General features: G+C 66.7%; 54 protein-coding genes, 2 tRNA genes and 2 pseudogenes (1 of these 58 only partly in view). 29 read left to right on the forward strand and 29 right to left on the reverse strand.

What is annotated here, in order from left to right:
- The coding region (locus A5759_RS01995; RefSeq protein WP_197505927.1) for an HNH endonuclease signature motif containing protein at nt 1-315 on the forward strand (315 nt) is incomplete at its 5' end.
- 55 nt (nt 316-370) lie between these two features.
- Here the strand turns inward: A5759_RS01995 and A5759_RS02000 are convergent.
- The 4 genes from A5759_RS02000 to fdh all read right to left on the reverse strand — a co-directional run bounded on the left by A5759_RS02000 (nt 371) and on the right by fdh (nt 6,916).
- Complete coding sequence (locus A5759_RS02000) at nt 371-1,720, reverse strand: MFS transporter (protein ID WP_068193190.1); 1,350 nt, start codon at nt 1,718-1,720, stop codon at nt 371-373.
- A 101-nt stretch (nt 1,721-1,821) separates the two neighbouring features.
- Nucleotides 1,822-2,778 carry an NrfD/PsrC family molybdoenzyme membrane anchor subunit gene (nrfD, locus tag A5759_RS02005; protein ID WP_068193194.1) on the reverse strand — a complete coding sequence of 319 codons (957 nt, stop codon included), beginning with the start codon at nt 2,776-2,778 and terminating at the stop codon, nt 1,822-1,824.
- Nucleotides 2,778-3,668, reverse strand: a complete 891-nt coding sequence (locus A5759_RS02010; protein WP_068193197.1) for a 4Fe-4S dicluster domain-containing protein — start codon at nt 3,666-3,668, stop codon at nt 2,778-2,780. Before A5759_RS02010 ends, nrfD begins: the two co-directional genes overlap by 1 nt.
- On the reverse strand, nt 3,665-6,916 hold the full coding sequence (gene fdh, locus A5759_RS02015; protein ID WP_156616772.1) for a formate dehydrogenase: 3,252 nt from the start codon (nt 6,914-6,916) through the stop codon (nt 3,665-3,667). The genes A5759_RS02010 and fdh overlap by 4 nt, the downstream gene beginning before the upstream one ends.
- Before the next feature lie 222 nt (nt 6,917-7,138).
- Here fdh and A5759_RS02025 point away from each other — a divergent pair, with 222 nt between their 5' ends.
- The 3 genes from A5759_RS02025 (at nt 7,139) to A5759_RS02035 (ending at nt 10,041) form a co-directional block, all read left to right on the forward strand.
- Nucleotides 7,139-7,984 (forward strand): family 16 glycosylhydrolase, encoded by an 846-nt coding sequence (locus A5759_RS02025; protein ID WP_068193267.1) that lies wholly within the window; start codon nt 7,139-7,141, stop codon nt 7,982-7,984.
- Nucleotides 7,978-9,495 (forward strand): glycosyltransferase family 39 protein, encoded by a 1,518-nt coding sequence (locus A5759_RS02030; protein WP_068193270.1) that lies wholly within the window; start codon nt 7,978-7,980, stop codon nt 9,493-9,495. The genes A5759_RS02025 and A5759_RS02030 overlap by 7 nt, the downstream gene beginning before the upstream one ends.
- 75 nt (nt 9,496-9,570) lie before the next feature.
- Nucleotides 9,571-10,041, forward strand: a complete 471-nt coding sequence (locus A5759_RS02035; protein ID WP_068193273.1) for a nuclear transport factor 2 family protein — start codon at nt 9,571-9,573, stop codon at nt 10,039-10,041.
- Nucleotides 10,042-10,316: 275 nt separating this feature from the next.
- On the opposite strand, the gene A5759_RS02040 is transcribed toward A5759_RS02035, so the two are convergent.
- Nucleotides 10,317-12,026 (reverse strand): selenocysteine-specific translation elongation factor, encoded by a 1,710-nt coding sequence (locus tag A5759_RS02040; RefSeq protein WP_068193203.1) that lies wholly within the window; start codon nt 12,024-12,026, stop codon nt 10,317-10,319.
- Nucleotides 12,014-13,324 (reverse strand): L-seryl-tRNA(Sec) selenium transferase, encoded by a 1,311-nt coding sequence (gene selA, locus A5759_RS02045; protein ID WP_068193206.1) that lies wholly within the window; start codon nt 13,322-13,324, stop codon nt 12,014-12,016. Before selA ends, A5759_RS02040 begins: the two co-directional genes overlap by 13 nt.
- Before the next feature lie 112 nt (nt 13,325-13,436).
- On the opposite strand from selA, the gene A5759_RS02050 reads away from it, so the two are divergent.
- Nucleotides 13,437-13,958, forward strand: a complete 522-nt coding sequence (locus tag A5759_RS02050; RefSeq protein ID WP_068193209.1) for a DUF488 family protein — start codon at nt 13,437-13,439, stop codon at nt 13,956-13,958.
- Between the two features lie 13 nt (nt 13,959-13,971).
- Here the strand turns inward: A5759_RS02050 and A5759_RS02055 are convergent.
- Nucleotides 13,972-14,066: transfer RNA gene (locus A5759_RS02055), tRNA-Sec, on the reverse strand.
- 51 nt (nt 14,067-14,117) lie between these two features.
- Here A5759_RS02055 and selD point away from each other — a divergent pair.
- On the forward strand, nt 14,118-15,122 hold the full coding sequence (gene selD, locus A5759_RS02060) for a selenide, water dikinase SelD (RefSeq protein ID WP_068193276.1): 1,005 nt from the start codon (nt 14,118-14,120) through the stop codon (nt 15,120-15,122).
- Nucleotides 15,123-15,125: 3 nt separating this feature from the next.
- On the opposite strand, the gene A5759_RS02065 is transcribed toward selD, so the two are convergent.
- From A5759_RS02065 to A5759_RS02070, 3 genes are all read right to left on the reverse strand, one after another.
- Entirely contained in the window at nt 15,126-15,602 is a 477-nt protein-coding gene (locus tag A5759_RS02065; RefSeq protein WP_066845746.1) for a DUF5994 family protein, read from the reverse strand.
- Nucleotides 15,599-15,733 (reverse strand): hypothetical protein, encoded by a 135-nt coding sequence (locus tag A5759_RS26430; RefSeq protein WP_255361605.1) that lies wholly within the window; start codon nt 15,731-15,733, stop codon nt 15,599-15,601. The genes A5759_RS02065 and A5759_RS26430 overlap by 4 nt, the downstream gene beginning before the upstream one ends.
- A gap of 143 nt (nt 15,734-15,876) precedes the next feature.
- On the reverse strand, nt 15,877-17,679 hold the full coding sequence (locus A5759_RS02070) for a bifunctional serine/threonine-protein kinase/transporter substrate-binding domain-containing protein (RefSeq protein ID WP_068193212.1): 1,803 nt from the start codon (nt 17,677-17,679) through the stop codon (nt 15,877-15,879).
- A gap of 330 nt (nt 17,680-18,009) precedes the next feature.
- Here A5759_RS02070 and A5759_RS02075 point away from each other — a divergent pair, with 330 nt between their 5' ends.
- On the forward strand, nt 18,010-18,597 hold the full coding sequence (locus A5759_RS02075) for a hypothetical protein (RefSeq protein ID WP_082961918.1): 588 nt from the start codon (nt 18,010-18,012) through the stop codon (nt 18,595-18,597).
- Between the two features lie 186 nt (nt 18,598-18,783).
- The gene (locus tag A5759_RS02080) at nt 18,784-19,329 is read left to right on the forward strand and encodes a hypothetical protein (protein WP_068193216.1); all 546 of its coding nucleotides are present in this window, start codon (nt 18,784-18,786) and stop codon (nt 19,327-19,329) included.
- On the opposite strand, the gene A5759_RS02085 is transcribed toward A5759_RS02080, so the two are convergent.
- Entirely contained in the window at nt 19,330-20,715 is a 1,386-nt protein-coding gene (locus A5759_RS02085; protein ID WP_068193219.1) for a cytochrome P450, read from the reverse strand.
- 86 nt (nt 20,716-20,801) lie between these two features.
- Here A5759_RS02085 and A5759_RS26510 point away from each other — a divergent pair, with 86 nt between their 5' ends.
- From A5759_RS26510 to A5759_RS02105, 4 genes are all read left to right on the forward strand, one after another.
- The gene (locus A5759_RS26510) at nt 20,802-21,323 is read left to right on the forward strand and encodes an aldehyde dehydrogenase family protein (protein ID WP_068193223.1); all 522 of its coding nucleotides are present in this window, start codon (nt 20,802-20,804) and stop codon (nt 21,321-21,323) included.
- A gap of 107 nt (nt 21,324-21,430) precedes the next feature.
- Nucleotides 21,431-23,806, forward strand: a complete 2,376-nt coding sequence (locus A5759_RS02095; protein WP_068193227.1) for a lysylphosphatidylglycerol synthase transmembrane domain-containing protein — start codon at nt 21,431-21,433, stop codon at nt 23,804-23,806.
- A gap of 123 nt (nt 23,807-23,929) precedes the next feature.
- Nucleotides 23,930-24,874, forward strand: a complete 945-nt coding sequence (locus A5759_RS02100; protein WP_064396577.1) for a cyclopropane mycolic acid synthase family methyltransferase — start codon at nt 23,930-23,932, stop codon at nt 24,872-24,874.
- Nucleotides 24,875-24,956: 82 nt separating this feature from the next.
- The gene (locus A5759_RS02105; RefSeq protein WP_197505928.1) at nt 24,957-25,832 is read left to right on the forward strand and encodes a cyclopropane mycolic acid synthase family methyltransferase; all 876 of its coding nucleotides are present in this window, start codon (nt 24,957-24,959) and stop codon (nt 25,830-25,832) included.
- A gap of 3 nt (nt 25,833-25,835) precedes the next feature.
- Here A5759_RS02105 and A5759_RS02110 read toward each other — a convergent pair whose 3' ends face one another.
- Nucleotides 25,836-27,086: a KasA/KasB family beta-ketoacyl-ACP synthase gene (locus A5759_RS02110; protein ID WP_068193234.1), complete on the reverse strand. Its 1,251-nt coding sequence runs from the start codon at nt 27,084-27,086 to the stop codon at nt 25,836-25,838.
- A 76-nt stretch (nt 27,087-27,162) separates the two neighbouring features.
- Here A5759_RS02110 and A5759_RS02115 point away from each other — a divergent pair, with 76 nt between their 5' ends.
- A complete protein-coding gene (locus A5759_RS02115) occupies nt 27,163-27,549 on the forward strand; it encodes a DUF2237 family protein (protein ID WP_064396583.1) in 387 nt (128 codons plus the stop codon).
- Nucleotides 27,550-27,564: 15 nt separating this feature from the next.
- Here A5759_RS02115 and A5759_RS02120 read toward each other — a convergent pair whose 3' ends face one another.
- Entirely contained in the window at nt 27,565-29,907 is a 2,343-nt protein-coding gene (locus A5759_RS02120) for a glycoside hydrolase family 65 protein (RefSeq protein WP_068193237.1), read from the reverse strand.
- Between the two features lie 204 nt (nt 29,908-30,111).
- On the opposite strand from A5759_RS02120, the pseudogene A5759_RS26230 reads away from it, so the two are divergent.
- The 4 genes and pseudogenes from A5759_RS26230 to A5759_RS02130 all read left to right on the forward strand — a co-directional run.
- Nucleotides 30,112-30,471 (forward strand): annotated as a pseudogene (locus A5759_RS26230) (SLC13 family permease); the annotation flags it as partial.
- A 106-nt stretch (nt 30,472-30,577) separates the two neighbouring features.
- Nucleotides 30,578-30,736, forward strand: coding sequence for a hypothetical protein (locus tag A5759_RS26235; RefSeq protein ID WP_231984508.1), 159 nt, complete (start codon nt 30,578-30,580; stop codon nt 30,734-30,736).
- A gap of 21 nt (nt 30,737-30,757) precedes the next feature.
- On the forward strand, nt 30,758-30,880 hold the full coding sequence (locus A5759_RS26435; protein WP_120275612.1) for a hypothetical protein: 123 nt from the start codon (nt 30,758-30,760) through the stop codon (nt 30,878-30,880).
- Between the two features lie 99 nt (nt 30,881-30,979).
- Nucleotides 30,980-31,942, forward strand: a complete 963-nt coding sequence (locus tag A5759_RS02130; protein WP_068193243.1) for an L-lactate dehydrogenase — start codon at nt 30,980-30,982, stop codon at nt 31,940-31,942.
- Between the two features lie 244 nt (nt 31,943-32,186).
- On the opposite strand, the gene A5759_RS02135 is transcribed toward A5759_RS02130, so the two are convergent.
- The gene (locus tag A5759_RS02135; protein ID WP_068193247.1) at nt 32,187-34,397 is read right to left on the reverse strand and encodes a 6-phosphofructokinase; all 2,211 of its coding nucleotides are present in this window, start codon (nt 34,395-34,397) and stop codon (nt 32,187-32,189) included.
- A 224-nt stretch (nt 34,398-34,621) separates the two neighbouring features.
- On the opposite strand from A5759_RS02135, the gene A5759_RS02140 reads away from it, so the two are divergent.
- Entirely contained in the window at nt 34,622-35,104 is a 483-nt protein-coding gene (locus A5759_RS02140) for a hypothetical protein (protein ID WP_064425817.1), read from the forward strand.
- Between the two features lie 7 nt (nt 35,105-35,111).
- Here A5759_RS02140 and A5759_RS26525 read toward each other — a convergent pair whose 3' ends face one another.
- Both A5759_RS26525 and A5759_RS26530 read right to left on the reverse strand, forming a co-directional pair.
- Nucleotides 35,112-36,044: a BBE domain-containing protein gene (locus A5759_RS26525; RefSeq protein ID WP_068193250.1), complete on the reverse strand. Its 933-nt coding sequence runs from the start codon at nt 36,042-36,044 to the stop codon at nt 35,112-35,114.
- 71 nt (nt 36,045-36,115) lie between these two features.
- Nucleotides 36,116-36,346, reverse strand: a pseudogene (locus A5759_RS26530) (hypothetical protein); the annotation flags it as partial.
- A gap of 131 nt (nt 36,347-36,477) precedes the next feature.
- Between A5759_RS26530 and A5759_RS02150 the strand changes: the two are divergent.
- Together A5759_RS02150 and A5759_RS26440 are read left to right on the forward strand one after the other, a co-directional pair.
- Nucleotides 36,478-37,941, forward strand: coding sequence for an APC family permease (locus A5759_RS02150; RefSeq protein ID WP_068193253.1), 1,464 nt, complete (start codon nt 36,478-36,480; stop codon nt 37,939-37,941).
- A 125-nt stretch (nt 37,942-38,066) separates the two neighbouring features.
- Nucleotides 38,067-38,192 carry a hypothetical protein gene (locus tag A5759_RS26440; protein ID WP_255390677.1) on the forward strand — a complete coding sequence of 42 codons (126 nt, stop codon included), beginning with the start codon at nt 38,067-38,069 and terminating at the stop codon, nt 38,190-38,192.
- Nucleotides 38,193-38,253: 61 nt separating this feature from the next.
- On the opposite strand, the gene A5759_RS02155 is transcribed toward A5759_RS26440, so the two are convergent.
- From A5759_RS02155 to A5759_RS02170, 4 genes are all read right to left on the reverse strand, one after another.
- Nucleotides 38,254-39,108, reverse strand: a complete 855-nt coding sequence (locus tag A5759_RS02155) for a phytanoyl-CoA dioxygenase family protein (protein WP_064427807.1) — start codon at nt 39,106-39,108, stop codon at nt 38,254-38,256.
- A 98-nt stretch (nt 39,109-39,206) separates the two neighbouring features.
- The gene (locus A5759_RS02160) at nt 39,207-40,013 is read right to left on the reverse strand and encodes an SDR family oxidoreductase (RefSeq protein WP_064396601.1); all 807 of its coding nucleotides are present in this window, start codon (nt 40,011-40,013) and stop codon (nt 39,207-39,209) included.
- A 7-nt stretch (nt 40,014-40,020) separates the two neighbouring features.
- Nucleotides 40,021-40,854: a mycofactocin-coupled SDR family oxidoreductase gene (locus A5759_RS02165; protein WP_064396603.1), complete on the reverse strand. Its 834-nt coding sequence runs from the start codon at nt 40,852-40,854 to the stop codon at nt 40,021-40,023.
- On the reverse strand, nt 40,854-41,483 hold the full coding sequence (locus A5759_RS02170) for a carboxymuconolactone decarboxylase family protein (RefSeq protein WP_068193283.1): 630 nt from the start codon (nt 41,481-41,483) through the stop codon (nt 40,854-40,856). Before A5759_RS02170 ends, A5759_RS02165 begins: the two co-directional genes overlap by 1 nt.
- Before the next feature lie 192 nt (nt 41,484-41,675).
- On the opposite strand from A5759_RS02170, the gene A5759_RS02175 reads away from it, so the two are divergent.
- On the forward strand, nt 41,676-42,353 hold the full coding sequence (locus tag A5759_RS02175) for a TetR/AcrR family transcriptional regulator (RefSeq protein ID WP_064396605.1): 678 nt from the start codon (nt 41,676-41,678) through the stop codon (nt 42,351-42,353).
- A 56-nt stretch (nt 42,354-42,409) separates the two neighbouring features.
- Here A5759_RS02175 and A5759_RS02180 read toward each other — a convergent pair.
- A tRNA-Tyr gene (locus A5759_RS02180) sits at nt 42,410-42,492 on the reverse strand.
- 115 nt (nt 42,493-42,607) lie between these two features.
- Between A5759_RS02180 and A5759_RS02185 the strand changes: the two genes are divergently transcribed.
- Together A5759_RS02185 and A5759_RS02190 are read left to right on the forward strand one after the other, a co-directional pair.
- Nucleotides 42,608-43,099 (forward strand): YajQ family cyclic di-GMP-binding protein, encoded by a 492-nt coding sequence (locus A5759_RS02185; RefSeq protein WP_064418873.1) that lies wholly within the window; start codon nt 42,608-42,610, stop codon nt 43,097-43,099.
- A gap of 155 nt (nt 43,100-43,254) precedes the next feature.
- On the forward strand, nt 43,255-44,280 hold the full coding sequence (locus A5759_RS02190; RefSeq protein WP_064396611.1) for an NAD(P)H-dependent glycerol-3-phosphate dehydrogenase: 1,026 nt from the start codon (nt 43,255-43,257) through the stop codon (nt 44,278-44,280).
- Between the two features lie 3 nt (nt 44,281-44,283).
- Here A5759_RS02190 and A5759_RS02195 read toward each other — a convergent pair whose 3' ends face one another.
- Complete coding sequence (locus A5759_RS02195) at nt 44,284-44,859, reverse strand: hypothetical protein (protein WP_068193285.1); 576 nt, start codon at nt 44,857-44,859, stop codon at nt 44,284-44,286.
- A 133-nt stretch (nt 44,860-44,992) separates the two neighbouring features.
- Here A5759_RS02195 and A5759_RS02200 point away from each other — a divergent pair, with 133 nt between their 5' ends.
- Nucleotides 44,993-46,171: an NAD(P)/FAD-dependent oxidoreductase gene (locus tag A5759_RS02200; protein WP_068193255.1), complete on the forward strand. Its 1,179-nt coding sequence runs from the start codon at nt 44,993-44,995 to the stop codon at nt 46,169-46,171.
- On the opposite strand, the gene A5759_RS02205 is transcribed toward A5759_RS02200, so the two are convergent.
- Complete coding sequence (locus tag A5759_RS02205; protein WP_158220784.1) at nt 46,139-47,116, reverse strand: LuxR C-terminal-related transcriptional regulator; 978 nt, start codon at nt 47,114-47,116, stop codon at nt 46,139-46,141. The genes A5759_RS02200 and A5759_RS02205 overlap by 33 nt on opposite strands.
- Nucleotides 47,117-47,371: 255 nt before the next feature.
- On the opposite strand from A5759_RS02205, the gene A5759_RS02210 reads away from it, so the two are divergent.
- Entirely contained in the window at nt 47,372-47,884 is a 513-nt protein-coding gene (locus tag A5759_RS02210; RefSeq protein WP_064396618.1) for a nitroreductase family deazaflavin-dependent oxidoreductase, read from the forward strand.
- Between the two features lie 4 nt (nt 47,885-47,888).
- On the opposite strand, the gene htpX is transcribed toward A5759_RS02210, so the two are convergent.
- Together htpX and grcC1 are read right to left on the reverse strand one after the other, a co-directional pair.
- On the reverse strand, nt 47,889-48,767 hold the full coding sequence (gene htpX / locus A5759_RS02215; RefSeq protein ID WP_064396620.1) for a zinc metalloprotease HtpX: 879 nt from the start codon (nt 48,765-48,767) through the stop codon (nt 47,889-47,891).
- 68 nt (nt 48,768-48,835) lie between these two features.
- Nucleotides 48,836-49,843, reverse strand: a complete 1,008-nt coding sequence (gene grcC1 / locus A5759_RS02220; protein WP_165593300.1) for a nonaprenyl/(2E,6E)-farnesyl/geranylgeranyl diphosphat synthase — start codon at nt 49,841-49,843, stop codon at nt 48,836-48,838.
- Nucleotides 49,844-49,864: 21 nt separating this feature from the next.
- Here grcC1 and menJ point away from each other — a divergent pair, with 21 nt between their 5' ends.
- Entirely contained in the window at nt 49,865-51,085 is a 1,221-nt protein-coding gene (menJ, locus tag A5759_RS02225) for a menaquinone reductase (RefSeq protein ID WP_068193260.1), read from the forward strand.
- On the opposite strand, the gene A5759_RS02230 is transcribed toward menJ, so the two are convergent.
- Nucleotides 51,086-51,340 (reverse strand): hypothetical protein, encoded by a 255-nt coding sequence (locus tag A5759_RS02230; protein WP_066810702.1) that lies wholly within the window; start codon nt 51,338-51,340, stop codon nt 51,086-51,088.
- A 21-nt stretch (nt 51,341-51,361) separates the two neighbouring features.
- Between A5759_RS02230 and A5759_RS02235 the strand changes: the two genes are divergently transcribed.
- Together A5759_RS02235 and A5759_RS02240 are read left to right on the forward strand one after the other, a co-directional pair.
- Nucleotides 51,362-51,802, forward strand: coding sequence for a hypothetical protein (locus A5759_RS02235; protein ID WP_064396628.1), 441 nt, complete (start codon nt 51,362-51,364; stop codon nt 51,800-51,802).
- Nucleotides 51,803-51,916: 114 nt separating this feature from the next.
- Nucleotides 51,917-52,162 (forward strand): hypothetical protein, encoded by a 246-nt coding sequence (locus A5759_RS02240; RefSeq protein ID WP_133148028.1) that lies wholly within the window; start codon nt 51,917-51,919, stop codon nt 52,160-52,162.
- Here the strand turns inward: A5759_RS02240 and A5759_RS02245 are convergent.
- The 3 genes from A5759_RS02245 to A5759_RS02255 all read right to left on the reverse strand — a co-directional run bounded on the left by A5759_RS02245 (nt 52,159) and on the right by A5759_RS02255 (nt 55,853).
- On the reverse strand, nt 52,159-53,217 hold the full coding sequence (locus A5759_RS02245) for an alpha/beta hydrolase (RefSeq protein WP_064396632.1): 1,059 nt from the start codon (nt 53,215-53,217) through the stop codon (nt 52,159-52,161). The two genes, A5759_RS02240 and A5759_RS02245, sit on opposite strands and share 4 nt — an antisense overlap.
- A 46-nt stretch (nt 53,218-53,263) precedes the next feature.
- Nucleotides 53,264-55,045 carry an FAD-dependent oxidoreductase gene (locus tag A5759_RS02250; protein WP_064396634.1) on the reverse strand — a complete coding sequence of 594 codons (1,782 nt, stop codon included), beginning with the start codon at nt 55,043-55,045 and terminating at the stop codon, nt 53,264-53,266.
- Nucleotides 55,046-55,160: 115 nt separating this feature from the next.
- Nucleotides 55,161-55,853 carry a demethylmenaquinone methyltransferase gene (locus A5759_RS02255; RefSeq protein WP_064396636.1) on the reverse strand — a complete coding sequence of 231 codons (693 nt, stop codon included), beginning with the start codon at nt 55,851-55,853 and terminating at the stop codon, nt 55,161-55,163.
- Between the two features lie 69 nt (nt 55,854-55,922).
- Between A5759_RS02255 and A5759_RS02260 the strand changes: the two genes are divergently transcribed.
- Nucleotides 55,923-56,571, forward strand: partial view of an SDR family oxidoreductase gene (locus A5759_RS02260; protein WP_064396638.1) — the 5' portion only. It continues 176 nt past the right edge of the window; the window shows 649 of its 825 coding nt (coding positions 1-649); its start codon is at nt 55,923-55,925; the stop codon falls past the right edge of the window.

Below are 56,571 nucleotides of genomic sequence, written 5' to 3' on the forward strand. Positions count from 1 at the left end.
GGGGCCACCCGCGGACTGCACGCTCATCACCTCGTGCACTGGGAAGACGGCGGGCCCACCGAACTGGACAACCTGGTGCTGGTCTGCCCGTATCATCACCGGCTGCACCACAGCGGCGACATCACCATCACCGGACCTGCCCACCAGCTACGCGTCACCACCCGCGAAGGCCAACCACTGCACCCCGGATCGCTGGCCCGCACACCCACCGGACCCCCACCCGACGTCGCGCCCTGCCCCGGACCCCTCGGCGAACCCGCCCAATGGCGCTGGTACGAACCCTTCCAACCCCAACCACCACCCCAGGTGAACTGAACCAGCCAAACAGCCTGGTGCGCAGGCGAATCCAACGGGCTATGAAAAGCAGTGGTCAGCGGACGAACGCCGCCCCGCGTTCGCGGTCCAGGAATGTCTCGGACTTGTTCTTCAGGAAGAACAGGTAGACGACGAGCGAGATCGCGATGCATACCGTGACGTATCCGATGAACAGCGGCACCTGATCGCGTTCCTTGAGCGCCTGGTAGATCAACGGCGCCGTGCCGCCGAACATCGAGTTCGCCAACGCGTATCCCACACCGACGCCGAGCGCCCGAACGTGCACCGGGAACAGCTCCGACTTCACCAGCGCGTTGATCGAGGTGTAGCCGGTGAGGATGACGTACCCAACCGCCACCAGCAGGAAAGAGGTGAGCGGAGAACGGGTTTCGGGCAGGTAGGTGATCAGGATGTAGGTGTAGACCAACCCGCCGAAGCCGAACCACAGCAGCAACGGTTTGCGTCCGACCTTGTCGCTGATCATCCCGCCGACCGGCTGCAACAGCATCAGGAAGATCAGGCCAATCAGGTTGATCCATGTGCCCGTCATACCTTCGCCCTTGTAGGCGGTCTTCACGATCGCCGGGGCGTTGACGCTGTAGGTGTAGAACGCGACGGTGCCGCCCATGGTGATCAGGAAGCACAGCAGCAGCGGTCTCCAGTAGCGGGTGAACAGCTCGCGCATTGAGCCGGCGCCCTTGTCCTCGCCGGCTTTCGTCGCCTCGATGACGTCCTCGCTGAGCGACTCGTCCATGGTGCGACGCAGCCAGAACACCACGACCGCCGCAACCCCACCGATCGCGAAACCGATGCGCCAGCCGAAGTCGCGCAGCTGGTCTTCACTGAGGAACGCGTCGAGCACCAGCAGCGTGAACTGCGCCAGCACGTGCCCGCCCACCAGCGTGACGTACTGGAAGCTCGAGAAGAAGCCGCGACGTTCGCGGGTCGCGGCCTCGGACATGTACGTCGCCGATGTCCCGTACTCGCCCCCGGTCGCGAATCCCTGCACAAGGCGCGCGAGCACCAGGACGATCGGCGCGGCGATCCCGATCGTCGCCTGCGACGGCACCAGCGCGATCACCATCGAACAGAACGCCATCAGCGACACACTGACCGTCAGCGCCGCACGCCGGCCCCGCCGATCGGCGAACCGTCCGAAGAACCACGACCCGACCGGCCGCATCACGAAGGTCACCGCGAAGATCGCGTAGACGTACACCGTCGAGTTCTTCTCGGACTCGTCGAAGAACTGCGCTTCGAAGTACGAGGCGAACACCGTGTAGATGTAGACGTCGTACCACTCGACGAGGTTTCCCGACGAGCCGCGGATCGTGTTCCAGATCGCCCGCCGAGTCTGCGCAGGAGTCGACCGCGGCGGCTGCGCTTCGGTGGTCGGTACGGTCATGGACGGACACGGTATCCGACGGAGCAACCGGCCGGATGGATGTTGTTCATGGTCCTATGGGCGAGATTGCACTCAGGGTTGTGGTCGGTCGTGAACAGCCCTCAGTGCATTCTCGTGCGTAGGCGCTCGCGGGCATCCACCCGCTCCCGCTGCGGAACCACGACGTACTTCGGGTCGCGCGTCGACGCCACGCCGGCCTCGAACACCCCGAACCGCTGCAGCGCACTGCCCACGAGCAGCGCCGCCCCCGACGCGGCCATCGTCGCGCGGTTGCGCCCGAGCAGAGCGCCGACGGCTCCTCCCACGGTCAGCACCTCCGATGCCTGACGCAACCGGTGCGGTCGTCCCGTGGTGTACGCCTCGCCCTCGACGCCCATCCGCCGTTCCATCAGCCGCGACGCCGCCACCTCCATACCCGCGCCCAGTACCGCCATGCGGCGTGCCGGACCGGTCTCGTCGTAGGGCGCCAACAACATCCCCAGCCCGGCGCCACTGGCCGCCGCCGAACCCGTGAACACGAACGGCAAATACGGGTGCGCCTCCCGCCACGCCGGAACAGCCGTCTGCGACAACAGAACTGCCGTGTATGACGCCACTCCCGACGCTGTTCCCGCCGCCCACAGCCCGGCCGGTCGCGCCGCCCACTCCACAAACCGACCCAACGCTGTCTTGCGTAGTCGACGCGGCATCAGCTCGGCCACCGCGATCACGCCCGATCCGGGACCGTACGCCGACAAGATCCAGGTGCCCATGCTCATCGGAGAGCTGGGCTTGGCCACCCGCAGCATGTGGTGGAAGCGCTCCGGCCGCCCGAGGTCGGCAATCAGGAAGTACAGGCTCGCCAAAACGCTGACCAGCGAACCGATTCGGGTAACCTTGCGCAGCTCGGTCCGCCCCGTCAGGTCCGCTCCCGCCGCGAGCATCGCCGCGCCGCCGGACAGCCCGCCGCAGAACAGGTACGCCGCAATTCTCCAGTCCCACACCGGGGTCTTGAGGATCTGCTTGCCGTAGTACGAGCGGAATTCGGCCTTCGGCACGGCGAGTTGTTCGCGGGGCATCAGCTGCGCCCTCCGAAGAACGAGGACACGGCGATACCGATCATCGCCGACGCCGCCATGCCCGCGTAACGCCACATCGCGCCCATGTCGCGTGTCGGCACCACGGGATCCGGCGGCAGCCCGTACACCTCAGGTTCGTCGAGCAGCAGGAAGAATGCGCCGTCACCGCCGACACCGTCGTTGGGATCCTCGCCGTACAGCCGCGCCTCGGTGACGCCCCGCTCGTGTAACTCGTTGACACGCAGGGCGGCTCGCTCCCGCAGCTCGTCGAGCACACCGAACTGGATGGAGTCCGTCGGACACGCCTTCGCGCAGGCGGGCTCCAGGCCGTCACGCAGACGGTCGTAGCACAGCGTGCACTTCCATGCCCGGCCGTCACCCTCGCGCCGCTCGATAACCCCGTATGGGCAGCCGGACACACAGTAACCGCACCCGTTGCAAATGTCCTGCTGCACAACGACGGTCGCGAACTCAGTGCGGAACAGCGCGCCTGTCGGGCACACATCGAGACACCCGGCGTGGGTGCAGTGCTTGCAGACGTCGCTGCTCATCAACCAGCGGAAGTCCTGGCGGGTCTCGGGGCTCATCGTGTCGCCGGGGCGCTCGAAACCGGGGATCCCGAGGTCCACCCGTTCCTGTGACGGCTGCTCGATGAACGCGACGTGCCGCCACGAATTCGCTCCCAGCTCACCGGTGTTGTCGAACGACATGCCGAGCAGGTTGTAACCGCTGTCGGGTACCTCGTTCCACTCCTTGCATGCGACCTCGCACGCCTTGCAGCCGATGCACACCGAAGTGTCGGTGAAAAAGCCCATCCGCGGCGGATGTTCGTCGTAGCCCGCGTCGGCGGCGACGTCGTCGAGAGGGCCGTAGAAGCTGTTGTGGCTCATGACTGCTCCTCGGTGTGGTCTTCCGACGGCCCGGTGGTGTCCAGGTTGGTACCGGTCTCGGGGGTGATCCGGGCACGCTCGCGGTACATCGCGATGTACTGCAGCAGCGCAGGACCCCGCGGCCGCCGCCCGGGCTGGATGTCACACGTCGCGACCTTGCTCTCCTGGATGAACACGTTCGGATCGGCCACCACCCCGAGCAGGTCGTTGACCACGTCGCCGTCGATCAAACCGACACTGCCCCAGTGATAAGGCATCCAGACCTGGTGCACGACCCGGTCCTCGACGCGCAACGGCCGCATCCGGTCGGTCACGAACACCCGCGCGTCGACCGCCGAGCGGCTGGTCACCACGTGCGCCCATTCCATATGCGTCAGACCGCGTTCGGCCGCCAGCTCGGGTGACACCTCGACGAACAGACCGGGCTGCAGCTCGCTGAGATACGGCAACTGGCGGCTCATCCCGCCCGCCGTGTGGTGTTCGGTCAACCGTGCGGCGGTGAAGACGAACGGGAACACCTCGCCGTGCAACTCCGGCGGCGACGGGTTCGACGGGTTGTCCGCTCGCCCGTACACCTTGCGCGCCGGGTTTCCCTGCTGCATGTAGAGGGCATTGGCCATCGGCGACTCGTGCGGTTCGTAGTGCGTCGGCAGCGGTCCGTCGAGCACGCCGTTGGGCGCGAACAGCCATCCCTTGCCGTCGGCCTGCATGACGAACGCGTCGTCGCCGCGCAGCGCCTCGACACCGACTGCGTCCGAAGGTGGTTCGTAGTCGGGCGGTTTGGTCTTCTCGAAGTCCGGGACGTCGTAACCCGTCCACTCCCCCTTATCGGGGTCCCACCAGATGAGCTTCTTGCGCTCGCTCCACGGCCTGCCCTGCGGGTCGGCCGACGCGCGGTTGTAGAGCACGCGGCGGTTCATCGGCCACGCCCAACCCCATTGGGAGTCGTCGTGTGGCTCGCGCCGCGCTGCCTGGTTGACCTCGTCGGCGTACACGCCGCTGTAGATCCAACAGCCACACATCGTGGAACCGTCGGACTTCAGCGAGGTATAGCCGTCGACGGCGCGATCGGTCGTCAGATCCACGCCGCTGATGCGCCGGAGCACGTCTGCGGCTGACGGCTCGTCACCGTCGAGCTTGTAGTCCCACGACAGGTCCAGCACAGGACGGTCCCGCTCATCGGTTGAGCCGGCGAGTTTTTCGCGCAGGATCCGGCCCAGGTGGTAGAAGAACCAGAGCTCGGAGCGGGCGTCGCCGGACGGTTCGACCGCTTGTTCGCGCCACTGCAGTTTGCGCTGCGTCTGGGTGAACGTGCCGGACTTCTCGACGTGCGAGGCCGCCGGGAACAGGAACACTTCGGTGCGGCAGGTCAGCGGGTCGATCTCGCCGGTCTCGATCTCCGGCGCGTTCTGCCAGAATGTCGCGCTTTCGATTTCGACGAGGTCGCGCACCACCAGCCAGTCCAGGTTGGCCATGCCGAGGCGCTGCAATCGGCCGTGCGCAGACCCGACCGCGGGGTTCTGCCCCAGCAGGAAGTATCCGAACACATTGCCGTCGACCATGTCCATCACCGCGCGGTAGGTGCCGTGATCGCCGTTGATGCGGGGCAGATAGTCGAAGCAGAAGTCGTTGTCAGCGGTGGCGTTTTCGCCCCAGTACTCCTTGAGCAGCGACACCATGTAGGTATCGGCGTTGTGCCAGAAGCCTTTCTGGTGGTCGCCGCGGATGTCGTCGACGTACTGCGAGAGCGTCTCTTGGCCGGCGTGCGGCATCGCGAGGTAGCCGGGCAGCAGGTTGAACAGCGTCGGCACGTCGGTCGAGCCCTGGATGCTGGCGTGCCCGCGCAGTGCGAACACTCCCCCGCCGGGGCGGCCGATGTTGCCCAGCAGCAGTTGGATGATCGACCCGGCGCGGATGAACTGCGCTCCCAGCGTGTGCTGGGTCCACCCGACGCTGTACACCAGTGCGGCGGTGCGCTCGCGGCCGGAGTTCTCGGCCCACGCCCGCGCGACGTCGAGGAAATCCTCTGCAGGCACGCCGCAGACGCGTTCCACCATCTCCGGGGTGTAGCGGGCGTAGTGCCGTTTCAGGATCTGGAAGACGCAGCGGGGGTGCTGCAGCGTCGGATCGCTGGGGATCCGATGCGCGGTGTCGTCGATGGGTGCGCCGCCCGAACCCTGCTGGTCCGGCGCGGCCTGCTCCTTGGCCCCGGACCCGCCGCCTTCGCGATCGGTCCGCTGGTACTGCCACGTCGACGGGTCGTAGGACGCGGATTCGTCGTCGTAGCCGGAGAACAACCCGTTGAGGTCCTCGGCGTCCTGGAACCGCTCGTCGACCAGGAACGAGGCGTTGGTGTAGGCGGTGACGTATTCGCGGAAGTCGAGGTCGTTGCTCAGGATGTAGTTGATGACCCCGCCGAGGAAGGCGATGTCACTGCCCGCCCGCAGCGTGAGGTGCCGGTCGGCCAGCGCGCTGGTGCGGGTGAACCGCGGGTCGATGTGCACAACCTTGGCGCCGCGCAACTTGGCCTCGACCACCCACTGGAACCCGACCGGATGGGCTTCGGCCATGTTCGAACCCATGATCACGATGAAATCCGAATTGGCGAGGTCCTGCTGGTAGTCCGTCGCCCCGCCGCGACCGAAGGAAGCTCCCAGACCGGGAACCGTGGCGCTGTGTCAAATACGCGCCTGGTTCTCGATCTGTAACGCGCCCAAGGCGGTGAAGAGCTTCTTGATCAGGTAGTTCTCTTCGTTGTCCAGCGTCGCGCCGCCGAGGCTCGCGATGCCCATGGTCCTTCGCAGCGTGTTGCGGTCGGCGTCGAACTGCTGCCAACCCTTGTCGCGCGCGTCGAGCACCCGGTCGGCGACCATGTCCATGGCCGTGTCGAGATCGAGGTCCTGCCACTCGGTGGCGTACGGCGGACGGTAGCGCACCTTGGTCAACCGTTGCGGACCGGTGACGAGCTGCTTGCTTGCAGATCCCTTGGGGCACAGGCGGCCTCGTGAAACGGGACTGTCGGGGTTGCCCTCGATCTGGATGACCTTCTCGTCCTTGACGTAGACCTTCTGCGCACACCCCACCGCGCAGTACGGGCAAACGGAGTGCGCGACCCGGTCGGCTTCGACGGTGCGCGGGGTCAACTCGATCGAGCGCTTCGACTGGGCGGCGTGGCCACGCCCCAACGGGTCCTGGCCCGTGAGCTGCCGGTACACCGGCCACGACTGGAACAACCCCTTGATGTCCACTGCGCCTCCTTCAGGCCTCGAAGGCTCCTTACCCGACGTTGCTCCCATCAAACCGCGTGCGGACTGCGGTTGCTACGAACCGGGCGTATCTCGGCGTTGCGCCTAGTCACACGGAGTGCGGCGCGAACTGCCATCGTCGTCGGATGGCTGCTGTGGGCGCCACGGTGGCCGGAACCCGACCCGATCATGGTTTGCACCCTCTATGGTGCTGCTGTGGCCGAAATCGACCGTCGCACCCTGATGATGATGACCGGAGCCGCCGCCTTGGGCGCGGCCGCTATCCCTTCGCCGCTGGCCAACGCCTCGCCGGTTCGGCCGTCTCCGCCGTCGCAACCACCACCGGACGCGGCGGCCGGAACCTACCTCTTCCAGGACGAATTCGACGGTCCGGCCGGATCGGCGCCCGACCGCTCGAAGTGGATCATCCAGAGCTGGGACGACCCGGTGAACCCGCCGATCGCGGGCCACTACCGCGACGACCGCCGCAACGTGTTCATCGACGGCAACTCCAACCTCGTGCTGTGCGCCACCCAGGAAGGCGACCAGTACTTCAGCGGCAAAGTGCTCAGCCACTTCCGCGGCCAGATCGGAACCACCTGGGAAGCGCGCATCAAGTTGGACTGCATGCACCCGGGTCTTTGGCCCGCCTACTGGTTGCTGAACCAGGACCCGCTGCCGGACGGCGAGGTCGACGTCTTGGAGTACTACGGCAACGGCGACTGGCCGCCCGGGACCACCGTGCACGCCGCGTCCAACGGCCGGACCTGGAAGGGGAAGTCCATTCCCGGGCTGGTCGACCCTGCCTGGCACAACTGGCGAGTGCACTGGGGCGAGGAGGGGTTCAGCTTCTGGCGCGACTACGTCGACGGCGCCGAGCCGTACTTCACGGTTAACAACAACCCGATCCCGGTCCACGGCCGGCCTGGCGACCTGCGGTGGCCGTTCGGTATCCCCGGATACTGGCTGCAGGCCATCTTCAACCTGGCGGTCGGCGGCTCGGGCGGCGGGGATCCGCGTCAGGCGCCCTATCCGTCGGCCATGCTCATCGACTGGATCCGCGTCTGGTAGACGTCGCCGCCCGCGGTCGGCTCACGTGGCTGGAACCGCTGCTCGTCGGCATTCTCGGTGCCGCGGTGAGCCTCGCGGGCGCCGGACGACCGTCGTTCTGGTACGACGAGGCCGCGACGATCTCGGCGTCCTACAGTCGGCCGCTGTCTGCGCTGTGGCAGATGCTCGGCGACGTCGACGCCGTACACGGCCTGTACTACATGCTGATGCACGGCTGGTTCACCATCGTGCCGCCGACCGAGTTCTGGTCTCGGGTGCCAAGCGGCCTAGCCGTCGGGGCCGCCGCGGCTGGGGTGGTGGTGCTGGGTCGGCAGCTGTCGTCGCGGGCGGTCGGGCTCACGGCCGGCGTCATGTGCGCGATCCTGCCCCGGGCGACGTGGGCGGGTATAGAAGCGCGCCCGTATGCGCTGACGATGATGCTGGCGGTCTGGCTGGCCGTGGCACTGGTGTGGGCCGCCGGACGCGAATCCCGTTGGATCTGGGGGGCTTACGGCGGTCTGCTGGCGGTGTCGATCCTCTTCGACGTCTACCTGGCGTTGCTGGTCCTCGCGCACGCGGTGTTCGTCCTGGCGTTCCGGCGGCGACGGACGGTGGTGCTGCCGTTTGCGATCACATCGGGTGTGATCGTCGCGGTGATGGCGCCGTTTGTCGCGGTGGTCGCCGGGCAGGCCCAGCAGATCAGCTGGATCACGCCGATCGGCTCGCGCACGTTCGAAGACCTTGCCGTACAACAGTATTTCGATCGGAACCCGTATTTCGCGGCGCTGTCGTTGGTCGTGGTCCTCGCGGCGATCGGGGTCTGGGTCTTCGCGAGGCGCCCGAGCGCCGGGGAGCGGGAAGCCGTCGTGCTGGCCGTCGCCTGGTCGGTGATCCCGACGGCGTTGATCGTCGCGTACTCGGCGGTGCGCGAACCGCTCTACACCCCCCGGTATCTGTGCTTCACCGCACCGGCCATGGCGCTGCTGCTGGGCGTCTGCATCATCGCGGTGGCGCGCTCCGCGTGGGTGGCGACTGCCATCGTGGCGGTGTTCGCCTTGCTCGCGGCGCCCACTTTCATTGCCGTGCAACGCGGTCCGTACGCGAAGTACCACATGGACTACAGCCCGGTGGCGAACCTGGTCTCCGCGGAGGCCGCCGCGGGTGACTGCTTGCTGGTCAACGACACCGTCACCTTCCATCCCGCGCCGATGCGACCGTTGATGGCCGCGCGTCCCGACGCCTACGCCGGCCTGGTGGACGTCAGCCTGTGGCAGCGCGCCGCCGACCGCCGCCACGTGTTCGACACCAACCTGATCCCCGAGGCCTCGGTCGGACCGCTCGAACACTGCGGCGTCGTCTGGATCATCACGCAGGCCGACCCGAATGCCCCCGAACATGAAGAGGGGGTGGCGATTCCACCCGGCCCTCTTTTCGGCGGGACGCGGGCGTTCGCAGTCAGCCACGACATGGGTTTCCGACTGGTCGAGCGGTGGCAGTTCAGTTTGGCGCAGGTGATCAAGTCGGAACGCTAGCCGTGCGTCGGAATACTCACGCCGAGCGTACGGTTTGTACGTGAACCCGTTTCAATGCACGGAGAAGGACACGCGATGAGCCCACCGCCGTTGGTACCGCCATTCACTCACGACACCGCCGTCGCAAAAATCCGTGCTGCAGAGGATAACTGGAACACTCGCGATCCCGCACGCGTCGCGCAGGGCTACACACCGGACAGCCGGTGGCGCAACCGATCGACCTTTCTTCAGGGCCGCGAAGAGATCATCGAGTTCCTGACCGGCAAGTGGAAGCAAGAACTCGAGTATCGACTGATCAAGGAACTGTGGGCGTACGGCGACGAGCGCATCGCGGTCCGGTTCGCCTACGAATATCACGATGCCGAGGGCCGGTGGTTCCGGGCGTACGGCAACGAGAACTGGGAGTTCGCCGCCGACGGGCTGATGAAGACGCGCCACGCGAGCATCAACGATGTCGCGATCACCGACGAGCAACGGTTGTTCCACTGGGACCGCTCCGGCCCGCGGCCGGCCGACCATCCGGGTCTGAGCGAACTGGGGTTGTGACGGGACATGCGCTCAGTCAGGTACGAAACGGGCGGACGCCCGCGTAAGCCAGTCATAGTCCTCAGCCAGCCTCCAGCACAGAGCCCCTCGGCGCCGCCCGGCCCCAGCAGACAGCCCTTCGACACTGCCCAGCTATCAGCGAATTATTCGCTCGGAACGAATAATTCGCTCTGAGGCGGGCACTTGCGATGTGGAACCCACCAGAAACCAGTGAGACTGGTAGAGCCAGTGCGGCTGGTGGAACTAATGACGCTGGAGCTAAGGAGGCTGCGGAGCTAAAGAGGCTTGGGCGTTGAGCGCTCCTGCGACAGAAGCGTTCGGGTGCCGTCGCCGCCGCGGCGGGTCACCTTTCGCGCGTCGAGGAGTTCGAGCAACGGCACCGCGACCCGCCGAGTGGTGTTCAGCGCGCGCTTGGCCTCGGCGACGGTGAACGGTTGCGGCAACGCCGCGAGGATCTTTGCGGCGCGGTCGACGGCCTGGGGACCGAGGACGACGCCGTCGGCGATCCTGGTGAGCCGTCCGGCGCGGATCGCCGCCGCGAGTTCGCGCGGTCCCAGGTTCAGGTCGGCGAGTTCGTCGGCCTCCGGTGCGTGAAACGGCTCGACCGCCAACCACTCCTCGACCGTTCGCACGGCCTTGTCGACGCGTGCGGGCAACTCCGCATCAGGGCGTCGCACCAGCCCGTCGGCCACCTGAAGTCCGGTGCCCTCCAACAGCGCGAGCAGGAGTTCGGCGGCGGGCACACCGGACTGCTGGCGTAAGGCTTCCAGCGGCATTCCGGCCGCGACATCGTGCCCGGCTGTCCAGTCGTTGAGCGCCGCCGTCATCTGGTGGCGACGCTGCGCCCACCAGTCCTGGTCGACCATCCACTCCCCGATGCGGGTGCCGTCGGCGTCAAAACCCATGGCACGCAACTCAGTTACGCGGACACACGGTGGCGGACGCACACGCCCGGTCGCCAGTTCCTCACCGCGCTCGCGTGCCGCACCGCGACGCCGCAGGGCGGGCGGTCGCACGTCGAGCACCTCGACGCCCGCGGCGATGCGGTGCTCACCGGGGTCGCGCAACAAGCCGATGTCACCGATTCGAAGTGGGAGCGAACGCGTCAGCCGCAGCCGTGCGGCCGCCGCGCCGAGCGGTCGCACGTGCACCGGCACCGCGGCCGACCCGATGTGGAGCACGAGTTGCCGATGCAGTTCGCCGGGTTCCCTTAACAGAACGTCGATTTCGGCGGTATCCAGCCATGCACCTGGCGTGCGGATGGTGTCGCCGCGACCGATGTGCCTGCGGTCGACACCGCGCACATTCACCGCGGCCCGCGCGATGGCGCCGACCTCCCGCCGGTCTTCGCCGAGCGACTGCAGACCGCGGATCGTCAGCCGTCGTCCCGCGTGCTCGAGCTCGTCGCCGACACGCAAGGTGCCCCCCGCCAGCGTCCCCGTCACCACCGTGCCCGCGCCGCGGACGGTGAACGACCGGTCGACCCACAGCCGCACGTCGGCGTCGCGGTCGGGGGCGGGCAGGGCGTCGACAACCGAAATGACTGCGGCGCGAACGGCTTCCAGATCCGTGCCGAGCACCACCGGAACGTCGGGCAGCCGCTCTCGGACTTGTTCGATCGCGTCAGCGGGGTCGGCGAGGTCGGCCTTGCTGATCACGACGAGCAGGTGCCGAACCCCGAGCGCCTTCAGCGCGTCGAGGTGTTCGTCGGACTGCGGCATCCAGCCTTCCGTCGCGGCGACGACGAACATGACGGCGGGGACGGGGCCCACGCCGGCGAGCATGTTCGCGACGAACCGTTCGTGGCCCGGCACGTCGACGAACGCGACCTCACGCCCGTCGAGCGTGGTCCACGCGAAACCGAGATCGATGGTCAGGCCGCGTCGCTGCTCCTCGGCGAGCCGGTCCGGCCACATGCCGGTGAGGCGTTCGACGAGCGTGGACTTGCCGTGGTCGACGTGGCCCGCGGTCGCTACGACGTACACGCCAGCACCGCCTGGACGAGCAGGCCGTCGTCGCCGGGGGCCACCGTGCGCAGGTCCAGCAGGCACCGGCCGCCCTCCAGCCGTCCGACGACCGCGGGTGTGCCGGTGCGCAGCGGCGCGGCATAGGCCTCCGGCAGGCTGACCGCAGCGCTCGGCAGCGCGACGTCGGGCGCGCCACCACCGCCGACCGCGGCGGTGCAGTGGACGGCTTCGGCTCCCGGGAGCTGGGCGGCCAGGGCCTGCGCGCGGGCCCGCAAGTCGGCGACGTCGGCGTCGAGCGCCTGTATGACCGGCGGCGGCGGGCCGACCAGCGTGGCCTCCAGCGCGGCCAGGGTCAGCTTGTCGACGCGCAGCGCCCGTGCGGCGGGATGGCGGCGCAGCCGCTCGATGAGCTCGGCCGAGCCGAACAGCAGACCGGCCTGGGGCCCGCCGAGCAGCTTGTCCCCGCTGGCGGTGACGACGTCGGCGCCGTCGCGCAGAATCGTGGTCGCGTCGGGCTCATCGGGCAGCAGCGGATGCGGAGTGAGGAGACCGGAGCCGATGTCGGCAACGAGGGGAACGACTTTCTTCCCGTCGCTTCGCTCGCCCCGGACGAGGGAGGCGAGCTCGGGCACACCGACCGTCGAGGTGAATCCCGCGACCGAGTAGTTCGACGGGTGCACCTTGAGGATGAAACCGGTGTCTGGGCCGAGCGCGTTGGTGTAATCGCGCAGGTGGGTGCGGTTGGTGGTGCCGACCTCGCGGATGCGCGAGCCCGTGGACTCCATCAGCTCGGGCAGGCGGAAGCCGTCGCCGATCTCGATCAGTTCGCCGCGGCTGACGACGATCTCCTTACCGGGTGCCAGGGTCATCGCGGTGAGCAGCAGCGCGGCGGCGTTGTTGTTGACGACGTGCACGCCGCCGGCCGTCGGGACGGCACGGGCCAACGCGGCGAGCGCGCCGCGTCCGCGCCGGGCCCGGCGTCCGGTTTCGAGGTCGAACTCCACGTCGGTGGCGCCGCTCGCGGTGACGACCGCGTCGACCGCGGCCTCCGACAGCGGGGCCCGACCCAGGTTGGTGTGCACGACGACCCCGGTGGCGTTGATGACCGGGCGCAGGGTGGCCGCGCTTGTGGGCAGCGATGCGACCGCGTCGTCGGCGACCCGCTCAGGCTCGATCTCACCGGCTCGTGCGCGTTGTTGCGACTGTCCCACAACGGTTTTCACCAGTGTCCGACCCAGCACCCTAGATGCCTCGGCCAGGCGTGGATCGGCGAGCAGCGCGTCGGTGCGCGGCACCCGTCGTCGCGGATCGGTCACCGGGTCACCCCCTGCGATTTGTGCACCTTCAGGCGCGCCCAGCGCAACAAAACGTGCACAAATCGCATGAAGCCATCATGGCGCAATCGCGTCGATCGGGTACACCGGTGGTGTGTTGACGTCGGTGGGGCACGGTGCGCTCGATAAGTCGGAGCTCGCGCGGCTGCTGCGCGAGGCTGAGGTCGAGGCGCTCATCGACATCCGCCGCTATCCGAACAGCCGGCACAACCCCGACGTCGCGATGGCCGCGATCACCGAGTGGGCCGAAGAAGCCGGGTTGGCATACCGCTGGGAGCAGCGACTGGGCGGACGCAGAAGTCTGCCGGCGGGTTCGGAACCCGAGGATCCGTGGTGGCGGGTCAAGCAGTTCGCCGCCTACGCCGCGTACACGCGCACCGAGGAGTTCGACGACGCCATCGGCGAGCTTGTGGAGCAGTCGCAGCGACAACACATCGCGATGATGTGCAGCGAGTCGGTGTGGTGGCGGTGCCACCGCCGGATCGTCGCCGACGTCGCGGTGTTGCGGTTCTCGGTGCCGGTCATGCACCTGATGCACGACGGCCGGCTGGTGCCGCACGAGCCGTCGGACGGGGCCCGGATTCGCGACGACGGCCTGGTCGTGTGGGACGGCTGATCACCGGAAAGGGTGGCGGAGGCGGACGGGAATCGAACCCGCCAGCGACAGAATCTGCCGCTCAGCGATTTTGAAGACCGCGCCGGTCACCAGACCGGATACGCCTCCCTGACCCACCGCCCGATCATGCCAGGCAGCATGGAGGCTGTGACCGAGCAGATGACCTACCGACTGACCCAGTACGCCCACGGCGGCGGATGCGCGTGCAAGATCCCGCCCGGTGAGCTCGAAGACGTCGTCCGGGGCCTGACCGGCGCGGCACCCCGCAATCCGGTCGGCGAGCTGCTGGTGGGACTCGGCGACGGCGACGACGCGGCGGCGGTGCGCATCGACGGCGGCTCAGGCGGGGGGGTCGCGTTGATCGCGACGACGGACTTCTTCACCCCGGTGGTCGACGACCCGTACGACTGGGGCCGCATCGCCGCCACCAACGCGTTGTCGGATGTGTACGCGATGGGCGGACGGCCGGTCGTCGCGGTGAACCTGCTGGGCTGGCCGCGCGAGGTGCTGCCGTTCGAGTTGGTCAGCGAGGTGCTGCGCGGCGGACTGGACGTGTGCGGCGACGCGGGCTGCCACTTGGCCGGCGGGCACAGCGTCGACGACCCGGAACCGAAGTACGGGTTGGCCGTCACCGGCGTCGCCGATCCGAATCGGTTGCTGCGCAACGACGCAGGTAAGCCGGGTGTGCCACTGTCGTTGACCAAGCCGCTCGGTGTCGGGGTGCTCAACAGTCGACACAAGAACACCGGCGAGACGTTCCCGGAGGCGATCGCGGTGATGACCACGCTGAACGCCGATGCCGCGCGGGCCGCCGTCGCCGCCGGTGTCGAATGCGCCACCGATATAACGGGTTTCGGCCTACTCGGACACCTGCACAAGCTCGCACGCGCCAGCGATGTCACCGCGGTGATCGACAGCGCGACGGTGCCTTATATCGACGGTGCGCGAGAGGCGTTGGCGCAGGGCTACATCAGCGGCGGAACTCGGCGCAACCTGGACTGGGTGGCGCCGTACGTCGACCTGACCGCCGTTGACGAAGACGAGGCGCTGTTGCTGGCCGACGCGCAGACCTCAGGTGGTCTGCTGATCGCCGGCGAGATTCCGGGCGCACCCGTGATCGGCGAACTGGTGCTGCGTGGCGAGCACACGATCGTCGTGCGCTGACAGTTATGCCCGGGCCGTCCAGGCCACGCTGTCGGACTGAGCATCCCGGATGACCGTGTCGGCGGCGTCGCTCCACTGCGCGCATTCCGGTGTGCCGTCGTTCGATTTACCGACCGCGCACCGCATGACCATCGCACCGAGCGCGGGCGTCGTCATATGCGGTATCACAAGCAGTTTCACCGACGCAGAACGTCCGGCGACCACCATCAGCCGATGCGGCCGGCGCGGGGCGGGATTCTTGGTGCGGGTGCTCGACAGGATCGAGTTGTAGTCCAGCGTGCCCTCGGTGGCCGCCCAGTTGACCCGGATGTCGATGATCTCACCCAGCGTCTTGTGCAGGGTTTCGATCAGCTCGGGCAGTTCACCGGCTACCGAGCCGGTGTGGGGCCACCAGGCACCGTCGATGTCGGAGCCGAGTTGTGGTGCGAGCACGAGGCGGACGGGTCGGGCCAGCCGCCGCGTCCCCGTGAGGCCGTTCATGCCGAGGGTGTGGACGGACCGCGTTCGGGGCGGTCGGAGAACACCGGATTGGTCACGGGTTCGTTGGAGTGGTCTTCGCTCGAGACGTACTCGGGCTGCTGAGGGTGTGAAAACAGGTCGTTCGACTGCATGTAGCAAGTCCTTCGTTACGTTCCGCTGCGGCCGATGCCGAAAGTGGCGCGCGGTGTCAAAGCGCAGTTCCATCGCGTGGAAAAGATGGCTGCTAACCGGAGACGGCTGCCTTCAGGTTACACCCGTACCCAGAAGCGCGTGATCAACGGGCCGCGCCGTTGATCTGCGGCGTGGAGATCATGCCCTTCTCCACGCCCCACATCAGCGCGATGGTGCGGTACTCGCCGGTGGAGATCAGGTGCGCCAACGCCTGGCGCAGCGACTCGGCCAGCCCGGACCCCTTGGCCACCGGCCAGCCGTAGGGCGCGGAGTTGAAGACGTCTCCTGCGGCCTCCAGCGCACCGCCCGAGGTCTTGATCGCGAACCCCGCGACCGGTGAGTCCGTGGCCATGACGTCGACCTCGCCGTTGATCAGCGCCTTGGTCAGGTCGTCCTGCGTCACGTAGACGACTTCGTCGATGGGCGCCGATCCGGCGGCCACACACTCCTTGCTCTTCGCCGGAATTTCCTCGGTCTCCTGAAGCGTCGCGTATGCCACGCCGATACGCAGCCCGCATGCGTCGGCCGGGGTGAACCCGGACCCGGTCCGCTGCGCCCACAGCGTGCCCGCCTGGAAGTAGGTGACGAAGTCGACCGACTCCTCGCGCTCCTTCGTATCGGTGACCGATGACATGCCGACATTGAAGTCACCGGCCCGCACCGACGGCAGGATGGCCTCGAACGCGGTCTCGCGGTATTCGGGAACCAGACCCAGCGTTCGCGCGATCGCGTTCATCAGATCGACGTCGAAGCCGACGATCTGACCGTCGGCATCTTTGAATTCGTTTGGCGCATAAGGGGTATTGACACCGATGACGAGCTTGCCCCTCGACCGGATGTCCGCGGGCACCGTCGCCGCGATCGATGCGACCGCACCTTCAGCGGCGGGCGGCGGCGTCGTGGTCTCTTCGACGCTGGCCGGTCTGGCGCTGCCGTCGCCGCGCCACTGCAATACGCCGAAGGTGCCAAGCGCCGCGACCAGCATGACCGACGCCGCCATGGCCAGCGCCCGGCGTGGCACCCGTCGGGCGCGTGCCGTTGCCGGTGCCCGTCGCGCCTGGTGCCTGCCGCTGCCTGCGGTGCGTACCGGTGCGGTGAGCGCACGGCGTGCGGCGTCGGCCAGGTCGCCGGCCTTCTGGTAGCGCTTGGCAGGCGTCTTGGCCATCCCTTTGGCGATGACTTCGTCGAAGGCCGCCAATCGCGGATCGACCGCCGACGGCTTCGGCACGTCCTTGCTCATGTGGCCGGCGATCTGCTGCTCGAGGCTGTCGGCGGGATACGGGCGCACGCCGGTCAGGCACTCGTAGAGCACACAGGCCAGTGCATAGATGTCGGCGGTCTGGTCGACCGGTTTGCCCTCGAAGCGTTCGGGGGCCATGTACGCCATCGTCCCCAGCGTGCTGCCCGCGGTGGTCAGGCCCTTCTCGCCTGCGCTGCGCGCCAAGCCGAAGTCGATGAGGTACACGAATTGGCGTTCGGTGACCAGAATGTTCGACGGCTTGATGTCGCGGTGGATCAGGCCGCGGGCATGGGCGGCGTCGAGAGCCGTCGCCACCTGTTCGGCGATCTTGACCGCGAGCGTGGTGTCGAGTGGGCGTTTACCGGCGTCGCTGAGGATGGCGCCCAGGTTGCGGCCCTCAATGAGGCGCATGTCGAGGTAGAGGCGGCCGTCGATCTCGCCGAACCCGTGAATGGGCACGACGTGCGGGTCGTTGAGCCCGGCGGCGGCCTGGGACTCGCGCCGGAAGCGCTGTTGAAAGATCTCGTCGGCGGCCATGCTCGGCGGCAACACCTTCAGCGCGACGATGCGGTCGGTCTTGGTGTCGTAGGCGCGGTAGACCTCGCCCATACCGCCGCGGCCGATCAGTTCCTGCAGCTGGTAGTGCCCGAATGGTGTCGCGTCCACCGTCTTTATTAACCCCTCGACAGCGGCCAACCCCGCATCGTGTGTCGATTGAAGTTACATCATGTTTGCCAGAATCTCTGAATATTCTTCGCCGTTCTTGGCGGGCGGCCGCGGGCCTGCCGTGGTTGTGCTTGCGCTGCTGTTTTCGGGGTGGGTGGGACAGGTTGCTGTCGGTGACGGATGTTGCCGGTCGTTCGCGCGGCGCGAGCGTGCGCAAAGTGCTGATTTTTCGCGGCGTGTCGGGTGCCGACGCGCACGCTCGCGAAGGGGGTGGAAGGAGGTTTGGATGGGCGGTCTCGGTCAATTCCTCGGACGACCGAGGGAGGCGCCATGCAGACGGTCCAGCGCGGGTGGTGGCACTGGCGGATGATCCACGCGCTCGGTCGAAATCCGCTCGTGCGCATGAGCGATCGCGTCGAGACCTTCGTGATGGTGCTGGCGGTGACGGCCTCGCTGATCGCCATACCGGTCGCCGGGGCGATGGCGACGGCCATCCACGAGGAACGTGGCCGCGCGTATGTCGCAGAAGCCCAGCATCGGTACCCGGTGACTGCCACCGTCACCGCGACGAGCACGGCGCTTCGAGGCACCGATGTCTCCGTGGTACAGGCGAATTGGCGGTTTGCGGGTGTTCAGCACACCGAGCGTTTCCGATGGGACCGGCCCGTCAAAGCTGGGCAGACCATTGCCATCTCGGTCCATCCGGACGGTCGTCGCGCGCAGCCGCTGGATCCGTGGTGGCGAGCCGGGGTCGACGCGGCGGTCGCGGCGATGTCGTTCTGGCTCGCGGTGACGGCGGTGGCGGCGATGTTCGTCGTCGGCGTCCGGCCGTGCCTGCGGCGGGTGCGGTATGCGGCGTGGGACCGCGAGATCGCCAGCCTCGCCGACGACGGCGGCACGGCGAACCGTCGCTCCTGACGGGTGGTACTCGAGCCGTCGCGGGGCTCGAGCCGTCGCGCGGCCACTCAACCGCCGCGAGCGACCGCTCTTGTACGGCCAAACGCGGCGTGTCGGCGCACAAACACGGTCACTCGCGGGGGTTTGAGGTGGGCTCACGCGGGGGTTTGAGGTTTGAGCTTTGGTGACAGTGGTAAAAGCACCGGCATGTTGACCAACTCGAAGAAGTTTTCACCGCTCCTGGTGGCCGGCGCGGCAGCTGCCGCGATCGCTGCCGCGCCTGCAGGCTTTGCTTCGCCGTCGTTCCTCCCGACCGGTGGCCCCTCGGGCTGCGTCGACCCCGCCGGCACAGGCTGCGCGGTCGCTCCGGCCCCGGCTCCGGCGCCCGCACCCGCGCCGGGTGTGTGGACACCGCCGCCGCCTCCTGGCGCTCCGGCCGCGGCCGGCGCCGTTCCGGGTGGACCGGCCGGCGTAGCCGGACCCGAGGGCGCAGCGGGCGCAATCCCCGGGGGCCCGGCCGGCGTGGCCGGACCCGAGGGTGCCGCGGGCGCGATCCCCGGCGGTCCCGCGGGAGCAGCCGGACCGCAAGGCGCGACGGGTGCCATCCCCGGCGGCCCGGGCGGCACAGCCGGACCGCAGGGCGCCGCGGGCGCCATTCCGGGCGGACCGTCCGGCGTGGCCGGACCGCAAGGCGCCGCCGGGTGCATTCCCGGAGTCGCTTGCGGCAGCGTGCCCGCTACCGACATCCCCTGATCAGTTCTGCGTCGCGGATGACGTGTCGGCGGTGGCGGATCTTGATGCAGCTTGATCCGCCGCCGTCGACACGGCAGTCTTCTTCGCCGACACCGTGATTCGCGCACCGCGGTGCGGTGTCATGATCACGTGTTTGAGCTTCTGCCGCTCGCCTGGAGAGTTCGTCGTCGCCAGCTCGACTCGGCGCAACACCTCACGCAACACCACGCGCATCTCCACCATCGCGAATCCCGCACCGAGACAGCGGCGATTGCCCCCGCCGAACGGCAGCCATGTCGTCGGGCTCAGGGTCGCGCCGACCATGCGATCAGGATCGAAACGGTCGGGGTCGGGATAGATGGCGGCATCGTCGTGTACCAGCGTGATGCTCGGCACCACCATCACCCCCGCAGGCAGCCGGTGACCGGCGATCTCCACCGGCTCGGTGAGGATCCGGCCGACATCGGGAACGACGGGGCGATTCCGCAGCGTCTCCTTGGCGATCGCGTCCAGATACTCGTCGTCGCCGGATTCGGCCGCCCGCACGGCCTTTGACAACACATCCGGATTGCGGGTCAACCGCTCCAGCGCCCAGGACAACCCGGTCGCGGTCGTGTCGTGCCCGGCAACCAACAGCGTGATCAGTTGGTCGCGCAGCTCCCGGTCGGTCATCCCCGCGCCGTCGTCGACCCCGGCGCGCACCAGCATCGCCAGCGCATCGGTGCGCTCAGCGAGGTTGGGATCGGCGCGACGGTCCGCGATCTCGGCATACAGGAGCCGGTCGGCGTGATCCATGTTGCGGCGCAGCCGTTGCCACAGGCGATGTCTCAACAACTTGGGTTTGGCGATCGCCACCGATGCCCACGGCCCGACGTTCAGCAGTTGCGGCATCACCTCGCGCAGCGCGGCCAACCGATCGGGGTCGCTGGCGCCGATCACCGTTCGCAGGATCACCTCGAGGGTGATCTCCGACATCTTCGGCGCCACCGCGAACGGCTCCCCCACCGGCCACCCGGCGATGTTGTCCGCCGCGATCTCGGCCATCACATCGGCCTGCCGCGCCACCGCGTCACGGTGGAACGGCGCCATCATCAGCCGGCGGCGCTCGCGGTGCACCTCGTCATCGACGACCAGCACCGAGCTGTCCCCCAACAGTCCCACCAACATCGAATTCGCCTCGCCGGCATGGTAAATCCGCGGGTCGCCGGCGAACACCGTCTTGATGTCGGCCGGATCGGAGAGGTAGACCATCGAGCCGACCATCGAATTGGTCAGCGTGAACACGTTGCCGTAACGGCGTTGGCAGATCGACACGATCCGCGGCCACCACCGCATCATCAGCAACAGCAGTGCGAACGACGGGAGCCGAGGTCCCGGCGGCAGCGCCGACGCCGTTGTTGTACTCATGCCTAATAGAGTAATGCCGTCGGCAGCGGGTAGGCAATGAAAATGACCCGCTATCCCGATTTCGACACCATGCCGATCGGCAAGCAGTGGCGAGCAGGCTCGTCCGGCAAGACCCGCAGGACACCGACCCCTACACCGGCGACGTGCTGACCGAGATCCCCCAGGCCGACGCAGACGACCTCGACGAGGCCTACACGACGGCCCTTGAGGCGCACCGAGATTGGGCGGCCCAACCGCCCATGGCCCGCGCGCAGGTGATGCGCGACGCCGCCGACGTGATGGGGGCGCGCAACGACGAGATCATCGACTGGTTGGTCCGCGAATCCGGCGGCACCCTCGCCAAGGCCGAACTCGAGTGGAGCCTGGTGCGCTCGGTGCTGTGGGAAGCCGCGTCGATGCCCCACCACGTCGAGGGCAAGATCATGCCGTCGGACATCCCCGGCATGACCCACGTCAACGACGCGCCCGTCAACGACGACGCCAACACGGCGTTCGGCGGGGAGAAGGCGTCCGGGATCGGCCGCTTCGGCGGCCAATGGGCGATTGACGAATTCACCACCGAGCACTGGATCTCCGTGCAGCACGAGCCGAGGCAGTACGCGATCTGACTTCTCCGGTCCCCGGTCGGCCAATGAGCCGCTTTCCACGGGTCAGCGGCTAAGTTGACGGCGGGTCGCTACCGACGTGACCCCCGACCGGAGAAGATCGTTGATACATGCGCGTTGACGGACGGGACATCGCCGTCTCGGGCAGCCTGCTGCAGCCTTTGACGAGGCGGACCAACGACATCGTCCGCGTCGTGCTGGCCGCGCTGTTCCTCGCGATCGTCATCACCGGCTCGGTCATCACCCGCAACGAGTGGGTGGCGCTGGAACGCTCGATCTCCGAGATCGTCGCGGTTCTGACGCCCACCCAGGCCAACCTGGTCTACCTCATCTATGGCATCGCGATCGTCGCGCTGCCGTTCGTGATTCTGGTCAGCCTGATCCTGTCGCGACAGTGGAAGCTGCTCGCCGCCTACGCCGCAGCGGCCGTCATCGCCGGATCCGCGTTGTCGATCAGCGGCCTGGGGCTGACCGCACCGCGCTGGCACTTCGACCTGTCCGGGCGCCTCGACACGTTCGCGTCCCAATTCGTCGACGACCCGCGCTGGATCGCGATGCTCGCCGCGGTGCTCACCGTCTCCGGCCCCTGGTTGCCTGCCCGATGGCGGCGCTGGTGGTGGACGCTGCTGCTGGCGTTCGTGCCGATCCACCTGGTGGTCAGCGCGGTGGTGCCGGCCCGCTCGCTGGTCGGGCTGGCGGCCGGCTGGTTCGTCGGCGCCCTGGTGGTGCTCGTCGTCGGAACCCCCGGGCTGGAGGTCCCCCTCGACGGCGCGGTGCGGGCGATGGCCCGGCGCGGATGCGTCGTCACCGGCCTGCGGGTGGTGCGCCCGGCAGGTGCCGGACCGCTGGTGCTGACCGCCACCTGCGAAGACCAGCAGACCGCGGCGGTGATGGAACTTTACGGACCCCACCAGCGGGGCGGCGGCGTGCTGCTGCAGCTGTGGCGAAAAGTGCGGTTGCGCGACCGCGAGACCGCGCCGCTGCACGCGTCGATGCGCCGCCTCGTCGAGCACCGCGCCCTGATGGCCATCGCGATCGGCGAGCTCAAGATCGCCAACGCGTCGACGATCGCCGTCGCCGCGCTGGACCGCGGCTGGACACTGTACGCCCACACCCCGCCCCGCGGAATTCCGATCAGCGAGTGTGCCGACTCGATACCCGTCGGCCGGGTGTGGGAGTCGCTGCGCGACCTGCACGACTGCCAGATCTCCCACGGCGACCTGCGCAGCAGCGAGATCACCGTGGACGGAGACACGGTGCTGTTCGGCGGATTCGACAACGCCGAGTACGGCGCCACCGACGCCCAGTTGCGCAGCGACATCGCTCAGCTGCTGGTGACGACGACGCATCTCTACGACGCGGGTTCGGCGGTGCGGGCGGCGATCGACGCGTTCGGCAACGACGCGGTGCTGACCGCGTCGCGGCGGCTGACCATGGCCGCGATGCCGATGCGCATCCGCAACTCCGTGACCGACCCCAAGGCCGTCATCTCCGCCGCCCGTGACGAGGTGAAGCGTCAGACCCGCGTGGACGAGATCCGCACCGAGACCGTCACGCGGTTCACCCGCGGCCAGCTGATCCAGCTGGTACTGCTGGCCGCGCTGGTCTATGTCGCCTACCCGTTCCTGTCCTCGGTGCCGACGTTCGTCACCGAACTGCGCACCGCGAACTGGTGGTGGGCGCTCCTCGGCCTCGCCGCCACGAGCCTGACGTACCTCGGTGCGGCGGCGGCGCTGTGGGCGTGTGCCGACGGGCTGGTCAGCCTGTGGGGGCTGATCGTGATGCAGGTGGCCAACAAGTTCGCCGCCACCACGACGCCCGCTGGGGTGGGCGGGCTGGCGCTGTCCGCGCGGTACCTGCAGAAGGGCGGTGTCAGCCCGATGCGCGCCACCACCGCCGTCGCGCTGCAGCAGTCCGTCCAGGTCATCACTCACCTGGGGCTGCTCATCTTCTTCTCCACCGCGGCCGGCGTATCGGCGGACTTGTCGCGCTTCGTCCCGAACGTGACGCTGCTGTACCTGATCGGCGGTGTGCTGCTCGGGCTGGTGGGTACGTTCTTGTTGGTGCCGAAGCTGCGGCGGTGGCTGTCGACGGCGGTGCGGCCGCGGCTGGAGGAGGTGGTCGGGCACCTCATCGCACTGGCCCGGGAACCGCGACGGCTGGCGATCATCATGGCGGGCTGCGCCGCGACGACGCTGGGCAACGCGTTCGCGCTGTGGGCGGCGATCGAGGCCTTCGGCGGTGACACGTCGTTCATCACGGTCACCGTGGTGACAATGGTGGGCGGCACGCTGGCCTCGGCCGCACCCACGCCGGGCGGGATCGGCGCGGTCGAGGCGGCGCTGATCGGCGGCCTGGCGGCGTTCGGGATGCCCGCCGCCGTCGCCGTACCGTCGGTTCTGCTCTATCGGGTGCTGACCATTTGGCTGCCGGTCTTGGTCGGTTGGCAGGTGATGCGCTGGATGACCAGGAATTCGAAAATCTAGGCCTGATGTCGTGGTGCCGCCCCTCATCACCGCAGCGCTCGGAGGTACTGTTTCACCATCGTGTCGAAGAAAACTGCGCGATAGTCGAATATTCGTCCCTCGATCAGTTTCTAAGGGTGGGCCGTGGTGGGAACCTCAGATACACAGCAGAGCTCGACAGACCAGGCGCAGTCGAAGTGGCTGTCCAAATCCGCATCGCAGACGCGCGGATCGGACAAGGACGAAGTCCAGTTCCACTACGACATCTCCAACGAGTTCTTCAAGCTCTGGCAGGATCCGTCGCAGACCTACAGCTGCGCGTACTTCGAGAAGGACGACTACACGCTGGAGCAGGCGCAGCTCGCGAAGGTCGACCTCTCCCTGGGCAAGCTCGGCCTCAAGCCCGGAATGACGCTGCTCGACATCGGCTGCGGCTGGGGTTCGACGATTCAGCGGGCCGTGGAGAAGTACGACGTCAACGTCATCGGCCTCACGCTGAGCGAGAACCAGAAGCGCCACATCGAGGAGAACCGGTTCGCCAACATCAAGAGCGACCGGAAGATGGAAGTCCGGCTGCAGCCGTGGGAGGAATTCGAGGGCCGGGTCGACCGAATCGTCTCCATCGGCGCGTTCGAGCACTTCGGCTTCAACAAGTACGACGACTACTTCAAGAAGACCTTCAACTGGATGCCCGACGACGGCGTGATGATGCTACACACGATCATCATTCCCGAGGACGAGGAGATCAAGGCAAAAGGACTGCCGCTGACCATGTCCCGGGTGAGATTCATCAAGTTCATCATGGACGAGATCTACCCCGGCGGACGTTTGCCGCTGGCCTCGATGGTGCGCGAGCACGCAAACAAGGCCGGCTATACGGTCACGCGTGAACAGCACCTGCAGTCGCACTACGTCAAGACGCTCGATACCTGGGCAGCGAACCTCGAGGCCAAGAAGGACGAGGCGATCGAGATCACCTCCGAGCAGATTTACGAGCGCTTCCGCAAATACCTGACCGGTTGTGCCGACCTTTTCCGCGACGGCTACACCGATGTCGCTCAGTTCACGTGCGAGAAGGCGGCTGCTTAGCCGGTTTACGAAAAGTGCGATATAAAGCTTGGTCGTTACGGGGTCGTCGGGGTCGCGTAACCGCATAGGAGGCCAAAGGAAGATGTCGGATAGTTCGGGGACGACGATGAAGGTCGCGTACGAGGACGTTCAAGCCCACTACGACCTTTCGAACGACTTCTTCGGCCTCTTTCAGGATCCGACGCGGACCTACAGCTGTGCGTACTACGAGCGTGACGACATGTCCCTCGAGGAAGCGCAGTACGCCAAGATCGACCGCGCGCTCGCCAAGCTCGACCTGAAACCCGGGATGACCCTGCTCGACATCGGCTGCGGCTGGGCTTCGGTGATGAAGCGCGCGATCGAGACCTACGACGTCAACGTCGTCGGGCTGACGCTGAGCCGTAATCAGCACGCACTGGGTCAGCAGATCCTCGACGCGGTCGAAACGGACCGGTCCCGGCGGGTGCTGCTCAAGGGCTGGGAGGAGTTCGACGAGCCGGTCGACCGCATCGTGTCCATCGAGGCGTTCGAGGCGTGGCCCAAGACCAAGTACAAGGCGTTCTTCGACACCTGCCACCGCGTCATGCCCGCCGACGGCCGGATGGTGCTGCAGACGATCATGGGGCACCCGCTCAAGCGCTGGCCCGAGCTGGGCATCCCGATCGTGATGTCGGACCTGAAGTTCATGCGGTTCATCGCCAAGGAGATCTTCCCCGGCGGCGCCGTGCCGTGCGACGAGGACGTCTACGAGTTCGCGGGGAACGCCGGCTTCACCGTCGCCGACTTCGACGAGATGACCCCGCACTACGTCCGCACCCTGGACACGTGGGCCGAAAAGCTCGAGGCCGCCAAGGATCAGGCGATCGCGGTGACGTCGCAGGAGGTCTACGACCGCTACATGAAGTACCTGCGCGGCTGCTCGGACTTCTTCAGCCGCAACGTCAGCTACGTCGGACAGTTCACGCTGACCAAATAGCCGCTAGTAGGCGCCGAGCACCAACGACACGTTGTAGCCGCCGAGCCCGAACGAGTTGGTGACCGCGTACCGGTAGTCGGCGCGGCGCGGACTCTCGGCAACCACGTCGAGGTCGATCTGCGGATCGAGGTCCTTGAGGTTGAGCGTGGGCGGAACGAGCCCGTCGCGCAGCGCCTGCACCGTCAACACGGCCTCGATCGCACCGGCCGATCCCAGTGAATGCCCCAGCGCCGCCTTGGGCGCATACACCGCAGGCGAGTGGTCGCCGAGCGCCTTGCGGATGGCCTTGGCCTCGGCCAGGTCGCCGTGGACGGTGCCGGTGGCGTGGGCATTGATGTGGTCGATATCGGTCGGGCTGAGGCCGGCCAGTTCGATCGCCCGGGCGATCGCGTCGCTGGCGCGCTCGCCGTCGGGATCGGGTTCGGTGATGTCGTAGGCGTCCGAGGTCATGCTCGCGCCCATCAGCCGGGCCAGCGGTTGCGCCCCGCGCGCCTTGGCGTGCTCCTCGGTTTCGATGAGCATCAGCGCACCGCCTTCGCCGAACACCATGCCGTCGCGGTCCTTGTCGAAGGGTCGGCAGGCGCCCGCGGGATCGTCGTTGTTGGTCGACAACAGTTCCTGCAGGCTGAAGGCCGCAACCGGGACCGCCTCGATGTGGGTCTCGACCCCACCGCAGATCACCATGTCGGCTTCGCCCAGGACGAGGTGTCGCCAGCCCTGGGCGATGGCCGCGGCGCCCGACGCGTCGGCCATCACCGGCGAGATGATGCCCGCCTTCGCCTTCCGATCCAGGCCGACCGCGGCGGCCGCCCCGTTGGGCATGTACATCTGGATGGTCAGCGGCGACACGGCGCGCAGGCCCTTCTGCCGCCAGAGATCGTGCTGGAGCGGAATTTCCTCGGTGCTGCCGAGCGCGAGGCCGACCGAGACCGCCAGCCGGCGGGTATCGACGTCGGGGTTGCCCGCGATCTCCCACAGCCTGCGACTCAAGACGGTCGACATCTTCTGCATGTACGACGTCCGGCGCCGCTCGACGCGGTCCAGCTGTTCGTCGAGATTCTCGAGGATCGCGCCCCCGATGCGGACCGGGGAATCGAACTCGTCGACGAACCACTTGTCGAGCGCCCGGATGCCGCTTCTGCCCTGCTGGAGCAGCTGCCAGGTCTCTTCGGCGTCGGTGGCCAACGCTGTCGTCGACGCGACAGCGGTCACGACGATGTCGGGAAATCCGTCGCCAGTCCTGAGCGCGGCCATGCCGGATGCTCCTCGTTCACTCGAATATGTTCGGGTAGTACTGAATATTAGGACCCTCCGAAACGATGGACGACTGGTGGCTGAACTCAATGTGCTCGGCGAGCCGCTTCAGCCGTGCAGTTCCGACCCGCTGACCGGCTTCTACCGGGACGGGTGCTGTTCGACCGGGCCCGAGGATCTCGGCAGCCACACGATCTGCGCGGTCGTGACGGCGGAGTTCCTCCGGCACCAGCGGTCGATCGGCAACGATCTGTCCACCCCGCGACCCGAGTACCGCTTCCCGGGCCTGCGGCCCGGCGACCGTTGGTGCGTGACCGCGGTGAACTGGTTGAAGGCCTATCAGGACGGCTTCGCCGCGCCGGTGGTGCTGGCGTCGACGCATGAACGCACGCTCGAGGTGATTCCGCTGGAGGCGCTGCGCGAACACGCCGTCGACGTGCCCGACGACCTCGGATCGCTCTAACCAGTGCGCCGGGCGTCACGCCCTTCGGTACGGCGCGCGGTGGGTCGGGAACTCGATGTCGCGCTCCGGCGGCGGCTTCGGGAGCGGGAGGACCACCGCATCGTTGTCGACGGTCACCGGCTGACCGTGGTGGGTGAGGAGTACCGGATCACCCGACTGAAGGCGATACGTCGCCTCATGCGCGGTGACTTCCACCGCTAGGCAACTGTTGCGCCAGGTGAGCCTGAACTTCAGCCGGTTCAGCGCCGGCGGAAGTGCGGGCGCAAACGTGAGCTCGTCTCCGCGACAACGCATTCCGCCGAAGCCCGCCACGCAGACCAGCCACGTCCCGGCGAGCGCGGCGATGTGCAGCCCGCTGGACACGTTGTCGTGGAGGTTGTGCAGGTCGATGAACGCCGTCTCGACCAGGTAGTCGTAGGCGAGCCGCAGCTGGCCGACCTCGGCAGCCAGCACCCCTTGTCCGCAGGCCGACAACGATGAGTCCCGGACGGTCTGCGCTTCGTAGTACTCGAAATTGCGCAGCTTCTCCTGCGGGGTGAAGGCGTCGCCCCGCAAGTACATCGCCAGCGTGAGGTCCGCCTGCTTGACGACCTGGGTGCGATACAGCTCGAAGTACGGGTAGTTCAGCAGAAGCGGGTACGCGCTCGGCGGCGTCTCGGCGTAGTTCCACAGGGCCATCCGGGTGAAGCTTTCCGACTGCTCGTGCACTTCGAGGTCGTCGTTGAACGGCACCACCATGTGCGAGGCCGCGACGCGCCATACCGCGGTCTCTTCCGCGCTCACGCCGAGGCGGCGGGCCACCACCGGATTGCGCTCACAGGCGGCGGCGGCTTCGGTGAGATTGTGTTGGGCCATCAAGTTGGTGAACAGGTTGTTGTCCACCAGCGCGGTGTACTCATCAGGTCCGGTGACGCCGTCGATCCGGAACTGCCCCGTCGAATCGTGGTGACCGAGGCTGACCCACAGGCGTGCGGTCTCCACCAGCAGCTCGACGCCGTAGTCGTTCTCGAATTGCCGGTCTCCGGTCGCGGCGACGTATTGCGCTGTTGCATAGGCGATGTCGGCTGTCACGTGCACGGCCGCCGTCCCAGCCGGCCAGTAGCCGGAGCACTCGTCACCGTTGATCGTCCGCCACGCGAACATCGCTCCGTCGTGGGCGAGTTCGCGAGCCCGTCGCTTGGCGCTCGGCAACGTGGAGTGCCGCCAGCGCAGTGCAGCGGCCGCCGCTTCCGGCATGGTGTGGATCAGCATGGGCAGCACGTAGATCTCGGTATCCCAGAAGGCGTGTCCGCCGTATCCGGTTCCGGTGAGGCCCTTCGCCGAGATGGGACGGCTTTCACCGCGGGCCCCCGCCTGCAGCACCTGGAACAACGCGTACCGGATCGCCTGTTGGAGTTCTGGATCGCCGTCGATCTCGATATCGGCGTGGGACCAGAACGCATCGAGGTATTCGCGTTGTGCTGACAGAAGATTGTCCCACCCGGTCTGCTTCGCCTGCGCGAGCGCGGCCTCCACCTGCGCCCGCAACGCCTCCGTCGAGCGTCTGCTCGACCATCCGTACGCGATGAACTTCGTCATCCGCAGTATCTGGTCCTTGGCGACGTCGCCCGCGACGGTCATGCGCGCCAGGTCGTCTTCGGCGCGGATATCGCACGCGCTGCCGGACGGAAGGTCGAGCTGATGATCCATGCCGGCGGCGACACGCAATCCGGAATGTCTTGTGTGATGGACGAGTACTGCGGAACTTCGCTCTGCGAAAGAGAATTCAGCGACCAGGGGATGATCCAGTGCGGCCGCCAGACGCGGATCGTCACTCGCGGTGACCACCGACTCGTTGGCCAGCAAGTCGGACTGCACCACCAGTTCCAAGGACGAGTCCAGCGGCTCGACCTCGTAGCGGATCGCGGCCACCGCGCGTTGGGTGAACGAGACCAAGCGCTCGGAGCTGATTCGGACGCACCGTCCGGTCTGTGACGCCCAGACGGTGTTGCGGCGCAGCGTTCCCGTACGGAAGTCGAGGATGTGTTCGTGTTCGACCACCCTGCCGTAGCGCATATCCATCGGCGAGTCCTGGACGAACAGCTGGATGATCTTTCCATCGGTTACGTTCACGATGGTCTGGCCATCCTCGGGATAGCCGTATCCACCTTCTGCATAAGGCAATTCGTGGTTCTCGTAGAACCCGTTCAGAAACGTGCCCGGTGTGCCGACCGGCTCTCCCTCGTCGAGGGATCCACGCAGACCGATGTGGCCGTTCGAGAGGGCGAAGATCGATTCGACGTCAGGCAGCAAATCGAGATCGAAGCCGGACCACCGCAGTTCCCAGGGGGCAATCTCGAACTCAGGATGGGCTGCCATGACGCCATTATCGCCACACCTCGGCGATCGCATACCGTGATCGGCGGACGTTACGGCGTTCTGGAGCGGTCGCCTTTCGACGGGCGGCGTCGTGAAACCACCGCGGAGTCGTGGTCATCGCCGCGATAATCGACCACAGCGTGCGTCAGACCACCTCGGAACGCCGTACAACAAGCGCAGGTGAAACGATCGAATGTCCACAGAATGTCTGAAGCAACACTGAGCTTGGTGATCGTCGGGGTCGCCGTCGTGTTGTTCATCTGGAACCGGCTCCCCGTCGAGGTGGTCGCGATCGGTGTGGCGTTGCTGCTGTACTTCACCGGGCTGGTCGACACGAGGACACTGTTCAGCGGATTCGGCGATGCGGTGATCGTGTTCATCGCGTCGCTCTTCGTGGTCAGCGAGGGCCTGGAGGCATCCGGGGTCACCGCCTGGGTGAGCCGGACGCTGACCCGGTTGGCAGGGCGGGCATACGCCCGCTTGACGGCCACCGTGATGTCTCTCGGCGCAGTGGTCAGCGCGGTGATAACCGTCAACGGCGCGGCCGCGGCACTGGTCCCGGTGACGGTGTCGGTGGCGCGACGGGCGCGGATCGCGCCATCGAAAGTATTGATTCCGTTGGCGTTTTGGCGCCAGTGCGGGGGCGCTGCTCACGCTGGGCGGCAGCCCGGTGAACGTCCTCATCTACGACGCGTCGCGCGACCACGGCGGTTCCGGGTTCGGCTACTTCGAATTCGCGCTGGTCGGTGTCCCGCTGGTGCTCGTGACGGTGCTGGTTACGGTGGTGTTCGGCCGTCGGTTGTTGCCGGAGCGGGAGTCGACCTGCTGACCGATCGCCACACCGGCCAACATGATCGTGCTGAACCCGGGTGGTTACCGCTTCGGCGACTACTGGCGGCTCGGCATCGTCACGATGGTGGCGTGGTTCGCGGTCGCGATGGTGGTGATCCCCGTCTGGTGGCCGCTGTATTGAGTCCGGGCCGGCGGACGGAAAGCCCGGCGGCAGGCTGATTTCCGTCCTATTTCCGTCTGGATCCATCCGGAACAGGCCCGCATCGTCGACTATGGAGCCATGAGGAAGACGTCGCAGGGGCTGTCGAACAAGGTCAGCATCGTCGGGATGGGCAGCGTCGGCACCGCGATCGCCTACGCCTGCCTGATCCGGGGCTCCGCGGGTGCCCTGGCGCTCTATGACATCAACGCCAAGAAGGTCCGCGCCGAGCTGCTCGACCTCAATCACGGCAGCCAGTTCGTACCTCACTGCCCCACCATCGGCTCTGATGACATCGGCATCACCGCCGGTTCGAGGATCATCATCGTCACGGCAGGCGCCAAACAGGACGAGGGGCAGACCCGACTGGACTTGGCGACCGCCAATGTGGCGATGGCGCAATCGTTGACGCCACAGCTGCTCGAACAGTCACCCGACGCGGTCATCGTGTTCGTCACCAACCCGGTCGACGTCGTCACCTACGCCGCGGTCGAGGCGGTGGGCACTGACGACGGCCGGATTTTCGGGTCCGGGACGGTGTTGGATTCCAGCAGGTTTCGCTATCTGATCGCTCAGCAGGCTGACCTCGCCGTCGCCAATGTGCACGGCTTCATCGTGGGCGAACACGGCGATTCGCAGATCCCGCTGTGGTCGAGCGTGTCGATCGGCGGGGTGCCTGCCGAGAAGTTCCGCATCGACGGCACTGTGGTGTTCGACGAACCGACCCGTAACGAGATATCGGCGGCCGTCGTCAACGCGGCCTACGAGGTCATCGCCGGTAAGGGCGCGACGAGCCTGGCCATCGGACTGTCGACCGCCCGGATCATCGAGGCAATCCTCTACGACCAACACCGGGTGTTGCCGGTGTCGACCGTGCAGCGCGGCGTCTATGAGATCACTGATGTCTGCCTGTCATTGCCGACGGTCGTGACAGCCGCGGGTGCGGGCCGGGTGCTCGAAGTGCCGCTGTCGGTCTCCGAACTGCTCAGCTTGCAGGGTTCTGCGGCGACCCTCAAGCAGGCGCAGACGTCGCTGGGTCTGTAGTCGACTCGTCGGTGGAGCCGCGGTCGCGGGCGTGAGGGCGACCAACACCCCGAAAACACCTGGGGCCGAGAGCTTGACGAGGTGACGAACACATCCAGCCGCTTGTGCATGGTGGCGCCGTCGAGCCCGTCTGCGGAACTGCCCAATACCGCAAGGACTTCGGCGACACTTCGGGAGTGCGCCAGCGCGCTTGCCCGGCGCGACGTTGCCGCGCAATCACGAGTTTCGCATCGTGGCCGCCCCTTTAGTCGCGCATGACGTCAGCCAGGTGACGATGGTCCCACCACTGCTGTTCGACCGGTCGCTGAGCGTTGCCCTCGATGAGCGTCGGGTAATGCGCGAGATCGGTGAATCGCAGTTCGCCGGACTGAAATCCGAGCATTGCGCCGGCGCGGCCACCGGACGAGAGCTGTTCTGAGAGGAATCCGATACAGCGGGCGGTCATGATCGTCGCCTGCACCCGGTCGAACGGCGACGGGTTTCCGCCCTCCTGGACGTAGCCAAGAACCTCCTCCCGCGCATCGAACAACTCCGCGCCTTCTTTCTCGAACAGTGCGGTAATGAATCTGGTGGTGTAGACGCGGTCGGAGCCTTCGCTGCGCACGATCAGGCCCACCCGCTTGCCGGCTCGGAAACGGTCCGCGAGCGCGTGCACGTCGGCGGTCAGGGCGTTCAGTGTGATGCCCTCCTCCGGTAGGTAGACGCGATCTGCACCGGTGGCCAGCCCGCTGACCAGGGCAAGATAACCGCAGTCGTGGCCCATCACTTCGACAATGAACACTCGTCGCGTGGCGACCGCGGACTGCCGTATCTTGTCGACGTCGGAGACGATGCTGTTCAGCGCGGTATCACTGCCGATACTCAATTCACTTGCCGGGACATCGTTGTTGATGGTCATCGGCATGCACACGAGTGGGATGTCAAGGGCGTCATACTCCTGCCGATGCCGATAGAGCTCGTGAGCGGCCCGGTAACCCGCCCATCCGCCGGCGACGATGAGCCCGTCGATACGGTGAGCGGCTATCTGTTCGGCGATCCGGGCGATACCGGCCCGGTCGGGCACGTAGCGATTGGTGCCGATCTCGGCGCCCCCCTCGGACACCCAGCCGCTGACATCCATCCAACCCATCTCGTGTACGTCACCGTTGGCTAATCCCCGAAACCCGTTCTTGACCGCCAATACGGTGTGGCCGCGATCCAGGCCGAGTCGGACGGCGGCGCGCACCGCGGTGTTCATCCCGGGCGCCGGTCCGCCGGCGTGTACAACGGCGATCCGGAAGCGCTTTGCCTCGGCGGGCCGCGGCGCAGCCTGTTGGATGGTGTCCAGGACCCTGCACGATTCCGCGAAATGTCCCCCGCGCGCCTGAATCGCTCCCGCATAGTCCCGTGACTTCATTCGTGTGGCGACTTCTTGGGTCCGCTCCACGCATTCCATCAGTGGCGAGGCAACCACGCGGTTACCCCGCAATCCGATCAGTTGCGCGGGCGCGTCGGGCGTGTCGGCAAGCAGTCGTTCCACAGCCAGAAAGCCGAAGTGCGTTGCCAGGTAGCGGTCGAAAGCGCTTGGCGCACCGCCACGTTGGACGTGACCCAAGACGGTGATGCGGACATCCTCACCGAGTTCGTCCTCCAGCAGTTCTCTGACCTGTTCGGCGGTGATCCGGTTGCCGTCGCGGTGGGCACCCTCGGCGACGACGACCACGCTGTGTCGACGGCCGATCGATCGGCCCGCCTTGATGTCGCGACACATCCGCTCTCGCCAGCCCTCGCCTGGCGGTTGTTCGGGTATGAGGACCCAACTCGCGGCGGTCGCCAGCGACGACATGAGGGCGAGGTAGCCGCAGTTCCTGCCCATCACTTCCACCACGAAGGTGCGCTGGTGGCTGGCAGCGGTGCTGTGCAAGGCATCCAAGGCCTCGATGATCCGGTGCAACGCCGTATCGGCGCCTACCGTCATGTCGGTGCCTGCCATGTCGTTGTCGATGGACCCGACCAAACCAGCAAGTCGCAGAAAAGGATGATCATCCGCCAGGTCCTGCGAGATGTCCCCGGCCTCAACCAATTCAGCGAGCAATCCCGACCACTCCTGACGGAACAGGTTTGCCCCCGCAAGACTGCCGTCACCGCCGATCACCACTAGGGCGTCGATACCGTGCTCGACCAGGTTGCGCGCGGCCGATCGCCGGCCTTCACGAGTTCTGAACTGCTTCGATCGGGCGGTGCCGATGACAGTACCGCCCTGGTGCAGGATTGCCTCGACATCAATCGGTTCCATACGCCGGATGAGGTCACCACCTGTGACGAGCCCGTGGTATCCCTCGTGGACCGCATACACGTCGATGCCGTGGTGCGCGGCGGTAAGCACGACGGCGCGTACCGCTGCGTTCATGCCGGCGGCGTCACCGCCGCTGGTCAGGACACCAATACTGGATGGTGCGGACTGGACTTCAGGCATGTACCCGCCTCCGTGCCGTTCGGGGATGCTCCACGACCATCTTGCACGGCTGGAGCCGACATGAGGAACGGACCAACCGACGTAGGCGTAATCTCCCGCTCGAACCACAGGCGTCACATCAGCGTCACCAGCGTTGGGACCGCTCATCGACGGTGCTGGGCACATGCGCTTCGACTTTGGCGAGAACCGCTTCTGCGGGACCGCCCCGTCATACCGTGACATCCATGGCAGAACAAACCCCCGCTGTCACGGCGGCACACCCGTCCGACAGGGTGCTGCGGATCGTGAACCCCTTGATCGGCAGGTTGCTGCGCACTCCCCTCGCCGGACCACTGCGCAGCCGCATGATGGTGGTCAACGTCGTCGGCCGCAAGAGCGGACGCCGATACTCAATCCCGGTGAGCGCCCATCGAATTGACGGCGAACTGTATGCGTTGACCTCAGCGGGATGGAAGAACAACTTCCGCGACGGGGCGACCGCGGACATACTGCTCGACGGTAGGACGACGACGATGCGCGGTGAACTGCTGACCGACACCGCGCTCGTCGCCGAGTTGTCGCACCGCTGCGCGAAAGCCTGGGGCGCCAAGCGTGCCCCGACGATGATGGGGCTGAAGTTCCGCGACGACGGCATACCGTCGGCCGAGGATTTCGCGGATGTGGTTCGTCGGGAACGTATCGCGGCGGTGCGGTTCAGACCGGCGTGAAGCGTTATCAGCCGCCGTCGGCCGAAAGGCTCTGCTCGAAGGCGAACACGTTCTGAGGGTCGTATTTCGCCTTGATCGCGCGCAACCTTTCGACGTTGTCCCCCCAATACGCCGATTCCCATGGCGGTGCTGGTCGACGGGTCCTCGGCCGAGGCCCAGCAGATACTGGCGCCGATCCTGGCAGTCGGCAAGCCACAAGTCTCGACCGACGACGCACGGTGGGCCGATGTCTACGCGGGCGTCCAGAAACCACCAGCCGTTCCGGCATACCGGCATTCGGGACATTGACGTAGGCGCCACTCGCATACGGCTGCAAGGCTTCTCCGAATTCGGCGCACCATGTCAGGCACTCGTCCGTCAGCGGATCGCCGGCGGCCGGTATCCCGCCGCGGACACCCCACCCCGCGCCGGGCTCAGCGTAGAACAGCGCATCGCGATGCGCGAAGGCAGAACCGCCGGGCGGCTCACTTGCTCGCACTGTGCCACCGAAGGCGTTGGTGAAGTAGTTGCAATCCGGCGTCGGGGCCTTAGCCATGAACGATGTGACGAGGTCGATGGCTTGCGGCGGATACGGTGCATAGACGAACTGCGACAGGAATTTCCAGTTCGCGGCTTCATCGACGTGGCCGGGGCTCGAGCAGCTTTCGCCGGTCTTCGAGGCCTGGCCACCAGCACCACCTTGTCGGGGCGGATCTCCAACTGGCTGGTGAGCCGATCGTCGGCATGTGGGGCGCTGCGCTGTCGCCACGACATGGATGGTGTGCTTCACGGGATGGATGCGGTACGTCAGCGATGTGACGATCCCGAAATTGCCGTTGCCTGCGCCACGTAACGCCCACAACAGGTCCGGGCTGTTCTGCTCGTCGGCGATGACCGTCGTCGCGCCACCGTCGGTCGAGGCCACGACGACCTCCGCCGCGAGCAGATTGTCAGACGCCATGCCGTACCGGCGGGTGAGCAGCCCTCGAGGCAGTGGCGTCCGCTACGCACCCGCAGAGGCACGCCGCTGTGCCGCGCCCATGACACGGCGTCGACCACTTCCTGTGTGTCGGCGCAGAACACGACCGCGTCGGGTTGCGGGGCGAACAGGTGGTTGTAGCCCATTCGGGCCGCGTCGTAGCCCGAGTCTCCGGGCCGCACAACGTCTCCCGTCAACCCCGAGGGAGCGGTTGAGTTTCGGCTCGTAACCACAGTCCTCACCGTTTCGTCTGCGTCTGTTTCGTCCGGTGCAACCTCTGTCATGACCGTTGACCTTCCGACGACTGAGGACAGTTCTCCGAACGTACAGATCAGCGGCGAAGATAATCACCGAATTGACGACCGCGGAATATCCGGTGCCATACTGTTCACCTAACTTCAGAAGGGATGGGTGGATGACCATAGAGGGCGTCGTGCAGGGTCAATCCGCCGATGACGAGTCTCGGGAATGCGGTTATACGCCCGAACTGAAGCGGAGTCTCGGCTCGTTCCAGGTGTTCGCGATCTCGTTCGCGTTCATCTCGGTTGCGGTCGGCGTCTTCGCCAGTTATGGTGCGGTGCTTCAGAGTTCAGGACCCGTCGGCATCTGGTTGTGGTTGGTCGCGGCGGCCGGGCAGACCCTGGTGGCACTTGTCGTCGCCCAGTTCGCCGCTCGGATCGCGCTCAGCGGCTCCTCCTATCAGTGGGCATCGAGGCTGGCGAACCCGAAGGTCGGCTGGTTCTTCGGGTGGTTGACGTTCTGGTTTCTGGCCATCGGCGTGGTGGCCATGGACAACGCGCTCGCCAGCCAGGCGCTCATGCCGCTGCTCGGTATGGCGCCCGACGAGGATGTGGCGCGGGTGATCACGCTGGCGGTGTTGGCGACGCAAACGGTGCTCGTCATCGCCTCGACCCGGCTGCTCGGAATGGTCACCTCGGCGGCGGTGGCGCTGGAGCTGACGATCGTCGTGGTGCTGGTGATCGCGCTCGGCGCGGTGATGGTGTTCAGCGGCAGCGGAACCGTCGACAACGTGGTCTCGCAGGGCATCGCCGCCGGCTCACCCGACTACTTCGCGATCGGCGGCGGCTTGATGGCCGGGATGGTCATGGGACTGGTGACGCTGGTCGGCTTCGACTCGGCGGCCAACCTGGCCGAGGAGGCCAAGGACCCCTACCGCAGCGTCCCGCGGGCGATCGTCACCTCGGTGCTGGCATCGGCCGTCCTGGGGTTCATCTTCATCTTCACCCTCACCGTCGGCATCAAGAGCATTCCGGAGGTCAGCAACAGCGAATCGCCGGTGGCGACGATCATCCGCGACCAGCTGGGATCCCTCACTGAGCGAATCCTGTTGTCGGGAATCGCGTTTGCGATGTTCGGTGCGGGAATGGTGATGTTGGCCTCCTGCTCTCGCATCGTGTTCGCCATGGCTCGTGATTCCCGCTTCCCGGGCTACACCTTGTTCCGCCGAGTCAACCCGCGCACCCGTACGCCGATTCCCGCGACCGTGCTGATGTTCGTCGTGGGCGTCGCTCTCATGGTGGCGCTGCCGGGTCAGGCCTTGCTGCAGCTGATTGTCGGGTCGACGATCCTTCCGGCGCTGATCTACGGAGCCATCTCCGTGTTGTACCTGTCGGTGCGAAAGCGGCTGGGCCGCAGGGAGGGTGCGTTCGGGTTGGGACGCTTCGAGGTGCCCGTGGCGATCGCCGCCATCATCTGGGTGGTGTTCTCGTTGGTGGCGCTGATGTCGCCCTCGGACTCACTGGTCCCCGACCTGATCGTCCTGGGCGTCGTAGCGGCGGGCGGGCTGTACTTCGCCAAGATGTTGATCTTCAACCGTGAGGTGCTCGAAACCGAACCCGGTGATCCCGACGCGTTCTGAGTTGCGACCCTTACCTGGCGGATAGGAAACGCTTCCGAACGCGCAGCCGAAACTGGCTCGGCGGCCATTACGCGCGCGGCGCTTGACGTCGACGATTGGTCCAAGACCAAACGAAGGAACCGACGATGTTCGAAGCGACGCACGCCCCTGAGGATCAAACCGTGGACTGGCTCGCCCTGGCGGACCAGCTTTTTCCGGCCGAGGCGTTGGTCACCGCTCGGCCGGCTTTCGGTTCGCGGGTGGCGCCCTAGCGCCGAGTTTGCACACCGGGTTGTTGCGTCGGCTTTGCAGCAACCTCAGTGGCAATGTCGACTATGGCTGCTCCAACAGCCGCAGCGGGTGCAGACCGTCGACGGCGCCGACGAACGGCGGGTGAATGCTGTAGCCGATCATGCGCCGGATGTCGTCGGAGACCTCTCGCGCCGTGTCGCGGGAGATCGACAGCGTGAAGGCCTCCATCGGCCGCAGCCACGGCTGGCAGTACTGGGCGGTGACGGCCAGTCGCGCGTTGTCGGTGGTGTTGGCGCCGCCGCCGTGCCAGAGGGTGCCGACGAAGAAGACGCACGAGCCGGCAGGCATGACGACGGGGATCGCGGGGTCGCCCCGCTCGGGCCGCCGCCTGCCCCAGCGGTGACTGCCCGGGTAGAGCACGGTGGCGCCGTTGTCGGCGGTGAAATCGTCGATCGCCCACATCGTCGCGGCGGCGAGCGGAGCGCGGGGCCGCGGAATCGGATAGAACCCGTCGTCGTGATGAGGCAGTTGCGCGGTCTCGCCGGGCTGGATGTTGATGGCTTGTAGGGCCGACAGGAGGTAGTTGTCCATCAGCAGCCGGTCGAGGACCGCGAGCACCCGCGGATGGTCGACGAGTCGGTCGCACCCGCGGGTCCTGCTCAGCAGGCTGTAGATGCGCTGTGTGCGGTGCCCTTCAAAGGAGTTGCGGCCGGTGTGCGAGAGCCAGGGTGCGACCGTCGCTTTGATCTGCCGGCACTCGTCGTCGCTGAGCAGGTTCTCCCAAATGAGGTAGCCGTCGCGGTCGAGGGCCGCCATATCGGCGTCGACGACCGCCGGGTCCACCGAGGCGCCGCTGCTGGGTGTCCACTTGTGCCGGCGCGCGAGATCGCTACGTAGATCATCGAGCGTGCTGACCGGATCGTCGTCGATGCTCATGAGCAGTCCTCACTGGCCGGCGCGCGGTTGGCGGCCTATGCAAAAACACTGGACCTGGCTGGACCGCCGGTCAAGTGTCTCGCGGGGCCGCGCCGAACTCAGCGTTGAGCCAGCTTCTCGGTCTGTTTTGCGATGAAGGAGTTCCAGTCCGTCGCGCGCTCGACGAGGAGATCACGCACCTGATCGTCGGTGTAGACCATGAAGGTGTCGTTGAGAATCGCCTCTGCGACCTGCTCGCCGACTTCCTCGGGTTGCAGGATGCCGAATTGTTCTCCGGGCAGGCCGGTCTGGACCTCTGGCCCGAAGGTAGGGGGCATCGTCGCGAGGATGTTCGTCGCCACCGGACCCGGACACACTACGGTGACGCCGATGCCGTGCGGGTGCAGGTAGAGCCGGAGGCCTTCGGAGATCTGGATAATTGCGGCCTTCGTCGCCGCGTACGGAATCCGATCGTAGGAATACGTGTAGAGCCCGGCGAACGAGGCGGTGTTGACGATATGGCCGTGCCCCTGCGAAATGAGTTGAGGCAGGAAGACGGCGTTACTCCGAACGACGGACATCAGGTTGATCTTGATGATCCGTTCCCATTCGCCGACCGGGAGATGGTCGGGTCGGCCGCTGGTCAAAACGCCGACGTTGTTCATGACGATGTCGACCGATCCGTAGCGCTGCCGCGTGAATTCGCCGAGATCTGCGAATGCCTGCTCCTTGGCGACATCACACACGAAGGCTTCTGCCGTGTGGCCGTCGGCCCTGATGTCCGCCACTGCCCGATCCGCGTTGTCGGCGTGGATGTCGGCAATCACGAGCCGCGCTCCCCGCTTGGCCAGGGAGTGCGCGGTCGCCAATCCGATGCCGCTGGCTCCGCCGGTGATGACGGCCGTCGCACCGTTCAGTGATCTCACAGTTGCCTCACCGAACCGTGAAGCCTGCGTCGAGCGGCCACTGAATGCCGGTGATGAATTTGGCCTCCTCCGAAACCAGGAAAGCTACAGCGTGGGCGACATCCTCGGGTTGGAGGATGGGCAGCGGTAGCGCGTTCTCCATGCCCGAGATCGCATTCTGGCCGCCTTCAGCCGCCTGCGCCATCAGCGCGTCCATCGCCTCGTTCTGCGTCATTCCGCTGAGCACTCCGGTGGGGTGGATGGTGTTCACCCGGATCCATTCGGGGGCAAGGTAGTTGGCGATGTTCTGCATCAGTGCGACCACGCCGCGTTTGGCTGCGGCGTAGGCGTTTCCGCTGGCGTTGAGCGAGGCGGTGCCCTTCAGACCCGCCGTGGAGCTTGTGATGACAATCGATCCACCTTGTTTGCCCCCACGCATGACGGGCAACGCGGCTCGGATGGTGTGGTAGACGCCGGTCAGGTTGGTGTCGATCACATCCTGCCAATCCTGCATGAAATCGTCTGATTCGCCTGCTAGACGGACGATTCCGGCATTGGCGATGATGATGTCGATACGGCCGAACTGCTCAACGCCGGCATCCACCGCGGTTAGCATGTCGCGATAGCTCCGAACATCGCCTTTGCGCGCCACCATGCGTTGACCTTCTTTCTCGACGAGCCTCTCGGTTTCGTCGAGGTCGGCCATCGAGGCATTCGGATACGTCATCGACGCGATGTTCTCGCAGATATCGACTCCGATGATGTCGGCTCCTTCACGAGCCAACCGCACGGCGTGCGCACGGCCCTGCCCTCTCGCCGCGCCGGTGATGAAGGCGACCTTTCCTGCCAGTGACTTCGACATCAGACTCCTTTCGCATTGGCGGTTGGCATGGCGGCCGCGATGCGCTGCCACGACTGGTCTGCGGCTGTCTGGAGGACCCGGCCCTTGGGAAATCCGCTGTAGGCAGAGAACTGCAAAATGACTTCGTTCATCTCCGAACGGCTGATGTCGCCGGACTCCAGGGCCGACCCGACATGGGAATAGATCGGCCCGAGCGCACCGGACACCCCGACCGCAGCGACCGTGATCAACCGGCGCTCACGACGGCCGAGGTTCGGTCGTTGCCAGAGGTGGCCGAAGACGAATGCCAGGATGCCGGCCTGGAAGTACGGCGAGTCCCGCGGCGGAGCCGGCAGCAGGTTCACGTCGACGAAGCACTTCTCACCCTCGTCGAGGCGAACGTCGTGATCCGTCGGCCCAAGCGATTCCGTCGGGAGTTCTGGCCTCGGCGGTACTTCCTCACCCCGCTCTTCTGCTAATCGAACCCACTCATTACGTGCCGCGCCTTCGGCTTCCGACGCCCGCGGCCAGCCGCAGTACACCGCGAAGTGCAAGACGAATTCGAGCAGTTCCTCGTAGGTGATGTCGCCGCTGGCCAGTGCGGCGTACATGTGCTGGTTCATGAGGTCGACGCTTTCGAGTGCACACACGCAGGTCAGCGTGACGAACCGGCGGTCTCGCCGACTCAACCCCGGCCGTTCCACACCGGCCCGACGACCGGGTCGGCGACCATCACGTCCTGATAAGGCGGGTTCGTGCTCACAGGCACCTCTCTCGGTGAAGACGAATGACTGCACTTTAAGTCCCTAGACTTAATCCGTCCAGTATGAGATTGTCTTGCCATGTCCGTGTCAGTGGAACTGTCGCCGAAGCAACAGTTGGTGCTCACCGCGGAGCGGCTGTTCGCCCAACGCGGTCTCGACGGTGTGCCGCTTCGTCAAATCGGCACCGAGGCGGGCATGGCCAACAAGTCGGCGGTGCAGTACCACTTCGGGTCCAAAGAGGCTCTGGTGCAAGCGATCCTGCTGAACCGGCTGGAACACCTGACGCAGCGACGCCGGCTGCTGGCGGCGCGCGCCGGCTCCGATGACCTACGGGGCATTGTCGAGGCGCACCAGTTGCCGCTCATCGAGATGGCCGAGGACGAGAATTGCTTCTACGTATCGTTCCTCGAACAGCTACTGCGCTATGACTCGTCAGTCAGCCCGCTGGCCTCGCTACCGGAGGAGCACGCGCAGTCCCATCGCGAGTACGTCCGAAGGGTCGGCGATCTCACCAAGCACATTCCGCGAGCCATCCGCGACGAGCGGATCCACAAGGTCTCCGCAATGTGTGTGCACGCGTGCGCCGACCGTCACCGATATCGCTCTTTCGGACAACCGGTCGCGTCGTACGCGTTGCACGTGAGCGCACTGCTCGACGACTTCGTCGCCATGCTCACCGCTGCGCCGTCCGAGGAGACGCTCGCTGCGCTAAAGGGCTCTCGGCAGCGAGGCGTGGTGCTTCGGGCATTGCCGTAGGAGGTGGAAGCGAGCGGTCATAACACATCAGGCCCGCTCAAACGACCTGAATAGCGTGGCAGGTGCAGGATTCGAACCTGCGTAGGCGTAAGCCGACGGATTTACAGTCCGCTCCCATTGGCCGCTCGGGCAACCTGCCTGGGTGCTGCACCGCCGGGTGACCCGGTTTGGTGCGACTTGCAGGGTACAACGAGGATGGTCCGAAGACGAAAACGGGACCAGACCCTCAGTCGAGCATCTAGGAGGACCGATCCATGGCGGATTCATCGTTCGATGTCGTGAGCAAGGTCGACCGCCAGGAGGTGGACAACGCGCTGAACCAGGCCGCCAAGGAGCTGGCCACCCGCTACGACTTCCGCGGCACCGACACGTCGATCGAGTGGCAGGGCGAGGAGACCGTCGTCATCACCAGCTCGACCGAGGAGCGCGCCAAGGCCGCCGTCGACGTGTTCAAGGAGAAGCTCGTGCGCCGCGACATCTCGATGAAGGCGTTCGACGCCGGCGATCCGCAGGCGTCGGGCAAGACCTACAAGGTCAGCGGCCAGATCAAACAGGGCATCACGAGCGAGCAGGCCAAGAAGATCACCAAGCTGATCCGCGACGAGGGCCCCAAGGGCGTCAAGGCACAGATCCAGGGCGAGGAGATCCGCGTCAGCAGCAAGAAGCGCGACGATCTGCAGGCGGTGATCGCCCTGCTCAAAGGCGCCGACCTCGACGTGGCACTGCAGTTCGTCAACTACCGCTGAGCGCTCGGAGCCACCTAGCGTGAGTGCGCCCACTTCTGCCTGAGGGTCGGGTCGACCCGGTCAAGCACGGCCCTGCCGCAGAAATCGGCGCGCACACTGAGCCGTCGTTTCCGAATACGCCCTGGTTTTGGGCCGTCCGACCTACCCTGATCGGCATGGCACCTGCGCAACGTGTTCCCCAAGTCGTCGTTCTCGGTGGAGGCTCCTGGGGCACCACCGTGGCGTCCATCTGCGCCCGCCGCGGGCCGACGCTGCAGTGGGTGCGCTCTGCGGAGACCGCCGATGACATCAACGACAACCACCGCAACTCGAAGTACCTGGGCAACGAGGTCGAGCTTCCGGACGGTCTGAAGGCGACGACGGACTTTTCCGAGGCGGCGTCGTGCGCCGACGTCATCGTCATGGGCGTGCCGTCACACGGCTTCCGCGCCGTGCTCACCGAACTGGCCAGGGAGCTGCGGCCGTGGGTCCCGGTGGTGTCGCTGGTCAAGGGTCTCGAGCAGGGCACCAACTATCGGATGAGCCAGGTCGTCTCCGAGGTGCTGCCCGGACATCCGGCCGGAATCCTGGCCGGGCCGAACATCGCGCGCGAGGTGGCCGAGGGGTACGCCGCCGCCGCGGTGCTCGCCATGCCCGACCAGCAACTCGCGGCGGACCTGGCACGACTGTTCCGCACCAAGCGGTTTCGCACCTACACCACCGACGACGTGGTCGGCGTGGAGATGGCCGGGGCGTTGAAGAACGTCTACGCGATCGCGGTCGGCATGGGCTACTCGCTCGGTATCGGCGAGAACACACGGGCGATGGTGATGGCCCGCGCGATCCGCGAGATGTCCAAACTCGGCGAGGCGACCGGCGGGCACCGCGACACATTCGCCGGCCTGGCCGGCATCGGTGACCTGATCGTCACGTGCACCAGCCAGCGCAGCCGCAACCGCCACGTCGGCGAGCAGTTGGGCGCGGGCAAGCCGATTGACGAGATCATCGCGTCGATGAACCAGGTCGCCGAGGGCGTCAAGGCCGCCAGCGTCATCATGGAATTCGCTGACCAGTACGGGATTTCGATGCCGATCGCTCGCGAGGTCGACGCAGTGGTCAACCACGGCTCCAGTGTCGAAGAGGCGTACCGCGGCCTGATGGTCGAAAAGCCCGGGCACGAGGTGCACGGCGCGGGGTTCTAGCGCTCAGTTGAAGAAGGGGTTGGTGCCCTCGGGCCGCTCGAGCAGCGGATCCCTGCCCCCGTTGATGATGTAGCTGCCCGCGGGGGACAACACGAAGCCGGACTGGTTGCGGCTGTCCGAGCACGTGGTCATACCGCCGTCGCTGCCGCAGCTGACGGTCTGGAAGCTGATCCGCGAACCGGCCGGAAGCGGCTTGGCGTCGCCGACGACGGCGAACACGTCGGCCGTCGTCGCGGAGAACTGCGGAACACCCGGGCCGCCGCTGACGAAGTTCGCGCCGTCCGGTGCCGAGGGGATCGCGCCGCTGCAGCCGTAGCCGCCGTTGCGCTGCAGGACGCACGTCAACCCGTCCGGGGTCTTGAACGCGTACCAGTGGCCGTCCATCTTCGCGAACTCCGACAGCTTCACCGGTGCGAGCGCATTGACGTTCGGCGCCGGTGGCGGCGGTGGTTCGGACGGTTGAGCTACGGCGATACCTTGCGCGCCGATCAGGGCCGCCCCCGCGGACCCGACGACGCCGATCAACACCCGGTTCAGCACGGTCCACACCCTAAGGGGTGCGGCGGATCCTCGCAGCATACGAATCACATCGCCGCAGGTCGACACGGTGTTACCGACGTCGACCCGCCGGTTGTGAACCCCCCACCTGTGGGGTGGCGCCGAGCGCGGCTTCGGCCGACGCTGTAGTCAGGCAACGTCACGGAGGAACCGAATGCGAACCGCGCACACCGTGCTGGTGATCGGCAGCGGTCCGGCCGGCTTGTCCTGCGCCGCAGAATTGCATGCGCGAGGGATCGATGTGACCGTCGTGGAGCGCGGCGGGCAGATCGGCGCGGCCTGGTCCGGCCGCTACGACGCCCTACGGTTCAACACCTGCCGGCGTAACTCCGCCTTGCCCGGCGCTCCGTTCCCGCGCCACTTCGGGCAGTTTCCGACCCGCGACCAGTACGTCGACTATCTGCAGACCTACGCCGGACGCCATCGTGTGGCCGTCGAGCTCGGCGTCGACGCGCTCCGGCTCGATCAGGCGCCCGACGGCGGCTGGAACGTTGAAACCAACGGCGGGCCGCGCAGGGCGCGCCATGTCGTGGTCGCCACGGGCATCTTCAATCAGCCCGCTGTGCCCGACTGGGCAACCGAGGACCGCTTCGCCGGGCAGGTCGTGCACGCCGCGCAGTACCGCAACGCCCACCCGTTCTCCGGCCAGCGTGTGTTGGTCGCCGGCGCCGGTTCCAGCGGACTCGAGATCGCCCACGAGTTGAGCCGCTCGGGTTGCCCAGAGGTGTTGCTGGCGGTGCGCACTCCGCCGAACATCCTTCTGCGCGAAGTCGGCGGGCTGCCCTTCGATCTGCCGATGCCGCTCTTTCTCCGGCTGCCCGCCGGGCTCGTCGACAAGCTATTGCTCGCCGTGCAGCGCGGAATCGTCGGTGACCTCAGCGATTTCGGGTTCTCCACGCCGCCCGAGGGGCCGATCGCCGGACTCAAACGCCGCGGCGCGGGTACGGCGATCGTCGACCGTCACGTGGTCGACGCGATCCGCGACCGCTCGCTTCGTGTGGTAGCAGCCGTCGACCGACTGCAACCCGATGGGGCGGTCCTGGCAGACGGCACATCCGTCCAGGTCGACTCCATCGTCGCGGCCACGGGGTACCGAACCGGGCTGGACGCCATGGTCTCTCACCTCGATGTCCTCGAGCAGCGAGGCATGCCGCGTGACGGCCGTGGTGGCGAGGTGTTGCCGGGTCTTCGCTTCGTCGGCTACGTGTACCGGCCGGGGCTGACGAGATTCGTGGGAACACTCGCCAGACGGGTAGCCGACGAGATCGCCGCGCAGCTGGCGGCTTCTGAGCTTCGAGAGTCATCGCCGAAGGACGAGATCTTGCGAGAGTAGTGCTGCCAGCTCCGGACGGCTGTTCACACCGAGTTTGGCGAAGATCGCCTTGACGTGACCGCGCAGCGTCTCGGCGGTGATCCACAGCCGGCCGGCGATCTCCCTGGTGGACATGCCGGTCAACAGCAGCTGGGTGACCTCCTTCTCACGACGGGTCAGCTGACTCAGGTGGACCAGCAGCGGCGCAATGTCCGAACGCCGCGCCTGTTCCAAAACCACTGCGGTGCAACCTGTTCTGGACCCCTCTCGCTCCATACGGACTGCCCGCACCACGAGCCAGTCTCCCGAGCGCGCCCTGGTGCGCGCCATCGCCGGCTCACCGACACCGGTTTCGGCGAGAACACGCGCCTGGTGAGCGACCTCGTGCAGCACGATGGTGCTCTCCAAACCTTCGTCCTCGACCGGCCCCAGCCAGTCGGTGACCTGCGGTGTCATCGACTCGATGCTGCCGTCGTCGGCGAACATCACCAGTGCGGGTGCTGCGGCAACACTTGGCGCGGGCTTCTCGCCGAGTTGGAGGGATGCCCGGATGCCGTTGGCCACGTGCGGGCAGAGCCCCGCCATCGTCGCGACCTCGCCCTCGGTGAAGAACGCATCCTCGGCCCGCCGGGTCAGGCAGAAGTGCCCCCAGGTGACCGACCCCGAATTGAAGACGCCGCGCATCTCGTCGCCGTATCCGTTGGGCTGGTAGATCTTCGACCACCGCGCGCTGCGGCTCAGGTCACCGGCGGTCTCGATGCCGAGCGACGCCGCCGGGACGTCCCGTCGCGCGAGGTCGACGAACTTGTTCACGTCGTCGGTGGTCAACTCGCATTCGATGAGGTCGAGGTTCTGCTGACGTGTGACGTTCTCGGCGTGCACCCCGGTGATGAGCAGAGTGTCGGGGTCGGTGAGCAGCCAGCCCGCAGCGGCGTATGAGATCTCGGCCCTCACGGCGGTGGCCACCGCAGCCAATAGTTCGAGCGGATCGTGAGCCCGCGCGCAGATTCGCGCGACCCGCTGTTCCAACCGGGCAGGCCCGCTCAACGACATCGCCGGTGACATACCGACCTACCGCCCTTCCGTTGGGTTCGCCGTCCGTCGGGGTGGTCCGTACTGTCGGTTCTACTCCCCTTTGACGCACGCAGACAAGGACTCTGCGGGCCGCTCACACAGCGCACTCGCACGGGTGGCGCATACGAACAGCAAAGGAGGATTTCGATGCGTGCGCTTTCGAACCTGGGTCGCACAGCCTCGGACGTGTTGGTCGGTGCAGGCGTCAAGGCTCTGCGGTCACGTCGGCTGATGCGGGCCCCAATCGGGCTGTATCGAGCTCGCCTCGGATTTGTCTTCGGCTCGCGGATCCTGTTGCTCGAACATGTCGGCCGCAAGTCAGGGCATACCCGGCAAGTGCTCCTCGAGGTGCTCGACCGTCCTGACCAGGACGCTTACATCGTCGCGTCCGGCTTCGGAACTCGGGCGCAGTGGTACAAGAACGTCGAGGCCGAGCCCCGGGTGAAGGTGTCCGTGGGGACCCGGGCGTCGATGCCCGCGATCGCACGTCCGCTCAGCATCGGCGAGGCTGACGCCGCGCTGCGTCGTTACGTCGACCGGCACCGCCGGGCGTGGGAGACGATGAAGCCGGTCCTCGAATCGACCTTGGGCGCACCGATCACGACCGAGAACACCGCCCTGCCGATGGTCGAGCTGCGGCTGACAGATCCTGACCGGTGAGGCGTCAGTAGTAACCCGGGCCGCGGCCGGCCATCGACTCCAGGCGGGCGATGCGGTCGCCGATCGGCGGGTGCGTCGAGAACAGCTTGCCGATCTTCTCGCCCGCACGGAACGGGTTGGCGATCATCAGGTGCGCCTGATCGGCCAGCTTGGGGTCGGGCGGCAGCGGCGCCTGCTCGACGCCGGCGCTGATCTTGCGCAGCGCACTGGCCAACGCCAGCGGATCGCCCGTCAACTCCGCGCCGGTCTGGTCGGCCTGGTACTCCCGCGACCGCGACACCGCCATCTTGATCACCATCGCCGCGATGGGGCCGAGCATCGAAACCAACAGGATCGCAAAGGGATTCGTGCCTTCGCGGTTACCGCCGAACATCGTCGCGAAGTAGGCGAGGTTGGCGAGCGCGGTGATGACCGCGGCCATCGCGCCCGCGACGCTCGAGATCAGGATGTCGCGGTTGTAGACGTGCGACAGTTCGTGGCCGAGCACCGCCCGCAGTTCGCGTTCGTTGAGGATCTGCAGGATGCCGGTTGTACAGCACACCGCGGCGTTACGCGGATTGCGCCCGGTGGCGAACGCGTTCGGCGCGTCGGTGTCGCTGATGTACAGCCGCGGCATCGGCTGGCGGGCGGTGGTGGCCAGCTCACGGACGATCCGGTACATCACCGGCGCCTGCATCTCGGTGACCGGCTGCGCGTGCATCGCCCGCAGCGCGATCTTGTCGCTGTTGAAATACATGTAGGCGTTCATGCCGACGGCGAACAGCACCGCCAGGCCGATGAGCGCCGTGTTGCGGAACAGCGCGGCGATGAACACGATCAGCGCCGAGAACCCCACCAGCAGAGCGAACGTCTTGGCGGTGTTCGCGTGCGGATGCCAGGTCATCGCTTCCTCCTCCAGAAAGAAAGACTCCGCTGAGTCAACGCTTAGTCGGGCTCCGCAAGTTCCAGCGCTCAGCCGTGCCGGTTGACCGTGTAATCCACCAGGGTCGCCAGGGCCTGACGGCCCGGCCCCTCGGGAAGCTGGGCGAGCTCCTCGCGGGCCTGCACCGCGTACTGCGCGACGGTCTGCTTGGCCTTCGCCATGCCCGGCGAGCCGCGCAGCAGCCGAAGCGCCTCGGCCACGTCGTCGTCGTTCTCCACCGGGCCGGCCAGCAGCTCGCGCAACCGGTCGGCGGCGGGACCGTCGTCACGCAACGCGTACAGCACCGGCAGCGTGTGCACGCCCTCGCGCAGGTCGGTGCCCGGCACCTTGCCCGACTCGTCCGGATCGCTGTCGATGTCGATGATGTCGTCGGAGATCTGGAATGCCGTGCCGACGATGCCGCCCAGCCGGCTCAGCCGCTCGATCTGCTCTTCGTCGGCGCCGGAGAACGTCGCCCCGAACCGGCCGGACGCCGCGATCAGGCATGCGGTCTTCTCGTAGACGACCTTCAGGTAGTGCTCGACGGAGTCGACGTGCTCGGCCGCGCCGCGGGTTTCCCGCATCTGGCCCGTGACCAGCTGGGCGAAGGTGTCGGCGATGATGCGCACGGCGTCCGGCCCGAGCCTGCTGACCAGGCGCGAGGCGGTGGCGAACAGGTAGTCGCCGGCCAGGATCGCGATGTTGTTGCCCCAGCGCGCGTTGGCGCTGTCGGCACCGCGGCGGACCTGCGCTTCGTCCATCACGTCGTCGTGGTACAGCGTCGCGAGGTGGACCAGTTCGATGACCGCGCCCGCGACGGTGACCTGCCACGCATCCGGGTCCGGACCCAGCCGGGCTGAGAGCACCGTGAACAGCGGACGGAACCGCTTCCCGCCGGCCTGAAACAGGTGCTGTACCGCTTCGGCCATCAGCTCGTCGGCTTTGCCGAGCTCAGTGGCCATCAGGTCTTCGATGCGGGCGACCCCGTCGCGCACTTCCTGCGCGAATTCGGGATCTCCGAAGTCCACCCCGGCTACCACCGTCGCTGGCGTCCTCACCCTGCCAACATACTGGGAACCATGGATACCCGAGGGGACGTGGTCGTCGTCGGGGCCGGGCCGGCGGGTTCGGCCGCCGCAGCGTGGGCCGCGCGCAACGGCCGCGACGTCCTCGTCATCGACAAGGCTCAGTTCCCGCGCGACAAGGCCTGCGGTGACGGGCTGACTCCGCGCGCGGTACTGGAGATGCGCCGCCTGGGCCTCGGGCCGTGGCTGGACGACCGGGTGCAGCACCGCGGCCTGCGAATGTCCGGATTCGGGGCCGACGTCGAGATCGAATGGCCGGGGCCGTCGTTCCCGTCGACGTCGAGCGCAGTCCCCCGCACCGAACTCGACGACCGCATCCGCATGGTCGCCGTCGACGACGGCGCGAAGATGATGCTCGGCGAGAAGGCCGTCGACGTACGCCATGACGCCTCGGGGCGCGTGGAGGCGGTGATCCTCGACTCGGGAGCCGAGATCGGATGCGGCGAGCTGATTGTCGCCGACGGAGCCCGCTCGACGCTCGGCCGCGTGCTGGGCCGCGAATGGCATCAGGAGACGGTGTACGGCGTGGCGATCCGCGGCTACATCGCCACGCCACGCGCGAGCGAGCCGTGGATCACCTCGCATCTGGAGTTGCGCTCGCCGGAGGGTGCGGTGCTGCCCGGCTACGGCTGGATCTTCCCGCTGGGCAACGGCGAGGTGAACATCGGCGTCGGTGCGCTCGCGACGGCCAAGCGACCGGCCGACGCCGCGCTGCGGCCGTTGATGTCGTATTACACCGGGCTACGTCGTGAGGAATGGGGCTTCGTCGGGGAACCGCGCGCCGGCCTGTCTGCGCTGCTGCCGATGGGCGGTGCGGTGTCGGGTGTGGCCGGACCGAACTGGATGCTGATCGGCGACGCGGCCGCCTGCGTGAACCCGCTCAACGGCGAAGGCATCGACTACGGTCTCGAAACCGGCCGGCTGGCCGCCGAACTGCTGGGCACCGGCGATCTCTCGCAGGCGTGGCCCGCCGTGCTGACGGCGCACTATGCGCGCGGGTTCTCGGTGGCCCGGCGGCTCGCGCTGCTGCTGACGTTTCCGCGGTTCCTGCCGTCGACCGGGCCGCTCGCCATGCGGTCGGAGACGTTGATGAACATCGCGGTGCGGGTGATGGGCAACTTCGTCACCGACGAGGACGAGGACTGGACGGCCCGGGTCTGGCGCGGAGCCGGCCGCCTGTCGCGGCGCATCGACGCCCGCACACCGTTTCGCTAGTCAGTCGCGCCGACGCCGCTCGGCGAGCTTCACTGCGATGCGGGTGTGCGCGGGCTCGCGGTTCGTCTGCGCAGAAGCGGTGAGCCCCAAGGCAATCAATATGTCGGCCGCGGTGACGAACAACCCGATCCAGTACGCCCACCGCATGGTGGGGTCCGGTTGGGACGCGAAGTACAAGACGAGGAAGATCGGGCCGACGATGCCGAAGACGAACATCATGCCCTGAAACATCAGATAGCGCTTGAACGTCTCCATGTCGCAGGCAGAATATCGCGGATGACCGCCGTGTACCGGGCTCCGATGCGATCCCGCCGCGACGACATCGACCCGCAGGCATCGCTCGATCGGGCGTTGTCGGTGGGGGTCGTCGGTTTCGGCGACGCGGGTTTCGGTGAGCGGCTGGCTCGCCGGGTGGACCGGTTCGCCGATATCGAGGACGGGTCGTTCGTGTGGACACGCGATGCGGATGGCCTTTTCTGGTTGGGCCGGATCGAAGGCCCGTACCGCCGTGACGACACCGACGAGGCCGCCGCTGTCGACCTGGTTCACGTGCGGCCGTGCCGCTGGCTCAGCGAACCCATCCTCGAATCCGACGTTCCCGCAGCGGTTCTCGCGACCTACGCACGCGGTGGGCGCAACTTTCAGCAAACGCACGACCCCGATGTGGGCCCGCATACGGAACGCGTGTGGGATGCCCGCAGCGATCAAATTTCGTAACCAGGCTAACTGTAAGCCCAGCTAGACGACCTGTTTTTGGCGTCCTACGGGGATTATCCTGGAGCACAGCGGCGTTCATATATGCATCGGCGGAAGGAAACCACGATGCTCGGTGTGACGGTTCGATCGGCAGTTGCCGCGATCGCGGTCGCGGCTGCCGCGCTTCTCTCCGCCCCCGTCGCACCCGCTCTGCCGCAGGGGCCCTGTCAGGACGTGCCTTTCGTCGGTGTGTGCACACCGTATCGAGGGGCCACCGGCAAGCCGTCCTCGAACGCCAAGTCCGAACCGCCCCTGCCGGTCGTCAACACCGCCCCGGCAACAGGCGGCGGCCAGCAAGCGGCGATCGACATCGACGACTAACCTAGCGATTTCGCGAACCCGCTGACGTCGCGGATGGATGCGTCGAACACCTCGGGCATATAAGCCCCACACAGTAGGTCGCCGCCATGGCAGGTGCCCGCCACCACCCGGCCGACCGCGGAAACGCCCGCGCGGAGCAGGCGGCGGTAGTAGGCGAGGCCCTCGTCGCGCAGCGGGTCCAGTTCGTTGACCGAAATGACATGTGGCGGAAGCCCACTGAGTTCCTCGTCGGTCGCAACGGCAGCCCAGCACGTGGCGTCGCCGGCGTGAGAGCCGTCGGGGTTGTAGATCGAACCGAGCAGCGCGAGTTGGTGGCGGCTGACGAAGTACTCGTCGTTCTCCGCCAGTGAGGGCAGGTCCTCGCACTCGTCGAGCCAGCGGTTGGAGATGTACGGGCACTGCGCGTAGCACCCGGCGATCTCGTGCAGCCAATCCTCCCGTTTGGCCTTGTGCGCCACGGTCAGTGTGAGGTTGCCGCCGCCGGACTCCCCCGACACGATCAGGTGGCTGACACCGAGTTCTGTGCGGTTGGCGGCCACCCAGCGCACCGCGGCCGCGCAGTCGTTGAGACCGGCGGGGTATGGGTGCGGGCCGAGTTTGCCGCCGGAGTTGCGGAACTCCACACCGACCACGACGAGCCCTGTGGCGGCGAGGTATTCACGCATCCTCATGTAGCCGATGTCGGCCGCGCTGCCGATCGCCATACCGCCCCCGTGCAGATGGACGACGGCGGGCAGCGGGCCGCCGGCGTCGTCCTCTGGGCGGCTGATGTAGAGCGTGATGTCGTTGCCGTCGGGTCCGGTGATCGTCGTCGTCGATGTGGCCACCCCGGAGACGGTGGGCAGATCCTTGCCCAGCGCTTCGAGGATCGCGCCCATCCCCTCCTCGCTCATCGTCGCGAAGGCGATGCGGTCCTCGAGCGGGGAGTCGACGCTCAGCGGTACCGCGGGCAGTCGGCCCTCGAGACCGAACTGCGCGAACGCCTTGACCATTCGGGGGTCGGAACGGGGGTCGGTTGCCAGCGTGCGGTCCGGGTCGGTCAGGCGTCCGTACATGTCCAGACCGTAGCGCGCGATCGCCGGGACTGAACCCGGTTTCCGGTTACCGCCGCGTCGGCCACCGCGTGTCGACGATGTCGAGCAGATGCGGAAGACCGGCGCGGTAGCGAGCCCGGTCGGCGTTCTTGAACGGCACCCACCACGGCGCCTGGAATAATTCGACGATCTTCACCATGTCCCCGTTGTAACCCGACGCCTGCAGCACGCCGTTGGCTGCGTAGCGGCCGCCCTCGTTGGCGCCCTCCATGGTCGTGACGTTCTGGTCGGTCTTGATCCATTCGCCGGCCAAAAACAGGTTGTCGATACCGGTGACCGCGGTGGGGCGACGGTTCCACGAGCCGGGGTCCTGGATGAACAACGGTTCGTCGTTTCGCACATCCGGTGTGCCCGGGTCGATGATCGCGGGGTCGAGAAACCAGGAGTGCAGCATCGCGTCGTCGACGACCCTGTCGGTGTCGTTGAGGTGCGCCTTGATCTGAGCCCAGGCCTCACTGGCGATCTCCTGCGGTGTGCAGTCCCGCGCGCTTCGACGGTTGAAGTTGCCGGGCGTGGTCCAGTCCGAGATGATCGCGGACAGACAGTCTTTGACGGTGCCGTCGCCGTAGTTCGTCAGGCTCTTCTTCCAGAACTGCTCCTCGCTGATCGAGGTGATGGCCCATCCGGAGTCGACGTAGTTGACGTGCCCCTTGGTGACGTCGACCCGTTCCTTGAGGTAGAACATCAGGCCGTTCATCCACTCGGTGCGCAGCAAGGCGATGTTCGCCAGTTGCGGGTCGGCCTCGAGCACATCGGCGGTGAGCACGGCGGCGAGCTTTTCACACGGGATCGCGGAGACATACCAGTCGGCGGTGACCTGGCGTGGTACTCCGCTGGTGCTGACGACGGTGGCGGATTCGATGTGCCTGCCGTTCGGTGTGAGGCGGGCCAGGGCCTCACCGACGCGGAAGGTCACGCCTTGCGCACGCAGGTGGTCGACCCACGGGTCGAGCCACTGCGAGCTGGTCGGCCCGTTGAGTACGCGGTCGAATCCCTTGTTGTCGGAGTCGTTTCCGAGAAGCAGGATCGACCAGACAGAGGCTTCGCCGACCAGACCGATCGAATGTGCGCTCGCGTCTTTGGATTTCGATGCGGCGAGGTTGCGGATGATGCCGTCGGCGAGATACCGGTTGTACTCCGGCGACTTCCTGTTCGCGCCGATGTAGTCCTCCCACGTCATGTGCTCCCATTGCCCGAGTTTGCGTTCGGTGCTGCTGGTGACGTAGACGGCGAGCTTCTGCGCCGCGTAGACCGCTTCCCACGGCGGCAACTGGAACAGCGTCTCGAACACCGTCGCCACCGAGTCGATGAACGCCTTCGGGGTGATCGGATTCGGGATCATCGGCAGCGGGAACGGAAGCGGGATCGTCAGGTCGTGGCGCCCGAGTCCGGAGTGCAGATATGACGTCGCGCGGGTCAGGTTGTCCCAGGTGCCGTTTCGGTTGCCGGGGAACGGGACTCGTCGCATCGTGTCGGTGACGTTGCGGTAGAAGCCGGGGAAGAACCGGAAGCCGTGTTCGGCGGGCAACGGTGTCACACCGGAGTTCGGTACAGGAATCGACCTGGCTTTGCCGCCGAGCGCCTTGCGCTCGTAGACGGTCACCGTGTAGCCGCGCTCGACAAGTTCGTGAGCGGCGGTGAGCCCCGCAATACCCGCCCCGAAAACGGCGACCGACTTGCCCGGTGCCGCGCGTGCCGTCGGCGGCATCGCCATCAGGGCGGCCGCGGTTGCGGTGCCCATCACGAACGTCCGGCGCGACACCCGTCGCGATCCGACCCCACCCGACATTCCGCCACCGCCTCATTCGCGGACCCCGTTGTCGCAACAAGTTAATGGTGATTCTCGTCACAACAGCGTGCGACACGCCGGGTGGGCGATGGTTTTCGTGCGTGCGATGTTGTCGTCAGCGCTGGGGTTTGGTGGCGGCGTGCAGTGCGACGATGCCGCCGCTGAGGTTGCGCCAGCGCACCGAGGACCATCCGGCGTCGGCGATTTGATGGGCCAGCTGCGTCTGATCGGGCCATGCGCGGATCGACTCGGCGAGGTAGACGTAGGCGTCCGGGTTGGACGAGACCGCCCGAGCGATTCTCGGCAGCGCCTGCATCAGGTACTCCTTGTACACCGTCGCGAACAATCGGTTCGTCGGTGTGGAGAACTCGCACACCACCAGCCGTCCGCCGGGACGGGTGACGCGCGCCATCTCGCGCAGCCCCGCTACGTGGTCGACGACGTTGCGTAGACCGAAGCTGATCGTCACCGCGTCGAACACACCGTCGCCGAAGGGCAGTCGGGTGGCGTCACCGGCCACCTTGGGCACGTCCCGCGAGGCGCCCGCGGCCAGCATGCCGACCGAGAAGTCCGCGGCCACACACCACGCCCCCGAGGTGGCCAACTCGACCGTCGACACGGCCGTGCCTGCCGCCAGGTCGAGCACCTTGTCCTGCGGGCCGATGCGCAGTGCCGCCCGTGTGGCCCGTCGCCAGAACCGGTCCTGGCCCAGCGACATGACAGTGTTGGTGAGGTCGTAACGCCGGGCCACCGCGTCGAACATCGACGCCACATCGCGGGGGTCTTTCTCCAGCGTCGCGCGGCTCATGAGGCAACCGTAGCTGTGAAGATGCTTGAAGCGGGAATGCGGAGTCCGTCCAGAGGAGATATAGGGAGCATGAGCGAAAAGGTTTGGTTCATCACCGGAACGTCGCGGGGCTTTGGGCGCGAGTGGACGATCGCGGCGCTCGAGCGCGGCGACAAGGTCGCGGCGACGGCGCGCAACGTCTCCTCACTGGACGATCTCGTCGAGAGATACGGCGACGCGTTGCTGCCCCTGGCGTTGGACGTCACCGATCGCGAGGCGGATTTCGCCGCGGTCAAGCAGGCCCACGACCACTTCGGCCGGCTCGACATCGTCGTCAACAACGCCGGCTACGGGCACTTCGGCTTCATCGAGGAGGTGACCGAACAGGAGGCGCGCGATCAGATCGAGACGAACGTCTTCGGCGCGCTGTGGGTCACCCAGGCCGCACTGCCGTATCTGCGGGCCCAGCGCAGCGGGCACATCATCCAGGTGTCGTCGATCGGCGGGATCGTCGCGTTCCAGAACGTCGGCATCTACCACGCGTCGAAGTGGGCCCTTGAGGGCTTCTCGCAGTCGCTGGCGCAGGAAGTGGCCCCGTTCGGGGTGCACGTCACGCTGATCGAACCGGGCGGCTACTCGACCGACTGGGCGGGCTCGTCGTCTCGCCGCTCGACGCCGTTGCCTGACTATAAAGAGGTGCACGAGGAAGCCGACCGGATCCGCAGTCAGCGTGTGGCCA

The sequence above is a fragment of the Mycobacterium sp. 852014-52144_SCH5372336 genome, from assembly GCF_001665615.1.
GTDB lineage: Bacteria > Actinomycetota > Actinomycetes > Mycobacteriales > Mycobacteriaceae > Mycobacterium > Mycobacterium neumannii_A.

Coding starts and splice junctions, on each gene's coding strand:
- A5759_RS02000 (WP_068193190.1), bottom strand. CDS start 1,720: ATGACCGTACCGACCACCGAAGCGCAGCCGCCGCGGTCGACTCCTGCG.
- nrfD (WP_068193194.1), bottom strand. CDS start 2,778: ATGCCCCGCGAACAACTCGCCGTGCCGAAGGCCGAATTCCGCTCGTAC.
- A5759_RS02010 (WP_068193197.1), bottom strand. CDS start 3,668: ATGAGCCACAACAGCTTCTACGGCCCTCTCGACGACGTCGCCGCCGAC.
- A5759_RS02035 (WP_068193273.1), top strand. CDS start 9,571: ATGAGCCCACCGCCGTTGGTACCGCCATTCACTCACGACACCGCCGTC.
- selD (WP_068193276.1), top strand. CDS start 14,118: ATGACCTACCGACTGACCCAGTACGCCCACGGCGGCGGATGCGCGTGC.
- A5759_RS02065 (WP_066845746.1), bottom strand. CDS start 15,602: ATGAACGGCCTCACGGGGACGCGGCGGCTGGCCCGACCCGTCCGCCTC.
- A5759_RS26430 (WP_255361605.1), bottom strand. CDS start 15,733: ATGCAGTCGAACGACCTGTTTTCACACCCTCAGCAGCCCGAGTACGTC.
- A5759_RS02075 (WP_082961918.1), top strand. CDS start 18,010: ATGCAGACGGTCCAGCGCGGGTGGTGGCACTGGCGGATGATCCACGCG.
- A5759_RS02080 (WP_068193216.1), top strand. CDS start 18,784: ATGTTGACCAACTCGAAGAAGTTTTCACCGCTCCTGGTGGCCGGCGCG.
- A5759_RS02085 (WP_068193219.1), bottom strand. CDS start 20,715: ATGAGTACAACAACGGCGTCGGCGCTGCCGCCGGGACCTCGGCTCCCG.
- A5759_RS02095 (WP_068193227.1), top strand. CDS start 21,431: ATGCGCGTTGACGGACGGGACATCGCCGTCTCGGGCAGCCTGCTGCAG.
- A5759_RS02105 (WP_197505928.1), top strand. CDS start 24,957: ATGTCGGATAGTTCGGGGACGACGATGAAGGTCGCGTACGAGGACGTT.
- A5759_RS02110 (WP_068193234.1), bottom strand. CDS start 27,086: ATGGCCGCGCTCAGGACTGGCGACGGATTTCCCGACATCGTCGTGACC.
- A5759_RS02120 (WP_068193237.1), bottom strand. CDS start 29,907: ATGGCAGCCCATCCTGAGTTCGAGATTGCCCCCTGGGAACTGCGGTGG.
- A5759_RS26435 (WP_120275612.1), top strand. CDS start 30,758: ATGATCGTGCTGAACCCGGGTGGTTACCGCTTCGGCGACTACTGGCGG.
- A5759_RS02130 (WP_068193243.1), top strand. CDS start 30,980: ATGAGGAAGACGTCGCAGGGGCTGTCGAACAAGGTCAGCATCGTCGGG.
- A5759_RS02135 (WP_068193247.1), bottom strand. CDS start 34,397: ATGCCTGAAGTCCAGTCCGCACCATCCAGTATTGGTGTCCTGACCAGC.
- A5759_RS02140 (WP_064425817.1), top strand. CDS start 34,622: ATGGCAGAACAAACCCCCGCTGTCACGGCGGCACACCCGTCCGACAGG.
- A5759_RS26525 (WP_068193250.1), bottom strand. CDS start 36,044: ATGGCGTCTGACAATCTGCTCGCGGCGGAGGTCGTCGTGGCCTCGACC.
- A5759_RS02150 (WP_068193253.1), top strand. CDS start 36,478: ATGACCATAGAGGGCGTCGTGCAGGGTCAATCCGCCGATGACGAGTCT.
- A5759_RS26440 (WP_255390677.1), top strand. CDS start 38,067: ATGTTCGAAGCGACGCACGCCCCTGAGGATCAAACCGTGGACTGGCTC.
- A5759_RS02155 (WP_064427807.1), bottom strand. CDS start 39,108: ATGAGCATCGACGACGATCCGGTCAGCACGCTCGATGATCTACGTAGC.
- A5759_RS02165 (WP_064396603.1), bottom strand. CDS start 40,854: ATGTCGAAGTCACTGGCAGGAAAGGTCGCCTTCATCACCGGCGCGGCG.
- A5759_RS02175 (WP_064396605.1), top strand. CDS start 41,676: ATGTCCGTGTCAGTGGAACTGTCGCCGAAGCAACAGTTGGTGCTCACC.
- A5759_RS02185 (WP_064418873.1), top strand. CDS start 42,608: ATGGCGGATTCATCGTTCGATGTCGTGAGCAAGGTCGACCGCCAGGAG.
- A5759_RS02190 (WP_064396611.1), top strand. CDS start 43,255: ATGGCACCTGCGCAACGTGTTCCCCAAGTCGTCGTTCTCGGTGGAGGC.
- A5759_RS02195 (WP_068193285.1), bottom strand. CDS start 44,859: ATGCTGCGAGGATCCGCCGCACCCCTTAGGGTGTGGACCGTGCTGAAC.
- A5759_RS02200 (WP_068193255.1), top strand. CDS start 44,993: ATGCGAACCGCGCACACCGTGCTGGTGATCGGCAGCGGTCCGGCCGGC.
- A5759_RS02210 (WP_064396618.1), top strand. CDS start 47,372: ATGCGTGCGCTTTCGAACCTGGGTCGCACAGCCTCGGACGTGTTGGTC.
- htpX (WP_064396620.1), bottom strand. CDS start 48,767: ATGACCTGGCATCCGCACGCGAACACCGCCAAGACGTTCGCTCTGCTG.
- menJ (WP_068193260.1), top strand. CDS start 49,865: ATGGATACCCGAGGGGACGTGGTCGTCGTCGGGGCCGGGCCGGCGGGT.
- A5759_RS02230 (WP_066810702.1), bottom strand. CDS start 51,340: ATGGAGACGTTCAAGCGCTATCTGATGTTTCAGGGCATGATGTTCGTC.
- A5759_RS02235 (WP_064396628.1), top strand. CDS start 51,362: ATGACCGCCGTGTACCGGGCTCCGATGCGATCCCGCCGCGACGACATC.
- A5759_RS02245 (WP_064396632.1), bottom strand. CDS start 53,217: ATGTACGGACGCCTGACCGACCCGGACCGCACGCTGGCAACCGACCCC.
- A5759_RS02250 (WP_064396634.1), bottom strand. CDS start 55,045: ATGTCGGGTGGGGTCGGATCGCGACGGGTGTCGCGCCGGACGTTCGTG.
- A5759_RS02255 (WP_064396636.1), bottom strand. CDS start 55,853: ATGAGCCGCGCGACGCTGGAGAAAGACCCCCGCGATGTGGCGTCGATG.